The sequence below is a fragment of the Nitrospira sp. M1 genome (assembly GCF_965152605.1).
Genome location: NZ_OZ224217.1, coordinates 1,920,315 through 1,977,985, shown reverse-complemented (window position 1 = coordinate 1,977,985; position 57,671 = coordinate 1,920,315). Strand labels below are relative to the sequence as shown.

Here is a 57,671-nt window from a genome sequence, read left to right as displayed (position 1 = left end):
ACGACAATGGCTCTGAGAATTCCCGTGTGCCCACGAGCAGCAGGAATAACATATGGGTGAATTCCCTGAGAAAATGGTCGTTTAATAAGACGAGACACTAGGAAATAGATCAAGGCCGTGTTGTTAAAGTTCGCAAGGGGATGGATTTCATGAAAGTTTGGTGCCGAGGGACAGAATCGGAAGCGTCTAAAGCCTATCCTTACAATTTCAAGCAGTTGGCTATCACTCATTAAAGATATCGTAGCAAATACCGGAGTGAAATTTGTCGTAAAGCTATTAATTAAAAGTCAACTTGCAGAAAGATTCAATGTGAATCTTTTGATTGTCAATTATTGTACACCTACTCCATAAACTATTTTACTCTTTCTTAAAAAAAACCGAGAATATGGACTTAAGTAGGAAAGAAAAAACATGAAGAGATTCGCATTTCTTATAACAATATGGATAGGTCTATTTGCTGTTCCAACTCATTGTTGGGCGGATATTGAAGCGGGTAATAGGGCTTATTATCGAGGCGATTATAAAACAGCGTTAGAAGAATTTCGACCACTAGCAGAAGCAGGCAATATGGCTGCCCAATCTATTTTAGGTGGTATGTATTATAAAGGAGAAGGAATTCCTAAGGATTTAGTTCAGGCGAAGCAATGGTTTCACTTGGCTGCAAATCAAGGCAATGCGTATGCCCAAGAGTATTTAAGTCGCATCTATTACTTTGGTGAAGGAGTGCCTAAAGACTTAGTTCAGGCCGTGAAATGGCTTCGCTTGGCAGCGGATCAAGGCGATCATCAAGCCCAACACAATTTGGGTGTCGCATACTTCAATGGAGAAATATTGCCCCGAGATTATGTGCTTGCATACATGTGGTTAAATCTGGCTGCTTCTCATGGTTCGAAGCCAACAATAGCTAAACGAAACATGCTAGAGAAAAAAATGTCTCCTGCACAAATCGCCGAGGGGCAACGGCTTTCGAGGGAGTGGAAGCCTAAGGTTCATTAACAATATTTTCATCCAACTGACACTCGCTTCCTACCTTCTTGTAGTATTTCGTAGTTTTCCTCTCTTCCGCCTGAGATGTTGGAAAATTTTGCCACAAAAATCTTAGCAGCTATTTTGATATAAGCTGCTTGAAGATCTCCCCCAGTGGGGTGTTATTGTTTATTTCCAGTGAACTGAATTGAATTTATGAGACGTTCTGTTGCGGCAAGGCATTGGCCCGCCTCAGGACCTGATAGGCGGTTGGGGCATACCGCATTCTGCGGATAGAAACTGCGCGCTTGACCAAGAACGAAATGCTGAAAGCTGAGTCCCTAGCCACTCGATCAATCTTTGAAGTGACGATATGTGCGTGCGCCTTTTTCTCAATCCTTAGCGCATAAGCCAGTCGAGGGCGGCGCTCTAAATTGTCATCACTTTTTTCTGCTCCCCCACTCTTCAACACCTATTTCAGGATGATAGTGGTCTTCCATTGAGAAAAACGAATAATGTCTGCCGATTGAGTCTCAATACTAAGGTCAGACTTTCCTTCTTCATTTGTCGAAGCTCGAACGTAGGCGATGGCACTTCGTGATTCGGTAGGACTGTTCATGGTGCTGCCTGATATGAGATTGGCAATCCTGTTATAAACACGATACGAACGTTTCAATTTCACAGCCATGCCTCGAAGAAGAAACTCTTCTTTGCTTCCTTAAAAGATTTAGTACAGAGGATTTTAAGGATCTCCGTGCGTCGCACCAAAGACTGAATATCATTCGGAAATATCCAGAAGTAGGAGGAGGTTTTGCGAAAAATCGTAGACTAAACAGGCAGAAAATTATAGAAACAAGCAGAATTTCGAACTGTCAGCTGAGAGATTTACAGAAAAATCAAATGGATAGGGAGAAAGTGGTGCCGAGGGACAGAATCGAACTGTCGACACCAGCCTTTTCAGGGCTGTGCTCTGCCAACTGAGCTACCTCGGCACGAGGAATGACGAATTGCGAGGAGATAAAATGAGGAGATCAGGCTCACTCTCAAAAGTTGATCCGTAATATGCAGGATTGTGTGGGCAAAATCAAGCATAGAAGTATAACGGTCCGAAAAGGATCTTCGATAAACATTATGATTCCTATTGCTATATCAAGGTCATGGTGCTTGACGGTACTTTACAGAGCGGGGTATTCTCAATCCCTGTTTAATCCCACTATAAACATTCAAGCGATACAGACCAGCAAAGGCCATGGCACCAATGAAAACTGAGGAAGATCTTGAAGTTCCTGATGAGCAGTCTGAAGATCAGGATATAGAAGCCGTAGAGGAAGAAGAGGAAGTTAGTAACGAAGAGTATCTCCAGACTCTTCTCGAAACTGCGCGTTCGGCAGCGCGGCCACTGAGCGTCTTGACGGCTGCCGCAAAGAATAACGCGTTGGAGGCTATGGCAGATGGTCTGGAAGAAGCCACAGAGGCCATTATTGAAGCCAATGAAAGAGACTTGGAAAACTTTGGAGAAGATCCCTCTCGTGCGGCAATGGCTGACCGCCTGAAACTGACTCCGGAACGTATTGCCGGGATGGCCAAACAAATACGCGAGATTGTCTCCCTGCGCGACCCCGTGGGTGAATCGTTAGGCTTCAAGAAACGCCCAAATGGTATGCGAGTGGGACGCGTACGCGTTCCGATTGGCGTCATTGGGATCATTTATGAATCCCGCCCCAATGTCACGGCAGATGCAGCCGCCTTGTGCTTGAAGTCGGGAAATGTGTGCATACTTCGTGGAGGCTCTGAAGCGATCCATTCGAATACGGCAATTGCCACGGTATTAGTAGAGGCGGCACATAATGCCGGGATTCCCGATGGGGCGATTAGTTTTATCGACCGACCAGACCGGGAACTTGTGCTCGACCTGCTCAAGAGCGATCGGTACGTTGACTTAATCATTCCCCGTGGCGGGGCGTCATTGATGGAAACCGTGACGACGAATTCCACGATTCCTGTCGTGAAACATGATCAAGGGGTCTGTCACATGTATGTCGACGTCAATGCCGACCTAGCTCAAGCTCAAAAAATCTGTGTGAATGCCAAAGTGCAACGACCGTCAACATGCAATGCACTTGAAGGTTTGTTGGTCCACGAAAAAATCGCCAAGACCTTCCTTGTGACTCTTGCGAAAGAGTTGACTGAAGCAGGCGTTGAAATTCGTGGTTGCCCAAAAACCTGCGAAGTTCTGCCAAATGTCAAACCCGCTCAAGACGATGATTTTGGCAAAGAGTTTTTGTCGCTTGTCCTCGCAGTACGGGTTGTCAAAGATATGGATCAGGCCATGGACCACATTGAGACCTATGGCTCACGACATACTGAGTCCATTTTGACCAATGATTACAATCGAGCCCTTCGATTTTTGCGTCAAGTCGATGCGAGTGCAGTCATGGTCAATGCATCAACCCGGCTGAATGATGGGTATGAGTTTGGACTTGGGGCAGAAATGGGAATTAGTACGACCCGCCTACATGCGCGCGGGCCAATGGGCTTGGAAGATTTAACCTGTTCCAAATATGTCGTCTACGGCTCTGGACAAATTCGGGAGTAAACTCGTCGTTCATCGTGAGTATCTCGTCGCTCGTGAAAAAGGCCTAGATCTTCTCTTGCATTAGGTTGTGTCCTCCCGTGTTGCCCCTCAATTACTCATCATCCCCAAGATCTTAACCAAATGGAACTTGATACGTTGACGGCCTCTGTTCTCGGACGGCCGAATATTTTTCTGCTTCCTGGAAATCGCCCATATGTGCAAGACTTTGTTGCCATTGGAGGAAGCGTGCGAAGGCAACCAAGTGGACATCTAGTTTTTTATGGGACAACGGGTCGGCGAATTCTGTTGACTGATCCGGAAGGCCATCCACTGCATGAATGTGAATGGACACACGATGCTCAAGGACACGACCGGCTTGTCTCTGCTCGCCTGCAATTAGATTGGGGACAATGGATTGGCATTAAACCTGGCCAGCTACAGTACGATACGCATCTCAACTTGTCATCGCGACCGGGATGGGAAGCCATTACCAAAGATGATTTACGCAACATGGCTGCGCGCGCAATGAATATGTCATTGGAGCATATACGGTTTTTTTATCGTGACGAAGATATCACCATCGATGCATCGGGGCAGGCCACGATTTCTCAGCGAAAAGATGCCTTTTACATCTTACAGGATGGCCGATTTGAGCAGACACAATTCATGTCTTGCATGACGGCCATGCATTGGGAACAAATTGATTATCTGCCCGTCGTCGAGCTATTCCTTTCTCTTTTACCGGGAACGGGAAGTGCGACATTTGAATTCATCCGCGGACTCTATGATGATCAAAATCCTCATCATCCCTTGCCGCTACAATATCGTGGAATTCCACCCTATCCATCAGAAGGCGCGTTTCGGCTCTTCAGTCAGTTCTTCACCCCTTCGGCTTCAGGAGGAATCGATCCATTACGCCTGTTTTTAGATCCATCACACGCGGGGGAGGTCATCTGGACTCCTTCAGACCATCCACCCCTCCGTTATGTCGATTCCGTACATAAGCTCGGGGTCACGGTATCGCAAGGAAAAGTCGTCAAAGCCACACATTCGACTGATGCTACGGGTCTTTCATATTTCAGTCCGAAGCCAAGAGGCCTTCCACCTTGCGGACGAAGCGTAACGACTTCAGGAGGAAACCTTATTCTTCAAGATGAAACTCAGCATCGTACCATTCCAGTCAACGATACATGGGAAATTGCTGATTCTTCCCAGCCTCCAGACTATCCAGCGGCTGTTCCGTCCTGGCGTTCGTTATTTCCAGGTGGCGCACCGCAGGTCACGGCTTCGGAAGCCTATTCAGCAGTACTTCTGTATCCAGAGGACGACCAGAGCATTGGCGAACAGGAAAGCCAACCATTTCTCTTTGACTACGTCGATGATTTGAGTGAAGACAATCCGCAGCTACAAATGTCGATCCAATCGGCTCATCATATTCTTATTGACGGATGTGAGGCGGCTCTGAGTGCTTGCATTCAAGTAGATGCGGGGAAAACCTCTACGGTACTATACCGATGGGACGCGCTGGCGCAAAAGCAGGCACAGACATTGTGGAATCAATGCGCGCGTACGCAACGCTGGGATGCGCTTTCCACCATTCAGTTCGTCCCACAGCAACATGCTGAAGTAACAACTGATTCATCATACGATCTGATCTATCATTGGATTCCCTTTGACCAATTTACACAGCCAACACTTCTGGAACACACCTGTATTTCTTACATGAATCGACTTACGTCCGGAGGAACATTCATTGTCTCCGGATTGCCGTTTTTCGAAACCTACGCTCGAAAACTTCAGGTCTCGCTGATTTATGCTGAGTATATTCACCAACTTCCCACCTTTCGACTCCATCAGGCCATTCTGCCAAAAGCTACACTTTATCAAGACCTTATGGTCTTTATTTTCCAAAAATAAACAAACAGAAGAATACCGTCCGATAACAGGGAGCAGCACCAACAAGGCTCCAAATACCTTTACCTCAATGTCACCTTGACAGGTCACGCTCTGGCGAATAGGATAGAGCAACCTTTAACACTCATCCAGTGAGGTGAGTAAGGAGAGATAAGACCTGTGGGCTACCTGCCCTTCTAGCTGACAGAAACCTTCTCATGGTTGCCGTGAGGGGGTTTTTTTTTGTGTCCCTGAGCCAAAGTGACTGATACACCTATGCCCACGTCATCTCAGCATGAACGCACTCTGATGGATCAGCAAGAAATGGGCCGAGCATTAACCCGGATCAGTCACGAGATCTTAGAACGTAACAAAGGTGCGCAGGGACTGGCCCTCGTCGGTATTCGCACAGGTGGCGTGTACTTGGCGCAACGAATAGTGAATCGAATTCATGAAATTGAACAGAGTGATGTGCCGTTAGGGGAGTTGGACATTACGTTGTATCGCGATGATCTCTCAACACGACGTGATCAGCCTGAAGTCAAGCGAACGTTAATTCCATTTAACATTGTGGACATGAAAATCGTGCTCGTCGACGATGTGTTGTTTACGGGACGAACCATCCGTGCAGCCATGGACGCGTTGATCGATTTGGGCCGTCCTGCGGAGATTCAACTGGCAGTCTTGGTGGACCGAGGACATCGTCAATTACCCATTCGTGCAACCTATGTCGGAAAAAGCGTCCCCACATCTGAAGATGAACAAGTGCAAGTATTTTTTCATGAAGTAGGACAAGAAGATCGAGTGGCCATCGTGTCAGTGTAGACTAGGGCTCCTCCACTATGGGTATGAAACACAAAGATCTCCTGAGTGTGTCGTCTCTCACGCCTGATGAAATTCATCTCATATTAGAGACGTCGGAATCCTTTAAAGAGGTCAGTGGACGCCAGATTAAAAAAGTCCCGGCCTTGCGCGGAAAAACTGTCGTCAATCTCTTTTTTGAGCCAAGTACGCGCACACGAACGTCGTTTGAACTGGCCGCCAAGCGCTTGAGTGCCGATGTGATTAATTTCTCCCCATCGACCAGTAGCATCGTCAAGGGCGAGACTTTACTCGACACCGCACGAAACATCGAATCCATGCAAGCCGATATTATCGTGCTGCGTCACTCCTCGCCAGGCGCGGCGGAAACACTCGCCAAGGGCGTACGATCGTCTGTGATCAATGCCGGAGATGGCTGGCATGAACATCCGACTCAGGCGCTCCTGGATCTTTTTACAATTAAGGAACGGAAGAAAAACATCCAAGGCTTAACCGTCACGATTGTCGGGGATATTGCCCATAGCCGAGTCGCCCGTTCGAATATTTACGCACTGACCAAACTCGGGGCTTCTGTACGAGTTGTAGCCCCCCCAACGATGATTCCGCTGGACCTCGACCGCCTAGGCGTCTCGATATTTTCAAGCCTTCATGAAGGGCTGGAAGGGGCTGATGTGATCATCATGCTCCGGCTTCAACTCGAACGCCTTGGTCGTGCGCTCCTGCCCAGTATTCGGGAATATGCACGATTGTATTGTCTGACCTCGACGCATATGAAACGTGCAAAACCGGATGTGATGGTGATGCATCCCGGGCCGCTGAATCGCGGTGTCGAAATCGCATCAGACATTGCCGACAGTCAGTCGGCAGTCATTCTGGATCAAGTGGCAAATGGGGTAGCGGTTCGGATGGGCCTCATGTATTTACTTTCAGGAACGGGACAAGACTAAAGTCATGAGTACGCGCACAATGAAAAACAATGGGTTGGGGTTAACGAACATTCTATTTTTCATGTTGTACATTATTCCATTGGTAACACTATGAATATACTAATTTGTGGGGGAACAGTCATTGATCCAGGTCGGCATCATGGCATCAGCGATGTCTTGATTCGAGATGGCAAAATTCAGGCAATCGGGACGAATCTCATTGACGCTGAACACGATACGTCAGACATGACCGTGATCAATGCGAACGGACTTGTGGTCGCACCCGGCTTTGTGGATCTCCATGCACACTTACGTGAACCGGGATTCGAATATAAAGAAACGATCGAGACTGGAACCGCGTCAGCCGTAGCCGGAGGATTTACTTCTGTCTGTTGTATGCCAAACACCCAACCGGTCAATGACAATCAAACGGTCACGGAGTTTATCTTAAGTAAGGCCAGGCAGGCTGGGAACGCGCATGTGTTTCCGATTGGGGCGATTACGAAAGGGTCGGAAGGTGCCGAACTGGCCGAGATCGGTGAACTTCATTCCGCGGGATGTGTCGCGATTTCCGATGACGGTCGCCCCGTGATGAATAGCCAAGTCATGCGACGCGCGTTGGAATATGCCAAGGGGTTTGATCTTCCCGTGGTCGATCATTGTGAATGCCTCCACCTCACTGATAGTGGATGCATGAATGAAGGTTTTGTGTCAACGGAGCTCGGGATGCCGGGTATTCCAAATGCCTCAGAAGATGTCATGGTTGCGCGCAATATTTCATTGGCTGAATTAACCGGGGCACGGCTCCATCTGGCGCATTTAAGCACTGCCGGGTCGGTGCAACTGACACGCCAAGCCAAAGCGAAGGGTCTTCCGGTAACGGCAGAAGTCTGCCCCCATCATTTTTCATTAACCGATGAGGCCACACGAGCCTTCAATGCCAACGCAAAAATGAATCCGCCTCTTCGCACAGCTTCGGATGTCGAAGCCCTGAAGGCAGGGCTTGCCGATGGTACGATTGACTGTATTGCCACGGATCATGCTCCTCATGCCGCTCAAGAAAAACAGTTGGAATTCGATAAAGCACCGTTTGGAATTTTAGGATTCGAAACGGCGCTACCCTTAACGATGGCCTTAGTGAATGAGGGGGTGTTGACGCTTGAGCAAGCTATCGAAAAATTAACTAGCGCCCCGGCCAAAGTCTTTGGCTTGAAAAAAGGCACCTTGGAAGTTGGAAGCGATGCCGATGTTGTGCTTATCGATCCTTCGCATGCGTGGGTCGTCGATCCTACGAAATTTCATTCAAAAAGTCAGAATACGCCATTTACAGGTTGGAATGTGAACGGGAAGGTGGTCAAGACAATTGTGAGTGGAACAGTTGTCTATGAAGCAACATAAATGTCTGAGCGCGGAAAGTTTCGTTGGCAATTTGTCGGGTATATCTGTGAAGTATTTGGACTGATGGTTTGGGTCGGTGGTCTGTTAATGATTATCGCCGTCGTCATTCCTGCTGTCTTTAATTCCTTTAGCATGGAACAAGGCGGACGGTTTTTGCGTCGAGTCTTCGATGGCTATAGTCTCTTGACTCTTGGTATTCTGATCTTTTTGATCGTCATGGTTGGATGTCGATATTGGACGAACACGAGTGCGTCGAACATGCTGTTCCCCATCACTCGAATCGAAATCATTCTATTAGTCGGCATGGCGATCACAACAAGTGTGATAATGGGCGTGATAGGTCCCAAAACCATTGCCCTTCAGGAACAAGCCTTTGAAGCCGTGAGTGAACTGGATAAGAAGGCGGCCTACGATCAGTTTTTTCGCATGCATATGATTTCTCGCGCACTCTATCTTGTTAATGTGGCGTTGGCGACCGGCTTATTGGTCTCAAAAATTCGACGCGTCCTCGTCTCATGGCACGATGCACGAGAGCAAGTACGGGATGTTTCATAATTCAACACTTAGAATGAACGACGTTTTACTATGAAGAAAGCACTTTTAGCACTGGCTGACGGGACGATATTTGAAGGAACGGCACTTGGCTATGCCGGTGAAACATCCGGAGAAGTGGTCTTTAATACAGCCATGACGGGATATCAGGAAGTCTTAACCGACCCTTCCTATACAGGGCAGATTGTGGTCATGACGTGTTCGCAAATTGGCAACTATGGAATATCCGAAGAAGACTGCGAATCGACACGCTCGTGGGCTGAAGGATTTATTGTTCGTGAAGCCTCACATACGGCCAGTAATTGGCGTTCGAAAGAATCCTTTCCGAATTACTTAGTTCGACAAAAAATCGTTGGCATTGAAGGAATTGATACCCGTGCATTAACCCGACATTTACGTGATCAGGGTTCACAACCAGGCGTGATTTCCCACATCACTATGAATCCAGAAACCCTCATTGAGAAGGCTCGTCACACGCCATCAATTGTCGGGCAAGATCTTGTTTCGAAGGTCACCTGTGAAGAGACCTATTCGTGGAAAGAAGGCACCGGAGCTTGGCCTACCGAGACGGCATCTGATCAAGCACCATCATCTACTCCCGAACAGTCGGCCTTGTATAAAGTCGTCGTATTCGACTTCGGTGTGAAACTCAACATTCTCCGAAGACTCGTTGACGTCGGGGGCGAGGTCCATGTCGTTCCAGCCTCGACCTCTGCAGACGCGGTGAAAGCCATAACGCCTGACGGCATTCTCCTTTCCAATGGTCCGGGCGATCCCGATGCTGTTCCCTTCGCCGTAGAAACTGTTCGTGCATTGATTGGCTGGCGTCCGATTTTTGGTATTTGCCTTGGCCACCAAATTCTTGGATTGGCCTTAGGCCTGGAGTCACATAAATTAAAATTTGGACATCATGGCGCCAATCATCCAGTACTCGACTTACGATCCCAGAAGGTCGAAATCACCTCACAGAATCACAATTTTGCAGTCGGATTACCGGGATCTCATGATTCCGAGGGACATGGCCCAGAGGTGTTTCAATCAAAATGGGGACAGATTCAGATTACCCATAGAAGTTTAAATGATGGCTGTTGCGAAGGCATGCTTGGCTTAGATGTGCCCATCATGTCGACGCAGTATCATCCTGAAGCCTCACCTGGGCCACATGATTCAGCCTATCTCTTTCGTCAGTTTTTAGAGAAACTCATGCAGCAACAGAAGACATGACTGTTCAAAAGACAGAAGCCATCTAACATGTATGGCAAAGCATCAGGAGGCACACGCTTCTTGCAAAGCACAAGAGTTTGCAGTGATAAGACTTAGACAACGGTATGACCGCAATCAAATTCCACGATACATGAGTTAAAGGAACAATATGAGTAAATTCGTCGCCATCCTGTGTATGTGTCTCAGTTTGACCGGCTGCATTAGTCAGCCATCAATCTTTCCATCTATCGGACCATTGCAGGAATCCAGAGTTGCTGGGGAAGGCGAACAGAAAATCGTCATGATTAATATCGAGGGGATGCTGACATCAGCAAAACCCTCAGGCTTTGTTGATCAATTATTCGATCGTCCAAGCCTTCCAGCACGGGTGAAAGAAGAACTGACAAAGGCCGGTGAAGATGAACAGGTAAAGGCGATTATCCTCCGTATTAACAGCCCAGGCGGCACAGTCACGGCTTCAGATATTCTCTATCATGAAATTCGTCAATTTAAGAAAACCCATAGTATTCCCGTGATCGCATCGATTGTCGATCTTGGAACATCCGGAGGATACTACCTCGCGGCGGCAGCGGATCACATTGCCGTTCACCCTTCGACAATAACCGGAAGTATTGGGGTGATTATGGTGACGATCAATGCAGAAGGACTCCTCGAGACAATCGGCGTGAAACCGCATGCCATCACCTCCGGCCCCAAAAAATCGATGGGGGCTCCGTTTCGTTCGATGACGGATGAAGAACAAGCCATTTTCCAAGGAGTCATTGATTCCATGTATGAGCAGTTTCTTACCGTCGTAAAAGCCGGACGGCCAGATCTTAATGACATGGAGGTTCGACGTTTGGCTGATGGCAGAATTTACACAGCGATACAGGCCAAGGAAGCCGGACTCATCGACAGTATTGGCTATTTGGAAGATGCGATTGACTTGGCCAAAACCCAGGCCGGACTCGATGAAGCTCAGGTCGTGACCTATCATCGTGCTGGAGGCTATAAGCACAATATTTATTCAAGCATGATGATCGGGAGTGGAGAGAGGCAGAAGTTCCCTGAGCTGAAAGCTTCATCTCTTCTGACATTGCTCAACAGCAGTACCCCGCAATTTATGTATATGTGGATGCCGTAAGACCAGGAAGTTTCAGGTTTCAAATGCAACGTCTCAAGGAAACAGTCACAACCTTCAATGTGAAACGTTCAACCTTTGACGCATCTGATGCATGAGCGTGGCATGAATAGAAAACTCTTCATATGTGTTGGAGCCATTGTTGGTATTCTCACCATGCTTGTTCTTGAAAGTTGTCAAAAGGCTCCTGGAACTGCCAGAGACCAGTTCATTTACATTTCCGAAGAAAAAGAAATTTCTCTGGGCTTATCGGCCTTCCGAGAAGTGTTGGCCAATGCTCCATTAAGCACAGATCCTAAGATCACGTTAATGGTCAATCGTGTTGGACGCCGCATTGCGGCGGCGGCAAACAAACCGTCGTATCACTGGGAGTTTGCTGTGATTCAGGATGACGAACAAATCAATGCGTTTGCATTGCCAGGCGGGAAGGTTGCCATCTTCACCGGACTGCTTCCCTACACCAAGACAGAGGCCGGACTGGCGACCGTCATGGCTCATGAAGTCGCGCATGCCTTACAGCGTCACGGGGCGGAACGGTATAGTAGCGGCATTCTCGAGCAAATTGCACAAATCGGCACACTCGCGGGGGCTGCCGTGGGGGGCGTCGATCCAGGCCTCGCCATTGGCGCCATGAGTGCCTACGGAGTGGGGGTTGCATTGCCGAACTCGCGTAAGCAAGAATCAGAAGCGGATTATATCGGCCTACAGTTGATGGCCAAAGCTGGCTATAATCCACGTGAAGCCGTGCCATTTTGGGAACGCATGAGCGGGTGTCCGCGTAAAATGATCGGGCGCTTTTGTTTTCGATCAAATGCCGCGGTCCCAGAATTCCTCTCGACCCATCCATCGGATGTGACGCGAATTAACCAGATCGAAGCCTGGCTACCCAAGGCACTCGAATTTTATCACCCTGACGCTCAATTAGACGATTCGGCGGATTCTCAATCCGAGAATCGTCAAGACTCACGACTCTAACAATTATGCCACGACGAACTGATCTTCACCGAATTCTGCTCATTGGCTCAGGCCCGATTGTGATTGGCCAGGGTTGCGAATTTGACTACTCCGGCACACAAGCCTGCAAGGCGTTAAAAGAGGAAGGCTTCGAAGTTATTTTAATCAATAGTAATCCGGCCACCATTATGACCGACCCTGACCTTGCAGACAGAACCTATGTGGAGCCGATTACCTGTGAAGTCGTTGAACGTATTTTAGAACGAGATCGTCCGGATGCCTTGCTCCCGACCATGGGTGGACAGACGGCTCTCAATCTCACCGTCGAATTATTTCAAAAAGGCATCTTAGAAAAATACGGGGTCCACACCATCGGCGCGTCGTATGCGGCGATTCAGAAAGCTGAGGATCGAGAGCAATTCAAAGACATCATTCAAGGTCTTGGACTTAAAGTTCCGCTGAGCGGATCCATTCGTTCTCGCCAAGAAGCCATTCAACTCATTGAAACAATCGGATTCCCGGCCATTGTCCGTCCCTCCTTTACGCTTGGGGGCGCTGGCGGGAATATTGCCTATAATCGTGAAGAATATGAGCAATTTGTTGAATGGGCGCTTGTGACGAGCCCGGTAAAACAAGCCCTCATCGAACAATCGCTGATTGGGTGGAAAGAATATGAATTAGAGGTCATGCGCGATTTGAACGACAATGTCGTGATCGTCTGTCCGATTGAAAACTTTGATGCCATGGGTGTGCATACGGGAGACAGCATAACCGTCGCTCCGGCGATGACATTGACGGACAAAGAATATCAACGTATGCGCAATGCCGCCATTCGTATTATTCGGGAAATTGGGGTGGACACGGGTGGCTCGAATATTCAGTTCGCCGTTCATCCGAAAACCGGAGATCAAATTGTTATTGAGATGAATCCCCGAGTCTCACGCAGTTCCGCACTTGCATCAAAGGCGACAGGTTTTCCCATTGCGAAAATTGCCGCAAAACTTGCGGTGGGCTACACCCTTGATGAAATTACGAATGACATTACCAAAGTCACGAAGGCTTCATTTGAACCAACGATTGATTATGTCGTGGTGAAAATCCCTCGATTTACCTTTGAAAAGTTTGAAGGGAGCGACCCTACACTCACCACACACATGAAATCAGTCGGTGAAGCCATGGCTCTTGGTGCGACATTTAAAGAAGCGTTACAGAAAGCCATTCGGTCGTTAGAAATAGATCGATTCGGGCTCTGTTCATTGTATGGGTTGGATGGCTTGTATCAAACGGATCAATCGGCGCAGACCGATCAAGAAGTGATCGCGGAAATTCGTGCGGCGTTACAAACACCAACCGCCGATCGCATGTGGCAGGTAGCCGATGGCTTTCGTGTTGGTCTGTCAATTGATGAACTCTATTCGATCACGCATATTGATCCGTGGTTTCTTGAAGAAATTCGTCAACTCGTGCGGTTTGAATATACCGTAGTCCAAGCACGCTCTTCGATGACGTCCGAACTATATAAACAGGCCAAGCAACTTGGATTTTCCGATGAGCGTCTTACACAATTGCTGAAACAACCTCTGGAATCCATTCACGCGTTGGCTCACCAATCTCGCTCGTCCCTCCATGTCACCTATAAACGCGTCGACACCTGTGCGGCAGAATTTGAAGCCCACACTCCATATCTCTATTCAAGTTATGGAAGCGCATGTGAAGCACGTACGACAAAGAAAAAGAAAGTCATTATTTTAGGCGGGGGACCAAACAGAATCGGTCAAGGCATTGAGTTTGATTATTGCTGCGTACATTCAGCCATGGCTCTTCAAGAAGAAGGCATTGAAACGATCATGGTCAACTGTAACCCCGAGACGGTGAGCACGGATTACGACATTTCAGATCGCCTGTACTTCGAACCCTTAACGATGGAAGATGTCACACACATTCTTGATGTGGAAAAACCCTTTGGCACAATCGTGCAATTTGGCGGACAAACGCCACTCAAGTTGTCGTGGGGGTTAGCGAGCATCGGTGCGCCAATTTTGGGGACCAGCCCGGATGCCATTGATCGCGCAGAAGATCGAAAACGATTCGGGGCGTTGATTGATGAGTTGAAGTTGCGACAACCCCAAAGTGGGATGGCCCAGAGCCATGACGAAGCGCATCACATTGCCGAAACTATTCAGTATCCTGTCATGGCGCGTCCGTCCTATGTCTTAGGCGGTCGTGCGATGCAGATCCTGTACGATGCGGATGCCCTTGCACGCTATCTCCATCGACATGCTCACAATCTTTCCTCACATCCCTTGTTGATTGATCATTACCTTGATGGTGCCATAGAAGTTGATGTCGATGCCATTTCTGATGGTCAAGATGTTGTGGTCGCTGGAATCATGGAACATGTAGAAATGGCGGGGATCCACTCTGGAGATTCCGCCTGCTCCTTGCCACCCTATTCTTTACGCTCAAACATTATTGATGAGATCAAAGTTCAGACCATCGCGCTGGCCAAGTCGTTAAATGTTGTGGGGCTGATGAATATTCAATTTGCCGTTCAGGATGATCAGGTGTTTGTGTTAGAAGTCAATCCTCGTGCATCTCGCACCGTACCATTTGTGAGCAAGACGATTGGTGCCCCGCTCGCAAAATTAGCGACCAAGGTGATGCTTGGAAAAACATTGCCAGAATTAGGGTTTACCGAGACTCCAACTCTGACACATATGTCCGTCAAGGAAGCCGTGTTTCCTTTCACAAAACTGGGTGCGATGGATGTGTTGCTTGGCCCTGAAATGCGTTCGACAGGGGAAGTTATGGGAATCGATGGTGACTTTGGCTGGGCCTTTGCCAAATCTCAAGCCGCAGCAGGCAATGCCCTTCCAAAATCGGGGATTGTTCTCTTAAGTGTCAAAGACGGGGACAAGGCCGGAACCTTAGATATTGCACAACGATTATGTCAGCTGGGCTTTACGCTTCAAGCCACAAACGGAACGGCGACGTTTTTACGAGAGCATCATATTGCAGTGGAGTCCCTCAATAAGATTAAAGAAGGTCGGCCTCATATTGTTGATGTCATCAAGAACGGTCAAATTTGTGTGGTGGTGAATACCGTGGGCAGTGCCGCATCACAGGATGATTCAGCGCCCATTCGAAGAGAGGCGTTGTATCAGGGGATTCCCTATTTCACGACAATTCCTGCAGCCAAGGCAGCAGTCTTAGGCATTGAAGCCATGCGAAAAGGCAAACTCAGAGTTCGTCCACTCCAAGAATATCAAGCCGCATTAAAGGGTACCCATTTATGAAAATTCCTATGACTCAAAGAGGATATGACGCATTAAAGGACGAATTACACCGCATTCGAAAAGAAGATCGTCCCAAAAACATCCAAGCCATTGCCGAGGCACGGGAACATGGAGATCTTCGCGAAAATGCAGAATATAAAGCGGCGAAAGAGGAGCAGCAGTTTATTGCCACTCGAATCGCCGAACTTGAATATAAATTAAGTGAAGCCGAGGTCATCGAAGTTACACCGGGGCCGAGTGAGACCGTCGTCTTTGGGGCAACGGTCCAACTTGTCGATATTGAATCACAAGAAGAAAAGCAATATCGTCTCGTCGGCCTCGAAGAAGCCGACCTTAAAACGGGAAGCATCTCCGTACAATCACCCATTGGTCGTGGATTAATCGGGCACCGAGTCGGCGATATCGTTGAAATTAAGCGCCCCGCCGGGACAATAGAATACGAAATTCAAAAAATTTGGTTTGAGGAGATCTAACATGGCATCCGCAACATCACTCATCACTCTCTTAACGGATTTTGGCCATCGCGACTATTTCGTGCCAAGCATGAAAGGCGTGCTGTATGGCATCAACTCGCAAGTACGAATCGTTGACCTGAGTCATGACATCACACCACAGGGCGTGGAAGAAGCCGCCTTTCACCTCAAGTCGTGTTATCACTATTTTCCCGATGGAACCATTCACGTTGTCGTAGTAGACCCAGGCGTCGGCAGTGACCGTCGAGCCATTCTGGTGTCCACCTCACGATACTTCTTTCTCGCACCAGATAATGGAGTCTTGAGTTATATTTTTGAAGAAGAACGCTCTGTTGAAGTTCGCGCCATTGAAAATAAACAATATCGGTTGGATTCGGAAGGCGCAACGTTTGATGGACGTGATCTATTTTCCCCCGCCGCCGCCTGGCTGACAAAAGGACAAATGCCCGGATCATACGGACCGCTTATCCACGATTACGTCACACTTCCCGAGTCTGAGGCTAAGATGGAGAATGGGAAACTCGTGGGAAAGATTGTGTATATCGATCACTTTGGCAATTTGATTTCAAATATTACTCCAACAGACCTTGAGACGTTTCGTTCTGTGACGAAACAGGACATTCAAACCATCCAATTAGAGGATGTCACGATAAAAGGCATGAAAACGCATTATGCAGAAGGGGCCTTAGGCATGCCAGAGGCGCTCATCAACAGCAATGGGCAACTCGAAGTCTTTCTCAAGCAAGGTCATGCCGCCAAGAGCTGCCAGGGAACCATCGGCCAACGGATTGAGGTACGATAGCGACGCAACGCCCGCGCTATTATGTTTTTTTCTCGTGCTTCGTTTTGGTGTGTATTTTTTCTTTTATATTTTAACGTTCAACTCATATACCTCTCATCTCTCCGTCGATTCAGTGGGAGCACGAGTTAAACTGAGGGGATCTTAAGGGTACAGAAATAGTCTATGAAAACACGTCGCACAACCCAGCCTCCCACGACTCCAACCATGAAGGGCTTTTCTCCCAGTTTCGCCGCACTCGGCCTTGAAGCCGCACTCCTGACCACGCTGGAGACCTTAGGGTACGAAGAACCCACCCCCATCCAACAAGAAGCCGTTCCACCACTCTTGGCGGGCCGAGATCTTTTAGGTCGCGCCGCAACAGGAACGGGGAAAACCGCGGCATTTACATTACCGCTCCTTCAGCGTTTAGCTCATGCGGAACGGCAGCAGCATCCATTTGCACTTATTCTCGTGCCGACACGAGAATTGGCGATACAAGTTTGCGAAGCAGTCCAGCGGTATGGAAAGGAGCAGCAAGTTAGTATCCTGGCGGTTTACGGTGGACAAGCGATTCGTCCGCAACTCGTCGCACTCAAACGTGGGGTCGATGTTGTCGTGGCAACGCCAGGTCGGGCTTTAGATCATATCCGCCGCAAGACCCTTCAGCTCAAAGATCTGAACATCGTTGTGTTGGATGAAGCCGATGAAATGCTTAATATGGGATTTGCCGAAGATTTGGATGCCATCCTTCAACAGACTCCCAAGGAAAGGCAAACAGCATTGTTTTCGGCTACGATGCCTGCCCGCATTGCATCCATTGCCCGCCGACATTTACAAGATCCCGTTGAAATTCAGATTGAAAAGGAAGAGGTCAAAGCCGGAGCGGTTCCCCGTGTACATCAGATTGGTTATCTTGTTTCGCGACAACACAAGATTGCAGCGCTTGTCCGTATCTTAGAGATGGTCAACCCCAAATCAACTCTAGTATTTTGCCGAACTCGACTGGAAGTTGATGAGTTAACCTCCAAATTGAACAGTCGTGGGTATCGAGCCGAAGGGCTTCATGGTGGCATGAGTCAGGTTCAACGCGATCGTGTGATGAATTCGTTCCGCTTAGGAAAAACCGAACTCCTGATCGCCACGGATGTTGCGGCACGGGGGTTAGATATCTCGCACGTGTCGCATGTCATGAATTACGATGTGCCCTCGTCGCCTGAAGCCTATGTCCATCGCATTGGACGGACAGGGCGTGCCGGCCGAGCCGGCGCCGCCATCACGCTTGTTGAGCCACGCGAACGCTGGTTACTGCAGAACATTGAACGGCGCACAAAATCTACAGTCGACATGGCCACGCTCCCAACCGTGGCTGACCTCCAAGCCAAACGACTGGAACGCATTGAGACTTCGATTCAGGAAACGCTCCAAGCCAAACGTTTTACTCGATTCAAACACGTCGTCGCCACACTCATGGAAACCTTTGACCCCGCGGATGTGGCTGCGGCTGCCATCCAATTAGTCGCCCAGGCACACAATGGCGAAGACAAGGACGAAGACATTCCTTCCATGACCGATCATACTCAAGAAGGTCCTCAACGATCCAGACGTGCCAGACGAACGACCCCGGATCGACCACGCAGCGAACAGCCACGACGAGGGACGGCGCCACGAGGCAAACGCGATCGTACGGTGCGAACCACCGGCATGGTCACATTGCAATTTAGCGCTGGCCGGACGGCGGGTATTCGTCCAGGAGATCTCGTGGGGGCCATTGCAAACGAAGCCAAACTGAATTCCAATGTGATTGGTCCTATCAAAATTACAGAGCAAGCCTCGCAGGTCCAAGTGCCGGAAGAATTCGCGAAGGGAATCATGAAGGCTTTTGGACGAACCCGTCTGAAAGGACAGAAAGTCACGGTTCGACTCAATCGAGAATAAAAATTTCCCTCGTCGTATGCCAGCTAGACATGTGATGGTTTCGAGCTATCAATTCGTTTGCAAAAACTCTCAAGAAATGATCAGCGTCCAGTTGTCCAGATATGATTAACGGAAAAAATTACTACCAAATCCTCGACGTTCCGGAAGATGCCCTCATAAAGGAAATCCAGAATGCGTGGCGGAAATTCGTCAAGGAAAATCATGAAGACCTCGTGCCACAATGGGAACGGCAAGCGGCCAAAGAGAGAATGTTCATCATCAATGAGGCCTATGCCGTACTCAGCAATGAAGAAAAGCGGGCTGACTATGACAATGCAAATATGATTAACGGCGGGTCAAAGATTGAACTCGTTCGAAGTCGAGTCAGAAAAGCGAAAGACATTATTCAACGGGATTGCGCGCTTATTACAAGAGAAGATATTCAAACAATTGAGTCGATCATCGATTACCTTGATAGAAAAATTCAGGAGGCCTGTTTTGACCGGATGCTTGACATGCTCAATACATGTCCCGAAATGGCAAGACATACCGTCGCTCTGGCGTTTGACGAACAACTGCTACACGCGAGTACCAAGTTATTTGAAACTCTTCTTCGAAAAGCGCCGTACGTCATTACCTTTGAAAAGGTCTATCTCTATGGCGAGGAAATTATCGGGGTACACGGCAAGGAGGAAAAGGAAAGAAACTACAATCAACTCGCCCGCGTCTTATGTCATAGGCAGGATTTGGCTAGATACTTTGTCTTTCCATCTTTTCAGGAACAAGTCTCAGGCTGTGAAAGTAATCTGCTCCGCACGTTCTTGGAACTTACACCGGACGTCATGACCCAAGAAGATTTTGACCACTATGTGGATTCCGTCAACGACATCCGGTGGGTCATCCATAGTCAGCTCAGAAGCTATAACGAGCAAGCCATTACCTGGATACTCAAGGCCAGACCCGATCTCGTCAGAAAACCGGAAAAGAAGAAAGCCGCCAAGGAGTTGCCCTATCCCTTACGATCTCACCAAACCAACAAATCACCGGTTTCATAAAATACTGCTATAGTACGTGTTACACGTCTGTATATTGCAAGTCTCAGGTCTGTTGCATGAGCGAGCAAGAGCCTTTCCAACGTTCGACAATGAAGTACGCATCGACTCTACTTGTTATTTGTATGGCTATAGCCGTTTCAGTTATTCCGAAACGATAACACGCCATCTCGTACACGAGTGATATCCAATACGTGAGAGAACACGTCAAGCATTGTCAGGACATTCAAGCGGGGATAACCTTCCATTCGTTGAAACATGGTACCGCGCGGAGTTATAGCCGATTCTATGCACTTCAATACCTTGAAGCCCTTCATTCCGCAGGGAAACTCAGAGTGGCTCAACTGAAATGTATGAGGATTCGCTATAGTGGTATTCTCCTTATTGGAACATATTTGGATTCGCTATAGTGCTGTTGCACTTGGCTGGGGTTGGGGTGTGCAAACGGTTCGAAAAGAAATTTCTCCTTACGACTTGGCCTTGTACATTCGTGAGGCTATGCAGGGTCAGAAGATTGTCTTGGAAGACAATCTTGACTTGGACTTCAGTGAGCTTTCAAGGAATGTGAAAGCGCGTAAAGCAGATATCTACGCAAACGGAACAAGCATCAGAAATGCCTTGCGTAAACGTTTAGTCCTTCCAGCTACCGATGTGAAAATTCGCAGAGAGAAAACAGCGAAGTTGGAAGAGCGCATTGCGGCCTCCTTGTATGGCGTCAATATCGTAAGCCTTCTCGCGAAATCCCAAGCAAACAATCGCCAGAGCCTTATTGCCTTTATTCAAGGACATGGAGGCAAGCCATTTGATTTTGAATATCACAACGCACTTTGAGCCATCTCGCTGAATACGCAATGTGATTTTTTATCGATGTCCATGTTGGGTCGTGGACTCAATGAGGGTTCCATTTCGTTTTCCGCAAAAGTGAACCTTGGCAAAGGGGACTTCGTGAAGCTGGATTCACAACAAGCACAGGAACACAAATACTATTCGGTTTTTCACGACGATCACCATCCCAACCTGGAACCGTTGGCCGTCTTTCTCAGTAGTCATTACTGGATAATTTCAGACCTTGAAATCAATGTTGAAATTGCTGAGTAGATACTATTTTCAGCAAAGCCAGATCCACAATGACGGGCAAAAGATTATCAGGAGATACTTCATGAGAAAAGTCGTCGAAAATGTGAGGGCGTTGACTCCCTCCACTATGCTGCGTCTAAGTTCACGATCATGCAGACTGGAGGAAGACCTTCTATCTTCAAAAAGTGATTTGCTCCTACTAACTCATTTTGCCGAATCCGGTAAGAGAGAGGACAGGATTCACAGGCAGCAACAAAGAGGAAACGATTTATGAGACAAGCTATTCTATGGTCCTATCTGACAGGACTGCTACTCTTGTGTGGCGGGTTCGGGCACATGGTGGTTGGACCGGCTTGGGCTCATGATCAAGATGACGTGTCATTGACCTTTCTTGGCTATGTGGAATTAAAGGACCTTGGGCCTGAAGAACCCTCAGGTCTTGCGTGGGGACGTTCATCAAAAGGCAAACCTCGTTTGTGGATTGTCAGTGATGATACGGCTGCCGTGTATGTATTGAAAGAAAAACGTCAAGACAACACCCTTTCGACGTTTAAAGTTACCGAAATCCATTCCCTTTCCTCTAAAACTAAAGAATTAGAGGGTTTGACGGTTGATAGTTCGGGTAGGGCGGTCATAGTGCAGGAAGGCACGAATAGCGTGATTCGGCTTGAAGCCGAGACCTTTGAAGAAGCAGAGACGGTTCCACTGTCTGCGATGACTGGCTTCGACTGTATTCAACCATTTTTTGAGAAAAGTGGAAGCAATAAAGGATTGGAGGGTGTTACCTGGAATGCCACGCAAGGCACGTTCTTTGTGGTGAAAGAAGGGAGCCCACCAATGCTCATTGAACTTCGTGACGACTTACACGCAATTCTCAAGCATTGGATTCTCGATCAGCAACGTGGGTTTGAGGTTTCAGAACTTTCTCAAAACAAACTGGACGTATCAGGAATTGCCTATGATTCGAGTCGTGATGTGCTATGGATGGTGAGTGATAAGGGTCAACATCTTTTTGTCTACGACTATCATCAACACATGGTCACGCAACGAATCCCGCTCGGATATCGAGCCGGCAAGGAAAAGGGGATTGGGATCTATCAAAGAATTAAGAAAGCTGAAGGAGTCGCCATTTCCCTGGATGGCCACACCGTTTATGTGGTAAGCGACTCAGAGGCGCGCTTATACGTCTATGCTATAGAGCCTGCTGCCTGAAGTACATGAAATTTTGTACACAGTTCACGAACTTTCTTGAGGTAGCGCAGTAGGGAGGGGGATGACACCTGCGACGGCTTGGACCATCGGCATAATAACCATGCCGACAATCTCTTCATGCTTGCGTTTACATACATCTATGCTCATGAATTGTGATTCGATATCTAAGATCGTATCACGATTGTGCAATGGCCTGCAGTACCAATTCCAGCCTATAAGTGAGCAGACTCGAATTACTTATATTTTTGTGCCTGCATATTAAAAAGTTCAGTATATCGACCGTTCCATGCGATGAGGTCTTCGTGTGTGCCACTTTCTATGACTGTCCCATGCTCGAGGACATAGATCCGGTCGACCATTTTCACAGAAGATAGCCGATGGCTGATGAGGATGGCAGTTCGTCCCTTAGTCAATGCATGAAATCGCTGAAATAACTCATATTCTGCTTGAGCATCCATTGCGCTTGTTGGTTCATCCAAGACGAGCATTTGGGAATCGCGAAAGAAGGCACGAGCAAGGGCGATCTTTTGCCATTCACCAATACTCAGTTCCTCTCCGCCCTCAAATCGCTTGCCTAATATCGTGTCATATCCAGCCCCGAGTTTTTTCAAAATTTCCTGTGCGCCAGCTTGCTGAATAGCCGCCTCAATCCTTTCTGATTCCAGCGGTACGGTCGTGTCTGCTAACCAGATATTTTCTCTTGCGGATAATTGATACCGGACGTAATCTTGAAACATGACGCTCACGTCTCGACGAAGGTCTTTGAGGGAGAATTCTCTGAGGTCAATACCGTCTAATGTAATGCTTCCCTGGGTCGGATCATATAATCGGCAAAGCAGTTTGACTAACGAGGTTTTCCCGGCACCATTCTCACCGACGAGGGCTACATGTTCACCAGGACGGATTTCAAGAGACACATTATCCAAAATATTCTGCTTTCCGCCAGGATAACGAAAACTGACACGGTGAAAACCTATTCCCATTTCCAAAGGACGAGGGATTTGTTTGGGTACACGAGGACGAACCAGACGAGATTCGATGGACAAGAACTCATACATATTTTGAACGAATAGGTTGTTACCGTAAAGATTGGTTATGCAGGTGAGAAAGCCTTGTAAAAACCCATGCCCGCGTTGTATGGCCTGGAAAGCCACAACGAGATCTCCGAGCGTTAGCCATCCAAGGCTGGTTCGATACGCGACAAAACATAGCATTCCAAACACCCCAATGGTTGGCAGAACTTCACTTAAAAGATTGATCCGTAACCATTTTCTGTCAAAAGTCAGTTCTTCTGTGCGAAGTTGCTTGCGAATGCGCTGAAATCGTTCACTGAATACCGTTCCAATGGAGAAGAGCCTGATGTCTTTTGCGTAAGAATCATTGGTTAGCAACTCAGAGAGGTATGAAGCCTGTCGTTCGAGGGGGGTATGGCGGACTTCTAACGCATGTTCGTGATCTGCGTGTCGTAAGCGGACAAAAACCTTTGGAAGAGCGGTGAGACACAGGATAGGAACGATGATCCAGTGAAACCAAATAAGCCATCCAGCAACAACGACCAATGACGTAAAAAATTGAATACTTTGCAGTAACGATTGAAGAATTCTTGAGGGAAGAAATGGTGCCTCTTTTTGCATTCGATGCAATTTGTCGTAATAGGTAGAATTTTCATAGTACTCCAGATCAACTTCAATAGCCTTATCGTGAATGATCTTCGACATAAAATCTGTGACAATGTTTTCCTGCGTGTCTTTGACAACGACCGCAATAGCAGAAATGGCCGCACTGACAAAGGCCACGACGCCCGCCAAAATGATAAAGAACAATACATCATCAAATGTTGTCGTATTGCCGTGCTCTTCATAGACTTGTGTTATCGTATCGACAATCTGTTTCAAAAGGTACAAGGTGATAAGGGGAATTAGTCCTAAGAGAGTTTGAAGCCCTAGACTGGCAAGCGTCCACCCTGGACTGGCCTGCCAGACAAAACCCATCGCTCTGGTAAGATTTATCCAAAATGCGAGGAGATCTGACTTGATGGTAGTGAATCGCGCCACAAATTAATTTAAGGCGAAATAGAAGTTATTACGTGAAGGTTGAATCCATGCTTCATTATCCTACAGACCTTAATCATATTCCTTACCAATGCGCCGTTTTTAGAAGGAATCATATCCTTCTCCTATGTTTTGTGCTGGCCTTTTTTGGACACGTTTCGACGAGCATTGTCTAACTCTTGCTTAATCTGTTTTCCAAGTACTTCAACATAGGGAAACTTAAACATTTGCCCGGCATTGGAGGCCGGGACTCGAAGCAACTTGAATCCCCCGCGAGCATAGTTATTCCATTTTAATCGAGGATCCTTTTTGATTGGGATAGGACGTTTTGATGCGAGAAAATAAGTAACTTTTCCAGAATAGGACCTAGGAATGTACGTTGATAAGGCTTGCTGATTCGCATAAAACACGAAGTCGCGGTGCTGGTGAGCTTTATTTCCCTTGTAGACATCCAGATTACTCGCCATTTGAGCGATGACTTTCAGTTTCTTTCGACTAAAGGCCAACCATTCCTTTGGCGATAAATTTTTGAAAATCTCACATTGCGCTTGTATGCCTCGCATGAGATAGGCCATCCGTGGACCCAGCTCAAAATCAAATGGTTGAGAGTCCTCGATTAGATCAGGCAACCAACTTTCCACAAGACCAAGAAAGGCAACGGTTTGGCCTTTGGCCGTTAACTGTTGGGCCATTTCGAAAGCCACGATCCCTCCCATACATCCTCCAGCCAGAAAATAAGGACCATGAGGCTGAAGTATTCGAATTTCCTTAATATAACGCGTAGCCATCTCTTCTATCCTGCGCAAAGGCTTCTCTCTCCCATCTAATCCAATAGATTGCAAACCGTATATCGGCTGCTCATCCCCTAATAGCTTGGGCAACGTCGCAAATGTCAATACGTTGCCTCCGATGGCATGAACAATAAACAGGGGAGATTGCTGGCCATCGGGTTGAATAGGAACAAGAGATTGCAGCGGTGTCTGATCAATATTCTTGTCAATTGTTTCGGCAAGCTTCTCAATGGTTGAAGCTTGAAAAAGTATGGAAAGTGGAAGAGTTTGTCCTGTGACTTTTTCAATTTGCTGCAATAGACTGACTGCCAGGAGTGAATATCCACCAAGATCAAAGAAGTCGTCCCGAATGCCGATCGGAGTCTTTTGCAAGACATCCTCCCAAATCTTCACAAGTTGTCGTTCTCTTTCTGTTCTGGAAGCCTGATAGTTCGTTTGCGGAAGGGTTACGATTTCTTCAGGTGGCGGAAGGGCATGACGGTCTATCTTTCCAGAAGGAGTCAAGGGAAGACTATCAAGAAAAACAAAAGTTGTAGGAATCATATGCCTCGGGAGTCGGATCATAAGAAAATCACGAAGACTTGTCGAAGTTGGCTGGTGCATACTGTCTTGTGCAACCACATAGGCTGTCAGAACATCATGTTTAAATTTGTCCTTTCTGGAAATCACCACGCTTTCTTTCAAATTGTCATGCTGACGTAATCCATGTTCGATTTCTCCCAGCTCTATCCGAAACCCATTGATTTTCACCTGAAAATCTTGGCGTCCAAGAAATTCTATTGTGCCATCCCCTAGAAATCTTGCCTGGTCACCAGTTTTATATAAACGCTCTCCACACTCAGAATTAAATGGATTGGAGATGAATCGCTCCCTGGTAAGTTCTCGCCTGTTCCAATAGCCTCTCGCCACCCCAGCACCACCAATATACAGTTCTCCAATAACATAGGGAGGAACAGGAGCTAATTGCTCATCGAGAATATAGACAAGAGTATTTTTCATGGGTCGTCCGATTGGAACTGCGCAGGGAGCTTCCAATAGATATTCCATATGTTCAAAATACGTACTATCGACAGTTGCCTCGGTGACACCATACGAATTCAAAATTCTCGTGTCCGGACTACACAATTTTCGGAGTTGCGACAGTTCTGCCATGTTCCAACGATCAGCCCCGACAATCCAGAGTTTGAGGTGAGGAAGTTTCTGTTGGTGCTCTTCCAAATATCGCACGCAATATCTCATGCTAGCTGGAACCATTTCTACGATATCAATTGCTTCCTCGTTTATTAAATTAAATAGTTGAGATGAAGTGGCAACGACGTCAGAACATATCACCAATTTTCCTCCTGAACACAAAGCTCGAACGAATTCTCCAATAAACACATCAAAAACGGGATTCGCGATTTGCAAATGATTCCGGCATTTGGTGCGGAGCAGATATGCCTCCTCCCAAGCCTGATATGCATTCACTAAGCCCTTATGGGTTCCCAGCACCCCTTTGGGCATACCGGTAGATCCTGATGTATATAACATGTAGGCGAGATTTTCTGACGACGTTGTCCGTAACAGGTTCTCTTTTTGACATCGTGCAATCTGCTCCCAATCCTCATCGAGCCGTACAACATGATCAACGTGTGGAAAAATATCTAATTGAAGTGATGACTGACCGAGCAACACACTTGTCTGACTATCTTCGAGAATAAAACGCATGCGGTCTTTCGGATAGTCCGGATCGAGAGGAACATACGCTCCACCAGCCTTTAAAATTCCTAAGATCGAAACAACCAAATCCAATCCTCGAGGCATACAGAGTCCAACCAGAGTGTCGGCGCAGACTCCCAACTCTCGCAGGAAATGGGCGAGTTGATTTGCTCGATCATTCAGTTCGCCATAAGTTAAATGTTCGCCTTGATGGACGATGGCAGGACAGTCAGGCGTTTGGGTAACTTGTGACTCAAAAAGTTCATGAATGCAAACGTCGGATTCGTGAAAGTCGAGGCTCTCAGCGCCACTCCATACATTGAGCACTTGTTGTTCTTTCGATTTGAGCATAATAGGCAGGCTGCCAATAGATTGGGAAGGCTGTGCGCATGCGGTTTCCAATAAATTCGGAAAACATTCGACCATATGTTCGACAAACCCTGGGTCAAAGGCATTCGAATTGTATTCAAAAATTCCTTCTATTTTATGACGATTCTCAATTAAAGACAGGGTCAGATCAAATTGAGTGCCCGGGGGATCATATGTCTCTAGTTCTGAAATAATTCCAGGTAAGTCTAGATGAGGACCGAGTGATGATTGAAAATCAAAGAGCACTTGGAACAAGGGGTTTCGACTTTCGTGTCGGATTGGCTTTAATTCCTTAACAAGCAGTTCAAACGGATAGGTCTGATGGTCATAGGCGTCCAGCGTGGCATGTTTGACCCGTTGCAACAATTCTCGAAATGTTGGATTTCCCTTCAAATCAATTCGCAGGACGAGAGGATTAATAAATACACCAATAAGGTCATCAAGCTCATGTTTGACCCGATTGGTTGCTGGAGTCCCTATCACGAGATCGGTTTGGTGACTGTATCGAAAAAGTAAAACGAAAAATGCCGTGAGCAGCGTCATAAAAATAGTGACGCCCTCTAGTTGACTCAAATCTTTAAGCGCGTTGACTTGAGCATGAGAAAGAGAAAACTTTCCTGCTGTACAATGTGCTGCCGGCGACGTTAATGCAAGAGAGCGATCAGGGAAGTCAATCGTAGCCTGGGCACCCAACAAAGTTTTCTTCCAATAGGCAAGAAGTCGTTCACCTTCTTCTCCTTGAAGGCGTTCTCTTTGCCACAGAGCATAGTCTGCATACTGAATACACAGAGGGGAAATCCTGGGTTGCTCGCCGTTTAGTAAGCTGCCATAAATTGTGGATAATTCCTTAAGAAATATTTCAATGGAGCGCCAATCCGAAACAATGTGGTGGAAGGACAGAAGGAGTACATGTTCTGTGCTGCCTATTTGCAATAAAGACATTCTCAACAGTGGGCCATTTTCTAAATCAAAACGCTGCAAATTTTCTTCACGGATTTTCTCTGTTAACGTTTCATGTTGCTGAGCCTTGTCAAGATGGCAAAGATTGAGAGTCAGAAGAGGAAGTGTGAGGCTTGGTGCAATGACTTGCACTAATTGATGATTCGAAAGTCGGAAGGTTGTCCTCAACGACTCATGTCGCTCAACGATGACATTGAATGCCTTGTACAATGTTTTCTGGTCCAAAGAACCAGTTAATGTAAACTGGAGGCAAATATGATGTGATGGGTCTTCAGAGTTGAATGTGTTGAGAACCCAAAACCCTTCCTGCGCAAAGGACACCGGCAGAGAACTACTTCGGGGAAAAGCAGATAATCGCGTTTCGGGCACGTCGGCAATACACGCAAGCATATCTCCCATGACTTTAGCCAAGTCTGAGACATGTACGGCTTCAAAAAATACACTTATAGGCATATCGATTCCATAATCAAATTCAATTTGATTTCGAAGTTCAATTGCCATGAGAGAATCTAGCCCCAGAGAACTTAATGTATTTGATGGGAGTACGTTTTGAGGACTAAGGTTGAGCCTTTGGGAGAGATGTTGAGAAAGATACCACTCTAAAGCTTTCTGGCTTTCATCACCTATGAGAGCTTGTCGAATAGCAGGAGAGTCAACCTCAGCATCTCGTACATAGTCTGGGGAAGAAGATAGGTTCAAGACGCTGCGCCCGATCACTGGGAAGCCATCGGCCATGTAAGCCAAGCGGCAGGCGTATCGTTGAATTTTGCCGCTTGATGTCAGTGGGATACTTCTAGACTTCACAAAAAGTACGGCATATGGTTGGATATCATGATGATCCATCACAGTTTGTCGAATGAGACTTGCACTGGTCTCAATCTCAAGCTGTTCCAAGGCACGAGGAACTTCTTTCACTACAATCAATTGCTCTTCACCTTCAAAAGTGCTTGAAAATGCCGCAACCTTTCCTTTCCCCAAATTCTGATGGTGTTTGGCTACGGTTCGTTCGATATCGTGTGGGTAGTAGTTCCTCCCACGAGAAATAATAAGATCCTTGATCCGTCCAGTGACAAATAGCTCTCCATCTTTGATGAATCCTAGATCGCCAGTCCGGAGGAAAGGGCCTTCTCCTGTATCAGCAAGGTAAGCGCCAAATGTCTCTTGGGTTTCCTTGGGGTGATTCCAGTATCCTTGGGCGACACTTGGACCGGCTAACCAGATTTCTCCTATTCGGTCAGAATCACATTTCCGCAGACTATTCGGATTAACAATAGCAACGAGGGTATTCGGTCCTACTTTTCCACAGCTAACGAGAATTTGAGTGGAGCACATCTCATTCTCTGAAGCAGGAAAAACTTCATGGTGTTCCAGTGCATTTCTATCTAATACTTCCCAGCGAAGAGATTCAGCTAGAGGCTTTCCCGATGCCATGAGCGTAAATTCTGCAAGGCCGTATCCTGGAACAAAAGCCTTTGCTTGAAAACCGCACGGCATGAAAGTGTTAATAAAACTTTCGATTGTTTCCCGATGTATGACTTCGGATCCACAGCTTGCTACTTGCCACCGTCCAAGGTCGAGATTTGTCCGTTCATCTTCGGTGGTTTTTCGTACACAATGTTGGTAAGCGAAATTGGGGCCACCACTATGTGTTCCGCCCAAGCGGGACATGGCTTCCAGCCAATTCATCGGACGCTTTAAGAACGTAAGTGGAGACATAATGTACGCTGGACTTCCAACATATAATGGAACAAGAAGACCTTGGACTAAGCCATAATCATGAAAATGAGGCATCCAATTCACAAGAACAGAATCTGTATCACACTTGCCTGCCAGGCACAGATCCGCACATTGGAAAATAACATTGTCATGAGAAATCATCACGCCTTTGGGTAAGGATGTGGAGCCAGATGTATATTGCAAATAAGCGAGATTCTCTCCACGAATGTTTAACTCACGATAGGTATCGGATTCTGAAAGCGAAAGATCGCTGAACGAGACCCAAGGAATGGTTAGCCCTTCATCTGAGGATTGATCTCTACGTTGCTCAGATTCACAAAGAGTCGAAGTTGTAAGCACAAGAGAAGCGAGCGAATCTTTGATGATGGCTTGGAGTCTTGAATGAAGGAGTGGAAAACGCGGGTCAGGGGAAGGCGTGGGAATCGCAATAACACCGGCATAGAAACAACCTAATAACGCACTCACGAACTCTAAGCCAGGGGGAAAAAGAAGAAGCACTCGATCCCCACGGTGAGCACAGTCCTTGAGTGCTGCACCAATAGCTCTGGTACGTTGGTACAATTCGCAGTAGGTCCATCTCTGACTCTCCGTCATTCCATCCTTGAGAAACACATAGGCCGGTCTCTCAGGCTGGTGCTCTGCTAGCCACGATAGAATATGGAGGAGGGTCTGATTTTCGCTCTGATTCCTTGGGGATATCAGCATGTTACAAATATTCTTTAAGCGAGTGATCCGACATTACGCTACAAGTCTCTCGCTTAGCATTTCGTATATTCCTGCACTTGAATCATAAATACGCAAATACGCTCACGCATACTTAAACAAGCACATTATTCATGCTTTTCGGCAAAAGCACCTTGATACAGAACTCTAAAGAGTAAACCTATAGGGTTACTCTGTATGTCAAGGCTCTATGGAAAATATTTCTCTTGGGGGTGTTGAAAGAGTTTAACAAGAAATATATTGAAAAAACAGAATTTAAAATGGCGTTTCTATGATCACCTTGCATGTTCGCATAATTCCGTACCAGCAAAAGATCAGTTGCCAGAAAAAGGAAGCGTGTCTGAGGAAAGAAAGTGGAGGGTAGCGGATATTGTCCAAATGTTAAAAGCCAGTAGGCCCATGAGCGTGATTTGAAAATATCTCACGGTGCATGAGCAAGTACTTTCTGGAAGCTCTTTATAGGGGTCAAGATACTTTATTATGATTACTATATGCCCATAATACTCGCCATACCTCAACCAATACGAATTGGCTACGACCATACCTTGCATTGTGTTTGGATCGAAGGTCAAGCGGTACCAGACCCTTTCGAAAACCGCACAACCACGCCTTCTACTTGCGTCATCTTAGTGTGATGATTCGTCTCACCCACCCCGCCCAAGAGGAAAAATGGAGAACGGTGTTAGCACTCGGTCGAGTAGTAAAACGGGTCAAGTCACTTTTTTAATAATACTTCCTTAGTTAGCCTTTACTGGTAATACTTGCCACGGATTTAATCTACAACATACTCTGCCATTGCTAATAGACCCTACTCCTACGTTTTCTGCTTTATGAGAATTGGGGGAAAATTCTCATAAGTCCATAGCCCGTTAGATCATAGCAATGACCTTCCGAGCATCTGGACCTATAGTTCTTGGAATATCGGACCGAATATGATACGATAAAAGAACCACGGAGACACATTATGAAAATTTCTTCAGACATCAAGCCAGTCACCTACCTGAAGGCCTACGCAGCGGCCTTGTTAGATCAAATTAATGAAACGCACCGTCCGGTTGTGATCACGCAAAATGGCGAGCCCAAGGCTGTGTTACAGGATCCTCAAAGCTATGAAAATATGAGGAATGCATTGGGGCTGTTGAAATTGATTTCTCAAGGAGAAGACGATATCAAGAATCACAAAACTATGGCACAAGCAGACGTGTTCAAGAAGTTAGAAGCGCAGTTACGTGGCGCATGAAGCAGTCCTATGAGGTGATTTGGGCAAAGACCGCTGAAAAAGACTTGCAGGGCATTGTATCCTACATCGCTCAAGATGGTGCTCCCCAAGCTCTAAAAACACTCCAGAAAATCAAAAAATCTTCATCTACCCTGTATCATATCCCTCTACGTGGTCGTGTTGTTCCAGAGCTAAAAGAGCAAGGGATCTTGCAATACAGAGAATTAATCATTGCTCCCTGGAGACTTCTCTATCGTGTGTCCGGGCAAGTCGTCTTCGTAGTCTCTGTGCTCGACTCCAGACGGAATATCGAAGATCTCCTTCTTACCCGCTTCCTCACGATGTAGTCCAGTGCCTCTTCCTTCTGCAAAGAGAAAATTTGGGCCACCCTGGATTGCCTCGGTAATTGATTGGACACTTTAAATTGCGTATTTTATGGCAATTGGAGGTGTCGATGAAACTCAGCAAACACAAGCGTTGGAATGCTAGCCGGAAAGCCGAGGTGGTGCTTGTTCTACTTAAGGGGGCGTCACTGGAAGAAGTGAGTCGGCTGACGGGTCAGCCGGCGTATGTGCTCAAGAAATGGCAGGAGAGCTTCATGCAGGGTGGCGAGGCCACCTTTCATACTGGCGAGTCAGCTAAGGAGAAGGCTCTGGAAGCGGAGAACCGGTCGCTGAAAGCCAAGGTGGGGTCCCTGGTTATGGATAACGACTTGCTGTATGCAAAGATCGATCGTCTGGAGGATGGCGTCCCTTTGCACTTGAGGAAATCGAAGTGTTGAGCGAGACCTGTTCGATTTCCACAAAGCGCCGGTATGGATGGTCTCGTATATGCGATGTGTGGGGCATCCCACGTTCAACCGTATATGACTGGCTGCAACGTCGACGAGTTGCCGGGAACGCGGTCAAGCAGCGTGGCCGACGTCCGCTGGTGAGTAATGAGGATTTGATGGTCGCGATCAGGCAAGTGCTCGCTGGGTCGTCACAGGTGAGCTTCCCTGGCGAAGGGTATCGCAAGGTGTGGGCGCGACTGCGGCATCGCGGCTTGCGAGCAGACAAGGAACGGGTGCGGCGGCTTATGGGGCAACATCAGCTCTTGGCGCCTGTCCGAGGAGGGTCGCCTAACGGCCCCCGAGTGCATGATGGGTCAATTATTCCGATGGCTCCCAATCTGATGTGGGGCACAGATGCCACAGCCACGTGGACACTCAAGCAGGGCCAGGTGACCGTCTTTGCCGTCCTTGAGCACTTTACCGGCGAGTGTCTCGGCCTTCATGCAGCCAAGTACGGTACACGCCATGAAGCCTTAGAGCCCATTCGCCAAGCGGTCAACCATGTGTTTGGGACCTACGAGGCCAAAGTCGCCAAGGGGGTGCTCGTGCGCCATGATCATGGCAGTCAATATATCAGTCACGACTTTCAGGCCGAGCTAGCCTTCCTTGGCCTGGAGGCATCTCCGAGCTTTGTGCGAAGTCCAGAAGGTAATGGGGTGAGCGAACGATTCTTTCGTACGCTCAAGGAACAATTGTTGTGGCTTCAGGATTACGACGATGAAGAGCACTTGAGAGGGGCGCTGTACGAATTCAGAGAACGCTACAATGCGAACTGGATTCTACAACGCCATGCATACCGTACGCCCCAACAAGTGCGACAGGAATGGAACCGGAAGGCCAAGATGGCTTCCTAAATACGTGTCCGATTAATTGCAGGCGCTACAACCCTTACCTCATGTTTTCGTATCTGCTGTTTTTGGTAAGCCTCAGATGCGTTTTTGAACTGCTTGAATAGACTGTTCAAGAATTTTCACCATTTTCTTGAGTTCTTTTGTCGCAACACTGAGAGGAGGAAGGAGGACTAAAACGTTGCCGATTGGTCGGATAAGGAGTCCACGCTTTTGACATTCTCTTGCAACGTGATGTCCCATTCGATCTGTGAGAGGAAACGGTGTTTTGGTGTTTTGGTTTTTCACGAGTTCGATGCCCACCATAAATCCACACTGACGAATATCTCCGACTGCAAGCTCCTGCTTGAGAGGCTCGATGAGTCCACGTAGTAAATTAATCTTTTTCTTTAATTTTTTGAGCGTTTGCTCTTCATTGAAAACTTCTATGTTTGCAAGAGCGGCTGCGCAGCCAAGAGGGTTTCCCGTGTAACTATGCCCATGGAAAAACGTCTTCCATTCATCGTACTTCCCTAAAAATGCTTCATAAATTTTCTCACTTGTGAGCGTTGCGGCCAATGGCATGTACCCACCTGTCAGCCCCTTTGAAACGGCCATGAGATCAGGGGTGACTTCTTCATGCTCACAGGCAAACATTTTCCCTGTGCGACCAAAGCCAGTTGCCACTTCGTCGGCTATGAGCAACACATGAAATTTGGTACACAGGTCACGAATCTTTTTAAGGTAGCCCGGTGGGGAGGGGATGACACCTGCGACGGCTTGGACCATCGGCTCAACGACAACACCGGCAATTTCTTCATGTTTTTGTTGAAGTATACTTTCAAGTGGACTCAGGCAGCCTATCTGACAGGTGGGGAATGCCAGATCTAATGGACAGCGATAGCAGTGAGGATAGGGAATTTCGTGACTTTGAAAAAGGACATCGTGAAAAGGCTTATGAAACAGTTCAAGCCCACTGACACTCATGCCGCCCAATGTATCCCCATGGTAGGCTTGGCTCAGGTGTATAAAGGTTTGCCTTTGAGGCTGAGCCGGCTTAACTTGCGCCCAATACTGAATGGCCATTTTGAGCGCGACTTCGACTGCCGTCGATCCATCATCTGAATAAAACACGCGTGCTAACCCCGGAGGCGCTAAATCAATCAGTTTCTTGGCCAAGAGAATAGCCGGGGGGTTCGAAAGCCCCAACATCGTACTATGGGCCACGCGCTTGAGCTGCCGACGAATAGCCTTGTCAATTTTGGGATGTCGATGGCCATGGATATTGACCCAAATTGACGAGGTTCCATCCAAATACCGACGCCCTTGCGTATCAAAGAGGTACGAACCTTTCCCACGTTCAATAATCATTGGGGCTTCTTCAACCCATTCTTTCATTTGCGTAAAGGGGTGCCAGAGAAACTGGTGATCGAGGGTGGCGAGTGGCTTCTGTGTGGTATAGCGTTTCATCTTGCAGTCTCTTCCAATCCTAGGCGAGTATAGGAGTGGATATTCTCTTTTGACAACCTGGAAAATGCTTACTACAATCAGGCAATTGGAGATGAAAGACCAACCGCAGCTATCTCGAATCCGTAATTTCTGCATTATCGCTCATATCGATCATGGGAAATCTACCCTGGCTGATAGATTCCTTGAAATCACGGGAGCTATCACGAAACGAGAGTTTCGGGAGCAGTACCTGGATGCAATGGATCTTGAGCGTGAACGCGGCATTACGATTAAGGCGCATGCCGTCACGACCAAGTTTCGTGCGAGCGATGGCGTCGAGTACCTCCTCAACCTCATTGACACCCCTGGCCATGTAGACTTCACCTACGAAGTATCACGTAGCCTTGCAGCCTGCGAAGGCGCGCTCCTCTTAGTCGATGCCACTCAAGGGGTTGAAGCCCAAACCATTGCGAATGTGTACTTGGCTATTGCCAATGATCTGACCATTATTCCTGTCATCAATAAAGTTGATTTGGCCAGCGCGGATATTGAAGGCGTCAAACAGCAAATTCAAGAAACCTTAGGCCTCGATGTCAATGATACGCATTACATTAGCGCGAAAGATGGCCGGGGAGTCCCTGACGTCTTAGAGGCGGTCGTTCAGACCATCCCGCCACCAACGGGGCATTCCGATCGGGAACTGAAAGCTTTGATTTTTGATTCCTGGTTCGATAGTTATCAAGGCGCGATTGTCTTACTTCGAGTCTTGGATGGAGAAATCGTTCCTGGCATGAAAATCCAAATGATGTCAAACCAGAGAGTGTTTGAAGTCGATGAAGTCGGAGTGTTTAATCCGAAACGAACCAAAACCAAACGCTTGGGAACTGGTGAAGTTGGCTATTTATGTGCCGGCATGAAAGATCTGGCCGATACGAAAATCGGGGATACCATTACCGATGCAAGCCGACCAGCTCAAGAGCCCCTTCCTGGATATCAAGAGGTGAAAGCGGTAGTGTTTTGCGGCCTCTATACCATTGACAATGCCAAGTTTGAAGACTTACGCGATTCGCTAGAAAAGCTCCAGCTCAATGACTCCTCCTTTGGCTATGAACCTGAGACGTCCCTGGCTTTAGGATTTGGCTTTCGTTGTGGGTTCCTTGGCTTGTTGCACATGGAAATCATTCGCGAACGATTGGAACGCGAATATAACTTAGACCTCATCAGTACGGCTCCAACTGTTATTTACCGAGTCCATACCACGAAAAATGAAGTGCTCAATATTGATAATCCTGCGAAGCTCCCTGACCCCTCAATGATTGAGAAAATGGAAGAGCCGTTTATTAAAGCCACGATCATTACTCCTGAACGGTATGTGGGAAATATTTTGCAGCTCTGTCAGGAGCGGCGTGGCATGCAGCTAGGCATGCAATATTTAGATCCGACTCGTGTCATGTTGACCTATGAGTTGCCATTAAATGAAATGGTGTTAGATTTCTATGATCGTTTAAAGTCACGAACGCAGGGCTATGCATCGCTCGATTACGAATTAACCGGATACCGTCCATCAAAGTTGGTCAAATTAGACCTTTTGCTGAACGGCGAAAATATTGATGCGCTTTCTGTGATTACGCATCACGACAAGGCCCAACAACGCGGACGACAATTAGCCGAAAAAATGAAAGATCTCATTCCCCGGCAAATGTTTGAAGTAGCTATTCAGGCGGCCATTGGCAATAAAGTGATTGCTCGTGAGACCGTCGGCGCATTGAAAAAGAACGTGACAGCCAAGTGTTATGGCGGAGACATTTCGCGAAAACGAAAACTCTGGGCGAAACAGAAAGAAGGTAAAAAACGGATGAAACAGCTAGGGCGTGTGGAAGTGCCGCAAGAGGCGTTTTTAGCCATTCTCAAAACTGATAGTGACTAACGATGACGCCAACTGAAGAAGAATCCCGCAAACAGAGCGAGGGAACACTGCAAGAGCCCACTCCATCATCGGTCAATGACGAGGGCGAAGGTTCACAGAAATCCATTATTCGTGAATATGCCGAAGCAATTGTTATCGCGATTATTTTGGCTTTTTTCATTCGTGTCTTTGTCGTTCAAGCCTTTAAAATTCCTTCCGGTTCGATGATCCCCACGCTGTTAATCGGCGATCATATTTTAGTCAGCAAATTAGCCTATGGATTGCAATGGCCGACCGATTGCACCGTCTCCGTGAGCTTTCCTCCTGTCACCTGTTATTCCTCAAAAATATTGTGGAAATTTGGCGATCCGCAACGTGGCGACATCATTGTGTTTCGGTACCCCGAAGATGAAGAAAAAGACTTCATCAAGCGAATCATCGGTCTGCCAGGTGATACGATCCACACCAAAAATAAAGTGGTCTACATTAATGGCCAACCACTTCATGATGAGGCCTATACACAGCGTATTGATCCGGGCATCATTGACGGCCACATTAATCAACGAGACAACTTTGGACCGATTACCGTGCCGGAGAACTCATACTTTGTCATGGGCGATAACCGCGATCAAAGTTTAGACAGCCGGTTTTGGGGATTTGTGAAGGTCGATAAAATTAAAGGCAAAGCGTTCATGAGCTATTGGTCATGGAATGGTCAAGGTTCATGGGTTGACTGGGTTCGTTGGGAACGAATTGGAAAATTTATTCTCTAGCCATGACCAAAAAGCTTGAAGGATATATTCAGCGATTTTCCCGAGCCAAGGTGCTGGTACTTGGCGACCTCATCTTGGACCATTTCATCTGGGGCAAGGTGAATCGAATGTCTCCTGAGGCTCCGGTACCTGTTGTGCATGTGGAATCCGAATCTCTCTGCCTAGGCGGAGCCGCCAACGTCTATCAAAATATCGTGTCACTTGGCGGCCAAGCGGACCTGTGTGGAGTCATCGGCTCTGATGAAGGCGGCCATGCGTTACTGAAAGCACTCAGCGTCTACCGACGGAATCGTGGGGGCGTGGTTATTGATGCGTCTCGGCCAACCACCCGCAAAACTCGCGTGATCGCACACAATCAACAGGTCGTCCGATTTGATATTGAGGAACAGAGCGATTTGTCAGCTGCCACAGAACGGAAAGTGCTCCGCTACGTCATCTCACGTTTACCGGAAATTACGTGCCTGGTCATTTCTGATTATGCAAAAGGCGTGGCCACAGCTTCGCTTATGGACGCGATCTCTGAAGCGGCGACACGTCATAACATTCCTGTTCTTGTGGACCCGAAAGTTGAACACTTTTCCCGCTATCAAGGGGTCACCGTCATGACGCCGAATCATCTTGAGGCCTATCAAGCGGCAGGCGTTGTCGGGAATACCGATCATTCCATTGATGAAATAGGGCACATGCTCCAAACAACGAACCGTTGTCAGGCCGTCCTGATTACGCGTGGCGAACAGGGGATGAGCTTATATCAAGAGAAAAAGAAGCCGGTACACATTCCCTCGAAAGCTCGTCAAGTCTTTGATGTGACGGGAGCCGGCGATACCGTCGTCAGTACCATGGCCTTGGCCGTGAGCACCGGCGCATCATTCCGTGACGCTGCGTTCCTTGCCAATCAAGCCGCAGGGGTCGTCGTTGGCATGGTGGGCACGGCAAGTGTGACTCAAGATCAGCTCAAGAAAGCGCTACGCAATGCCTCATAGGCCAGCATCAGTCGGAGTGTTGATTCCGGCCCGTTACGGGTCATCGCGGTTTCCTGGCAAACCCTTGGCTCTATTAGCCGGACGACCATTGATTCAACACGTGTATGAAGCGGCTAGCAAAATTCCAGATATTGCTGACGTGCGAGTCGTGACGGATGATGACCGCATTGCTCACGCCATCGAACAATTTGGCGGGCGCGTCATGATTATCGATACACCATGTCGAACAGGAACGGATCGTGTTGCCAAAGCCGCAACACAGTTGGATTGTTCCGTGATTGTGAATCTTCAGGCTGACGAAATTCCTTTACACCCTTCGTTATTACGTGATTTAATCGACCCGTTTTTACAGAGTGACCATGCGATGGGAACGTTAAAACGACAGTTGTCGGCAGCAGATGACGTGGAGGACACTTCACTCGTGAAAGTCGTCACGGATACGCACCACAACGCCATGTACTTTTCTCGACTACCCATTCCCTATGTCCGCGATAGCCACACTGAAGGGGCAGAGATCGTCGTGCACTATGGCCATCTCGGAGTATATATTTTTCAACGTGAGACCCTGTTGCAGTTTGCTGACCTCCCAACCGGAATACTGGAAGATGCTGAAAAGCTTGAACAGCTTCGAGCCTTGGAACATGGGATTCCAATCCGTGTGTGGGAGACAACACATGAGTCGCTTCGAATCGATCGGCCAGAAGAACTGAAGACCGCAGAGGAGCAGTTCCTGCGGAACACTGAGCCATCACAGAGTTGTTCACCATCATCAGTCACCACAGCCTAACCACACAACGATGAATATGCCTCTATGAGTAAATTTATTTTTATCACTGGCGGAGTCGTGTCTTCTCTTGGCAAAGGCTTGGCGTCTGCATCAATCGGACAGCTGCTCGAAAGCCGTGGCTTAACAATCACGTTCCTGAAACTTGACCCGTATATCAACGTCGACCCCGGCACGATGAACCCGTATCAACATGGCGAAGTCTACGTGACGGATGACGGAGCCGAGACTGATTTAGACCTGGGCCATTACGAGCGCTTTACGTCAGTGCGGCTCAGTAAGGAAAATAATTGCACAACCGGACGCATCTATGATTCGGTGATCAAAAAAGAACGGAAGGGTGAATATTTAGGTGGGACCGTTCAAGTTGTTCCGCATATCACGGATGAAATCAAGCAGACCATCTTGCATCTCTCGCATGATGTTGATGTCGTCATCGTCGAAATTGGAGGGACTGTCGGTGATATAGAAAGTCTTCCATTTTTAGAAGCGATTCGTCAGATGCCCTTCGACGTTGGACGGGAAAATGTCCTTTACCTACATTTGACCTTAGTGCCTTTCATTAAAACAGCGGGTGAATTAAAAACAAAACTGACGCAACATTCCGTGAATAAATTGCGGGAAATCGGAATTCAAGCCAATATCCTGCTGTGTCGAACCGATCGGTATTTACCACCATCGGTCAAAGAAAAAATTGCCTTATTTTGTAATGTGGATAAAGAATCGGTCATTACTGCCAAAGATGTCGAGACGGTCTATGAAGTCCCCATTGTGTTACGGAAAGAGGGTCTCGATGAATTGATCGTGCGATCGTTGAAGCTGGAAACCGGACCGCCGAACTTACGAGATTGGGATGCCTTGGTCCAAAAAATTAAACGTCCTAAGCACGAGGTGTTAATCGCGCTAGTTGGAAAATATGTTGATTCGAAAGAATCGTACAAGAGTCTCTCCGAAGCATTGGTCCATGGGGGGCTTTCCGATGAAGCGGGGGTTCGAATTTCGTGGGTTGAATCGGGTGATGTGGAAAAGCTTGGTCCAGACCGACTCCTACAGGATGCTGATGGCATCATGATTCCCGGAGGATTCGGGATTCGCGGGATTGAAGGAAAGGTGGAAGCCATTCGCTTTGCACGCGAACGAAAGATTCCCTATCTCGGGCTCTGCCTTGGAATGCAATGTGCCGTTATTGAATTTGCACGAAATGTTGCAGGTTTATCCAAGGCCAATAGCTCAGAATTTGATGACGCGACTCCCGATCCAGTTATTCATTTGCTGCCCGATCAACATGATGTTCAGAATTTGGGCGGCACTATGCGATTGGGAGCGTTCCCGTGCCGGGTCGTGAAAGACACACTCGCCCATCAGGTATACGGGAAAACGGATGTCAGTGAACGTCATCGACATCGCTATGAGTTTAATATGGCCTATCGTGAAACCTTAACGTCTCAAGGCCTGGTGTTGAGTGGGTGCTCTCCTGATAATGCCCTGGCTGAAATTATCGAATTGCCTGATCATCCCTGGTTCGTCGGCACTCAATTTCATCCAGAGTTCCATTCTCGGTTCCATCACCCTCATCCGCTCTTTACGGCATTTATTGGAGCGGCCTTGCAACGAAAGTTTGGGCGCTAACCGCGTACCACTGAAAACCACGAGACAATGACGACACAACGAGAAGTACACATTGGGCCGTTCCAAGTTGGAGGTACGCAACCGCATTTCCTGATTGCAGGCCCATGCGTCATTGAAAATGAGAAACTGGCAATTGAAACAGCCATGAGTGTGGCAGAGATCACCAAAGATCTTGGTATTCCCTATATTTTTAAGTCCTCATACGACAAGGCTAATCGAACGTCAATTTCCTCATTCCGAGGATTAGGACAAGCCAAGGGACTTGCAATACTTAAAAAAGTCAAGGAAGAGGTGAAGGTCCCAATTTTGACCGATGTTCATGATATCCATGAAGTCCCACGCGCAGCAGAAGTAGTCGATGTCCTGCAAATTCCAGCATTTTTATGCCGACAAACAGATTTACTGATAGAGGCGGCAAAAACCGGACGTGTGGTCAATGTGAAAAAAGGACAGTTTCTGGCCCCAGTCGAAATGGGAAATGTGGTCAAAAAGCTCGAAGAAAGCGGTAGTCACAACATTCTCTTAACAGAACGTGGAACGTCATTCGGGTATAATAACCTGGTCGTGGATATGCGGGCTCTTCCGATTATGCAGCAATTTGGCTACCCCATTGTGTTTGACGCGACTCACAGCGTGCAATTGCCAGGAGGCGGGGGAACCCACTCCTCAGGTCAACGGGAATTCGTCGCGCCGCTGGCTCGAGCCGCTGCCGCCGTCGGGTGCCATGGGTTTTTTATGGAAGTCCACCCGGATCCAGACTCTGCCCCTTCAGATGGCCCCAATATGGTGCGTCTATCGGACTTGCGAGCATTACTGGTAGAATTACTCACTATCTGTCATGCTGCAAGAAAGGGAGCCGCATCGTAGCCTCAGGAGTTTTTACAATCTCACTGCCGCTATTCTCCTCCGGCCCCTTGAGTTGCCCGTAATTTGCTCACAGGGAGATGTGTGGTATTTATGTCATCCTCAGAGGTTGTCAAGATAAAGCCTTCCGTTGATCATCCTCACGCGAAAGAAGCGTACTTAAACTTACCCAACTCTCTCACACTTTCCCGCATTCTTCTCATTCCCGTTTTCGTCTATTTATTCTCAACCCCCACTGACGAACGAGCCCTTGCAGCCGCTTTCGTTTTTGCCATCGCGGCGCTGACTGACCTCCTGGATGGCTATGTCGCACGACGTCGTGGACAGATTACCAACCTAGGGAAATTGCTTGATCCAGTTGCCGACAAGCTGCTTGTGGCAGCAGGCCTAGTCCTATTGGTTCAATTTCAACGTGTCGGGGTTTGGTTGGTCATTGCCATCATTGCGCGGGAAATTATTGTGACGGGAGCGCGGGCCGTTGCGGCACGAGAAGGATTTATCATTGTTGCCGACTCACTTGGAAAAGTTAAAGTCGTTTCTCAAATTTTTGGCATTATTGCATTGATACTTCAAGATGCCATCGATCTTCCATTTGTTTCCTTGCACGAGTTAGGGACTTGGCTCTTATGGGCTGCATTATTTTTCGCAGTCGTTTCAGGCACAAAGTATATTGTTGAAGTATTACGAAAAGTCGGTCCGCAGTACTTATAACGTACAACACGGCGCCTGATCATATCGGTTGCAGCTATGGATGTAACGTGGATACAGATCGCTCTCGTCCTCGCCATCGCATATGGTGTTGGGTCAATACCCTTCGGTCTGTTGGCTTCTAAAATCTGTGAGACCCAGGACCCACGGACCACCGGAAGTGGCAATATTGGATTCACAAATGTGCTGCGAGTATCGGGCAAGAAGGCGGGCATTATCACATTGATTGGTGATGCCGGAAAAGGGTTTCTCGTTGCCTGGCTTGCACAGCGTTACCTTCAAGAGGAACTCGTGGTTTTACTCGTTGCAGCAGTCGTGGTGCTTGGCCATATATTCTCTGTATTTCTCAAATTTCAAGGAGGGAAAGGGGTTGCGACAGCCTTGGCGGCAATTGGAGGCCTTCATCTCTGGCTGGGGCTCACTATGACCGCCGTATGGCTCTTGTGTGTCTGGGGGTTTCGGTATTCATCTGGTGGCGCGATCGCAGCATTTCTGACGTTGCCACTCTTTTCATTTTTTGTCTTTTCGCAATCTTTCTCCTTTGTTTTATTTTCCATTGGAATCAGCATTCTTGTGCTTTTTCGACATAAAGAGAACATGAGCCGCTTGCTCTCAGGGACAGAAGGTAAGCTTGGCATGCACTCTAGTTGACATAATATTACTTATCAGACGTAATAAAAGAGTGAAATATCCAATGATTTTTATGAAATTTCCTCACAATCAGCTTATTACATTAAGTATTCTGAGCCTTTTCGTACTACTCACAACAAGCATCGCACGTGCGGAAGTTGATTCAAGCGAGTCTGAAATACGTGGGCTGCAAGTATTAGAAGATATTCAGAATTCCATAGCCGCGCTTGTTGAACGCGTAACACCAACGGTCGTCAATATTTCTCCGGTTCGTAAGATTGGGATGTCACGCGGCCTCTCAACACAACGCGTACCTGGGACTGGGTCTGGCGTCATTATTAGCGACGATGGATTTATTGTCACGAATAATCATGTGCTTGGCGACGATACATCGGAAGCTGAGGTCCGCTTGTCAGATAAAACGAAAGTCTTTGCGAACGTTGTCGGACGAGATAAAGATACTGATATCGCCTTATTGAAAGTCGATGTCGACCGAAAGCTCTCCAATGCCGTGTTTGGCAACTCAGCAATTTTAAAGGTTGGTCAATGGGTTCTCGCCGTAGGAAATCCTCTCGGACTAGACCGGACTGTGACGCTTGGCGTAATAAGCGGCATTGGCCGCGAGCGGCTCAATCTGTCGAAATATGAAAATTTTCTGCAAACTGATGCAGCGATTAATCCTGGAAACTCTGGTGGACCGCTATTTAATTTGCGAGGGGAAGTGATTGGTATTAACACTGCCATTATTCATATGGCACAAGGGATTGGGTTTTCCATTCCTTCCGATATGGTTGCACGCATCGTCAGGCAATTACAGGCGCATGGTCGTGTTGTCCGTGGATGGCTTGGCGTGGGCATTCAACCCATGACGGCTGAACTCGCGAAAAAATTTCATGCCACCAAGGGGGAAGGCGTGCTTGTCAATGAAGTCTTCGAAGATGAACCTGCCCATCGTGCAGGCATTCTTCCTGGCGACATTATCACAACAATTGAGGGGAAACCTGTTCATACCCCAAACCAATTATCCCGCTTCGTTGCGCAGGTGGGACCAGGTGAAACGGCTACAGTCACCATCATTCGCGACGGTACGCCAGCCACGATTATCGTCGCCATGGGAGAGCGTCAGAAAAAACCCGTGACCGCCTCACTGCCCCTGCATAAAACCGACGTCACCCTCGGTATCGACGTGCAAGCCTTAACCGCAGCGTTAGCCGAAAAGTTTGAATTAGAGGAACAGGCTGGAATTTTAGTTTCTCGAGTCGAGAGTGGAAGCTTGGCCCATTCGGAAGGACTGAAAGAAGGAGACTTAATTACCGAAGTGAATCGACGACCCGTACGATCAGTCAGTCAATTTTCAGAATCTCTTGATAAAGTCACGCCAGGAGAAACCATTTTATTGCGAGTCCTTCGAAAAACACGTGCCTTCTTCGTCGTCTTAAAGACGCTTCAGTAAGCGGTATCAGCATGCTCCACTAGGACGAAACTTCTGCCATATCTTTTTTATGTTCGCCAACAATCTTCAGTATCTGTTCTCTGGGGACTTCCTCATAACCTAAAAACTCCATGATATAACTCCCCTTTCCCGCCGTCATCGATGTTAAGGCTGAGGCATAGTGGAGAATTTCCGCAAGCGGCGTCACGGCTTTGACGATTTGATGATGGCCTTTCGTGGACATCCCTTGAATCCGTCCTCGCCTGGCATTCAAATCGCCGATAATCGTTCCCACCATGTCATCGGGAATAGTAACCTCAAGAGTCATCATTGGTTCCAACAGCGTTGGCTGCGCCATTTCCATCGCCTTTTTGAAGCCCATGGACGCAGCGACTTTGAATGCCATTTCCGATGAATCGACCGGATGATGAGAACCATCATAGACCGTCACTCGAATATCGACAACAGGGAAATTGGCGACCGTTCCATGTTGCATCGCCTCAATAATGCCTTTTTCAACAGCTGGAATGAAGTTCCGTGGAATGGCCCCTCCTACGATTTTGTTCTGAAATTCAAACCCTGCGCCATGCGGAAGGGGGTCAAGTTGCAACCAGCAATCACCATATTGACCATGCCCCCCTGTTTGCTTCTTATACTTACCTTGGGCTTGCGCCATACGCTGAATCGTTTCTTTATAGGGAATTTTCGGTGTATGAAGATTGACCTCGACTCCATACTTTCGTTTCAATTTTTCCAAGGTGACGTCGATATGTGTCTGCCCCACTCCGCTAATCAGCATTTCTTTTGTCTCTTCATTCCTCAGAAATTCCAATGATGGGTCTTCTTCAACCAGTTTGTGCAATCCAACGCTCACTTTATCAATGTCCTGCGTACTTTTTGGTTCAAGGGCAAAGGACATCACCGGTCGTGTCAATTGAGGCGATGAATACTGAATCTGATGTTTTTCTTCACATATAGTATCGCCCGTCTGCGTGTCTTTCAATTTCGCAATGGCGGCAATGTCCCCTGCATATATATTCCGTGTCTGGGAAAACTTCTTTCCCAACGCCCAAAATATATGTCCACCTTTTTCCTTTGTTCCTTGTGTCACATTAAAAAACCCTGAGTCTGCTTGTAAGGCACCGGAATGGACGCGCACATACGTTAGCCGGCCCATAAACGGATCGATCGTCGTCTTAAAGACTTTTCCCGAAAATGGTTCGGAGGCATGCCCCTGTCGGATAAGAATTTCACCGGTATGAGGATCTTTCCCGCTGATCGGATGAGTGTGAGACCAATCGTCTGGAGATGGCAAATAATCATGAATCGCATCCAAGAGCAAGGACGTTCCGACATTATGGAGAGCCGAGCCACACAACATTGGAATACTGCGTCCCTCTAATGTACCCAACGTAAGCCCCTCGACAATTTCTTCATCCGTCAAACCGCCATCCGCCAAATACTTTTCAACAAGTTGATCGTTCGTCTCAGCAATCTTCTCAATCAGCTGCCGGCGAGCGTCCTCAATCTGAGCCATGCCATCCGAAGACAATTCCTGGTTTTGAATTTTCTGGCTACTCGTATTTGAAGAAATAATGGTTCGATGAATCAGATCGATAACCCCGTCTCGCGTTACATCCGTTCCGGCTGGAAGAGTCAGGGGAACCCCATTGATTTGCAAGGCTTGACAGCAGCGCTGATTGGCCGTCCCAAAGTCCACTCGTTCTTTGTCCAAACCATTAAGAAAGAGAAGGCAGGGCATTCCTCTCTCCAAGACATGGTCCCATATTTTTTCTAATTCACTTTTGACTCCATCCTGAGCATCTACCACCATCACCACGCTATCCACTGCCGCGAGACACGACTTCACCTCACTCAAAAAATCAAGAGCGCCTGGGGTATCGATCACATTCATCCGTGTGCCTTTCCATTCAAATTGAAGGAGGGAGGCACTCACTGAATGGTGACGATGAATTTCTTCGTGCTCAAAATCCGAAACCGTATTTCCCTTGACTGTCGTACCCATGGAGTCAATCGCATTGGCCGTATAGGCCATCGCTTCACTTAATAGAGTTTTACCTGAACCTGGAGCAGCGATAAGCGCAACATTGCGGGTGGGCTGGCTAGCATTGGTCATAATGAAGCCTCCTAAATGAAGTTTGTGAAATTCTAGGGATCGGCACACAACGAGTCAATGGATAGTGACGATTCACGCTGTCAAATACCACCACGTGCATAACGTCACGACGTCATGATCTCGACAGACCACAATGGATGTATGGTAATCGCGCGGAGAAGAAACATGAGGATCGGCAATATATTCCTAGGAATAACCAGGTATTTTGAAATGTTGTACGGCAATTGTCCTCACATTTTTTGCTGGCATAGAGGTTGCTCTACCCCATCTGTAGTTACATAAATTTTTCTTTATGTTGTCTTGCCAATCATACCCATTCATGCTGCTGACAGAGTAAAAGACAAGAGTTAACGATACCCGTTCTTCCCCCCTCTGTTTCATACATCATACCCCCTCTAACTTGTTGGCAGATCGATCTGTCGTGCGGATAGGCTTTGCCTTAATTGCAAGTAAAAATAGCTAGGTATAAATAACGGAAACCATTTAACAACGAGGTGCGGAAATGCATTCCATGATGTCTCCAAAACGTTTAGGTGCAGAGGGTCAAGATATGCGATCACACATCGCCCACACACAAGCGTCTTCCAGTGGTTATCACAACATTCACGTTTCACTTGAAGGGAATGGGGCCTCGTGGAAAGGACACGTGGACACGATGACTCGCTCAAGTCTTCGCATGGTGATTGAAGGATATCCGCTAGTCGTGATCTCTCAGTCGCTACACCTGCAATTGCAATCACCATGGTCTGAGATTTCAATCGAAGGTCATATTGAGCGAGTGACCCCCTTGGGCCACACACCTGAAGTGCGCTGGTCACGAGTTCAGCTCGATATTGCCTATGAGCGTCTCGATGATTTGAAGTGGCATCGAGTACAACGTACGTTACGACGCCTTTCATCTACAGGCTCTTCCGTTCTGTTACGAGGCACGCTTGTTTCATCTGACTCGAACGATTGCTTATGGAAAATGGAGTCAGGACAAATTACCGCAGGCCCTTACGCAACACATGATGTGACACAAGAACGAGCCGCTCGGATTATTGAACAACTCCCACAAAGTATGCAGCCTGATTCCATCAAAACACATGTGTCTGCACAGGTGTCAGCTCCAGGACAGAAGATGAAACAACCTGAGTCGCAAGACATTCACATTGTCAGCAGCCCACTGGAAATTCCTAATGCTCATGGGCATCTGGTTCGCGCCTACCATGATACTCCGAAATCCCCGCTGCCCCCTGGGAGCCCGGTGATCATTATCTCTCCAGGGTACGGGGAAACGAAACGTGAATACATTACCCTCGCGTATTATTTTGCATCAAATGGATTCCATGTCATTCGATACGACCACACCAACCATGTCGGTGACAGCGACGGCGAACATGTCGACACGACCTTATCCACCATGCACGAAGACCTTGAAACCGTCTTACAGTATGCCGCTCAAACCTGGCCACAGAGCCCACGCGGCTTAGTGGCGACAAGTCTGAGTGGAAGAGTCGCGATCAAAGCCACAGCGCATCAGGCCAATGTTGATGTATTGATTCTCATCACACCCATTATCGATATCCAACATACGCTTCACGCGGTTCACCAAGAAGACCTTGTTGGGAACTATCAAAAGGGTGAGAGAAAAGGAATATCGAATATATTAGGGTTTAATGTTTCAGTTACACATTGGCTGGCGGATGCTATCAATGGAAATTTTTCAGATATGACGTCAACAATTCAAGACGTCGCAGCCATTCGCACGCCAGTGGTTGTCGTGAGTGCCGAATGTGACGCATGGGTACAACACGATTCCCTCAATACCGTCATAGCTGGCTTCCCGCAGCAACGCCCTGACTGGTACGTCATTCCTGGCGGTCTTCATCGAATTCTTGAAAACCCCCGCAAAGCCAAGCTGGTCTATCGGCAGATGACGGCGCATTGTCAAGCAACATTCAACGTCTTGCCCACGCAGCCCCAAATCATTGAACCAACAAGGAAAGCGATTGGCTTACAAAATAAGAGAGAGCGAGAGCAAAAGAAAGCCGAACGTATGGCAGAACAACTCTCAGACTTCTGGAAAGATTACCTGGCTCATTTCCACCACATTGTCAATTATGGGGACTATCAACAATTACTGAGTCATATGGTCAAACTCATGGGCCCCCTGTCATCTGGCGAAACGATTCTTGACGCAGGTTGCGGAAATGGAAACTTTGCGCCATTCTTCTACCTGCACGAGCAACTGCCCCGCCATTTGAAGCAGGAGGAATTGCCACGACAGTTTCGGTATGTTGGAATAGATTTCGTTCCAACCGCGCTGCAACAAGCGCAAAAAAATCTTCAGACAGTGGTTTCTCGTCATCAGTCAGACCGCGTGGATATTGAGAGCACGTTTTCCTGTACAGACTTAAACCAACCTCTCCCATTTCACAACAACACATTTGATAAAATTGTTTCCAATTTAGTGCTCGGGTACCTCAATGATCCTCTTGCAACATTACGTGAGCTGTTTCGAGTGCTTTCACCAAATGGCACGCTCGTACTCAGTAACCTCAAACCAAACTCTGACCTTTCGGTCATTTATACCAATTCTGTTCAAGAAACCACTGAAGCCGTCGAAGTGGAAGAAGCCAGAAAACTGTTAAGTAATTCTGGGAAAATTCGGCAGGCTGAAGGCGATGGGATCTTTCAGTTTCATGGTGAAGAAGAACTTCGCTATCTCTTGCAACAAATCGATCCCACAGTGACACCCGAGGTGTACAGCACGTTTGCCAATCAAGCGTATATTGCGGTCATTAAAAAAAAATCTCTCTCAACGTCAAGGCCGGCGGTTTCCAAAACGACGTTCGCGAATGCCGCTTAGCCGCAAACGACTCACAAGTCTCGCGCACAGGATCTCTTTCTAAGGTGTTTCCGCCTCCCCAAGGGAACAGCCGGAGAATTCCGTGAATTCTCCGGTCGCCAGCCCCTCCCCCATTGCTCCCCCTTGGCAAGACCTTTGTAGAGTGCTACAGTAAGACTTCTTCTCGCACTTATTCCATCTCGCCTCATCCGGCTTTATTCACGGGTATGTACCAATCGCGTCTTGAGCGTCGCTCATGATGGCGAGGGTTTGTCGTACAGTATCACCTCATTTCTCATGAATTTTTACGCATTTAGCAGTCTGATGAATGGGCTTCTAGGCTCAGGCCTTGGTCTATTTTTATATTCCCGCGCACCACAGAATCCAAAGCATCAGGCGTTTGGCATCTATTGCCTCAGTCTCTCAATCTGGAGTTACTTCTACTGCGCGTGGCATCTTACTGACTCTGAAGAGACGGCTCTACTTTTAGTCCGCCTCCTGATGGCTGGGGCGATTCTGATTCCCATTACCCACCTGTATCATGTCCTGACATTTTTGGGTTTATTCAATAAACATCGTCGCTTACTTCTGGCAGGCAGTATCCTCACCCTCCTGCTGCTCCTGTTTGACTTCACTCCTCTCATGGTTGATCGAGTCGAGGGGCAGATGGGCTTTGCCTACTGGCCACGGCCAGGCATCGTGTTTCCCGTGTTTCTTCTCTGGTTTATCTTTTCGCTTACCTATGCCACGTATTTGTTTGCCAGAGCCTACCGAAATACAAAGGGCATGCGCCGCAATCAATATTTAGTCTTAATCACCGGATCATTGATTGGCTGGGGTGGCGGTGCGAGCAATTTCCCCTTGTGGTATGGCGTTCCTCTCCCCCCTTACGGAACGATTCTCGTCAGTTTGTACTTTGTCGCCATGGCCTTTTCACTCATTCGGTATCGAATTTTTGATTTTACGCTTGCCATCGAAAAAAGCGTCACATTCCTCTTTCCCCTTGCGGTAATTGCCCTCCCAGCGTTTGCCGTATTCCTCTATGCACAAGAGGTGTATTTCCAAAAAATTAATTTTGAATTTTCCGTGGTTTTACTTGTGGTGGTGACACTGCTCATCATCCTTGCCTATCGCATTATGTCCTGCCTCCATATCGCCGTTTCTAAGACCTTGTTTCGTGAACGTCATGATATGTACGAGGCCCTTTCACGATTTTCCAAATCACTCGTCACCAATTTAAAACTCAAGCCACTTACTCGAGAAATCGTTCATATGCTCGGACAGGTCATGGGTATTCAGCGTGTAGTCTTATACTTAGTGGAAACCGAACGAGGTGGATTTATCCCGATGTCCCAATTTGGAATAGACACCAATACGGAGCAGTTGCCCAGGCTGACGTTTGAGGATCGCCTACCCAAACATCTCACGACCGTGCAAGCTATTGTCATACGGGAAGAATTAGAAGACGCCTCTGAATCGTCTCCGTTACACGAATTGAAAGCGGACCTTGAAGCCAGAGGCATAGACGTCTGCCTTCCGTTAATGAACAAAGGACGTCTCCTCGGGTTTTGCGCATTGGGGCCGAAGACCTCGCTGGCATCCTATACGTCACTGGACATTGACCTCTTAACCACATTGTCACATGAAGCCGCCATTGCGTTAGATAATGCGCTGCTCTATGAAGAACTGAAGCGATCACAAGCCTTAGTGAGACGAACGGATCGACTGCGCTCGCTGGAAACCATGGCCGGTGGCTTAGCGCATGAAATCCGAAATCCTCTTACGTCAATTAAGGCCTTTGTGGATTTAGTGCCTGAACGCGCCACCGACAAGTCGTTCGTTACACGATTCGGACAAGTGGTCAAAGAAGACGTCTTACGGATCGAACGATTAACCAAAGAAATTTTAGACTATGCTCGTCCGGCGGAACCATTCTTGAAATATGAAGATATGAACGAAATTATCGAATCCTGTTTATATGCCTTACGCGTTCGGGCCTCTCATGAAGTGATTGTCATTGAGACCGACCTCGCGCATGATTTACCAACCGTCTACGTTGACCGTCAGCAAATTAAACAAGTCCTTCTCAATCTCTTTTTAAACGCTACAGAATCCATGTCAACCCGTGGAGGCACCCTCACGGTTCGCAGCTATACTGTCTCGCAAGACGATGAAAAATTTTGGGTACAGATTGAGGTACGAGATACCGGAGCCGGGATTGCCCAGAATGACCTTGAACATATCTTCGACCCATTTTTTACGACAAAACATCATAGTGAAGAACATGAAGGGACAGGATTAGGTTTGGCGATCTCGCATCAAATCATTCAAGAACACCATGGACATGTTGAGGTGAAAAGCGAATTGGGAAAGGGAGCAACCTTTTTTATAAACTTGCCGGTACCGGACCGTTCTGCTCAGCTTGTTGGCAATGCAGAAGACATGTCGCAACTCTCGTCTTGAATAACACGTCGCATTCAAAAAGAGAAATGAAAATAATGAGGAGGCAGATGATGGAATTCGGTTATCGGAATGCGTGGATCAACATGCCATCCCAATCTCCAGTTCCCTTTTGAAGAGCGGTCATTCCCGGACGTACATAGCCAGATTTTTTAAGCCATGCCTGAATATCAACGGCACGATAGGTATTACCACTTTCCGTAAATAAGAGCATTGTCACGGCAAAAAGGTTAGTTTCTGCTGGTCGGAGCCCATGGTTATCCAACAAAAAAGTATCTTGAATATACAGTCGCCCCCCAGGATTGAGGTGGGAACGAAGTCGACGAAAAAGTCGTGTATTGATCGATGCTGAATAGATATGAATAACATTTGACAGCCAAATGATATCATAGGTGCCAGGGATAGGATCTTTGAGGAAATCTCCTGAGTGATAGGCCAGTCGCTTTCCATGTCGAAGGGGGGCGGCAATCTCTTTTGCAACCTCAAGTGCTCCAGGTCTATCCAACAGTGTAGCCGATAACTTCGGATTCTTGGCTAAAAATTCCAACGCATAGGTTCCTGGACCACCCCCAACATCCAATAAGGATTTCGCCTGTGTCAGCTTGAGTTGCCTCGCAACTTGACGAGCAGAGTCCAGGGAACGTTCATGCATGGCCCAGCTAAACACTCGACGATATTCAATAGACTCAGGTTCCTTCTCAACGATTGCTTGACCAGTTTTCACGGATTGCGTCACGTGAGTCCAGTCATCCCATTGCTGACGCATCAGCTCAAGATAGGCGCCGCGATACTGCGGGCTGTGGCGATTCAAAAAACGCTGCGCCACATTTCCACATTGATAACGTGTGTGTCGTTTCTGAAGCAACCCTGCACTCGCTAAGTTTCGACAGAGAATATCCAGCCCCCGTTCACTCACCTGAAGGGTTTTCGCCAAGGACTTCACCGTCCAGAGCTTTTCCCCCATGACGGAGAACAGTTCAAGGTCTAACGCTGTCAACATGATCCGAGGTAATCGAAATCCAAAGAAAGCATCACGGAAATCTTCAAAATTTCGAATACGTGTCGTTGCGGACATCATAAGGCATCCTTGTCATCGGTGAGCATTGAGCCGATTGGTTTCTACAGAGGCGAACGGAAGAATCATATCTCTCGCATTTCGCCGAACCATTGGGGCTATGTGTTACTGAAATTTGGAACGATGAAGTTGAATCGATGCCGTAACGGCAGGAAGGTCACCAAAATCCAGTGAACGCTCGAACATCATGGCCACATACTCATCGTTCATTTCCGTTCGTTCGGTAAATCCCTCGCTCTGCAAGCGCTTGCGGTGCTTGGACACCATTTGTTGCAGATAAAACTTGGCCTGTTTGGCCAATTCGTCAGAACCCAAATCTTCTGCCGTTCCATCAGACAGAATACTTTGCATGTCTTCAAGCGTATAGCCAGCTTGAAAAATGAGCACACCGTCTGGAGTTACTTCTAACAGCCAATCATCATCGTCGAGTTGTAAGGTTAAGGGTTCGTCCGGCTGCGTATCATCCCATCCAGGTACATGCGTGAGTAAATAAGACCGGACCTGTGTCCAAGATGGTGCCTGGTGATTAGTTGGATTCATAATGAATGAGGAGACTCGAGTGCTGACACACGTTTACGAAGATGATCAAGCCGAAGAGTGTTCTCTTGAAGCTTAGGCAAATGATATTTCTGATCAACATACACGACACGCTCTAGAAAATGAATGGCGTCGATCCACAAGCCTTGGGCTTCATGGCAACTTGCGAGAATGTACCAGGCGCCACCCATTCGCAGCTCATCGTGAAGGCGTTCGGCCATCGCGAGACTTGTTTGCGTACAGGCAATGGCTTCTTCATACCGGTGTTGCGCAAGATACAGTCGCGCCATCATACGAAACACATCAGCTTGTCCTTCTTGATTATCGACTCGGCGCATAAGGGTGAGAGACTCGTGATAGTATTGTAACGCGTGATCAAATTGATTGGTTTCTCTCGCGACGAGCCCGAGATCAGAAAGTAACACCGCTTTTCCGGCAAAATCCTCGGTCTCATTCATCAAGTCTAAGGCTTCTAAATAGTACGCTTTTGCACGATCCCATTCTCCTGCATCGGCAGACAAGTTTCCTAAATTAGCAAGCGTCGTACTTATTCCGCGGTCATCGCCAAGAATTTTTTGGATTTCAAGGACTTCATGGTAATGCGTTTGAGCTTGTTCTCGTCGGCCACTGACCGCACAAATATTGCCGAGGTTCCCTAATGTCATCGACAAGGCCCGTTGATCCCCACTCTGTCGATCGGCTTCTAAGGCCCGAGCATAGCAATGATACGCATCGGTATAGAAACCACGCGAAAAATGTTGATTCCCAAGACGATTTAATTGCGTTGATTGCGATTCGTACATGGCCTGACACCAGATCAAGACGGCTGTAACGTCTGCTCAACTGCAGTTTTCGCATTCGTGAGAATTGGCGCACCGTCTCCAACAAGCACACTATCAAATGAATACTTGAGTAAACGACGCAACCCTTCTTGCGCCTTGCCCACATCGGCATATTTTTCAGTTGGTAACAGGGACAGCGAACCAGCAGGCTTCCCGATCAGTGCATCACCAACGATGAGCACGCCTTTTCCATATTCAAGGTACAGGGCACTTTCTCCTGGAGATTTTTGATCGGCTAAATGAATGACCCAAATACCTCCGGGGAGTAACTCTCCGTCCTTGAATGTTTTATCGGCTTGAACGGACATTTCCGCCACGTCGCTTTCGGGAACGAGCAACTGGCATTTCAACTCTGCTTTCAACATCTGAGCCTCTCGCTCATGGTCACGGTTCGTAATGATAATATAATCAATAGGCTCCCCTTGACGTAATTGCGTCATCTCAATTGGCGTCAACGGCGGAGGATCAACGAGGATGCGGTGCTCCCCAGTCGCGAGCAAATATCCATTAAAGTCTATCTGCTTTTCTTCTGAAAACCAGGACCATTGCCAAATACGAGACAGAACTTGCTTCATAATGCTCCAATCGCTTCTTTGAGCATCGTCGTCGTTTTGGCCAAAATGTCGTCTTCGCTCGGAAGATCCAGGACATCGTCTTCAGGAACGGTAATAAACTTGCGATTCGCTCCCTTAGACAGTGAAATGAGAAAAAGACTATTCGACGGGGTCGTTGGAATCACGACTTCGACTGCTGAGTCGATACTGCGCACCACGTCAAGAAACTTTTGTTTGCCGGCTTCAAACTCATCCATAAGCGATTCAGGTTCCTTCCTACGTATCTATAAATTATTCTAGTGAGGCTTTGATAATTACAGAGCTGATGAGCCTGAGTCTTCGTCTAGAAGCTTTTCGACTTCTTGAAGAATGGTATCATCTCCAGCCATATTGAAATTCCCTACACGTTGCCATCGGATGACGCCTTGCTGATCAATGATGTACACATTCGGAATAAATTTCCCTCCACCAAAGAGTTTATCCGTGACTTGCTCTGGGTCCAAAAGATAAGGGTATGTGACCGGTAGAGGAAAAGTTTTGAGAAATTCTTTCACGTGATCTTTTGAGTCGCCTGAGGAATTCACGCCAACCACGGCCACATTTTTCCCTTTGATGGCTTCAGAGACTTTTTGAAGGTTAGTGCCTTGAATCAAACAGGGTTCACAAATATGAAATAATCCTAAGACCACGACTTTCCCCCGCAGTGACTCAAGAGAGAGGGACTGATCATCCAAGGATGTGAGCGTAAAATTTGGAGCGGGTTCTCCTATCTTAAAAAATCCTGCAGAAAAACTCATAACGCTCATGGCAACGAGTAGGGTCACCGTCCAACAGCCTATCGTGAGATATCGTTTCATCAGGCACTCCTTTCTCAACAAGGCCGGTCATTTCTTAAAAAAGAAACCGTGTAGCGAATGATACACGATGTTAACACAGTGATTTTTTAGGCAGCAACAAAGCCAAGACAAGAGGGTGTTATTGGCTGGATGATGGCACGGGTTCGAATAAGCCAAGTTGTAGTTGCTCGGCACGGGTGAAGGAAATCGGATATTGGTCGGTAAAACAGGCACTGCAGTAGTGACTTGGCTGCCCTGGAGCAACATGCAGCATGCCTTCGAGACTGAGATAGCCCAAACTATCAGCCGTAATATACTTGCGAATGTTTTCAAGGCTTTGTCGTGCGCCAATCAGTTCCTTTTGGGTGGGAGTATCGATCCCATAAAAACAGGGAGCCACGACTGGCGGTGAGCTAATTCGCATATGAACTTCACTGGCTCCGGCTTGGCGAATCATTTTCACAATTTTTCGACTTGTCGTTCCACGCACAATAGAATCATCAACAACAATGACACGTTTCCCTTTTAAAATGTCGGGAACCGCATTGAGCTTCAGCTTGACGCCAAAGTGTCGAATACTTTGCTCCGGTTCGATAAATGTTCTGCCCACATAATGATTACGCGTCAACCCAAGTTCAAATGGAATGACGGCCCCCTCGGAATATCCCAACGCAGCAGGGACTCCTGAATCTGGGACGGGGATCACCACGTCAGCGTCGACCGGACATTCCTTGGCCAACTGACGGCCTAATGCTTTTCGGATGGAATAGACGGCATTGGATCCAAAAATCTTGGAATCCGGACGAGCAAAGTAGACATATTCAAAGACACACTGCGCTGAGGCTTTTGGGGGAAACGGATGATAGGAGGTCATACCGGATTTCTCAATAACTACGAGTTCTCCTGGCTCTATTTCTCTGATAAATTCCGCTCCCATCAAGTCAAACGCACAGGTTTCCGATGCCACGACCCAGCTCCCTTTGTAACGTCCAAGACAAAGAGGACGAAACCCATAGGGATCTCGTGTTGCAATCAAGAAATCATCGGCTAGTAATAGCAGAGAATAGGCTCCACGCACGAGGCTCAACGCATCAATCACGCGATCCAGTAGTGTCCCCCCCTGGGAATGTGCAATCAGATGCACAATGACTTCGCTGTCGGACTCTGATTGAAAAATAGCACCATAGGCTTCCAGCTCCCCACGCAGAACCGACGCATTAATGAGATTCCCATTATGCGCGAGGGCAAGATTGCCAAAGGCAAAATTTACGGTCAGCGGTTGAACATTTTTCAGATCGCTGTCTCCTGCTGTCGAATAACGATTATGTCCAATGGCTCTATTGCCTGATAGTCCTTTTAACGTTTTCTTGGAATAAATATCCGCGACAAGCCCCATCCCTTTTCGTTGATAGAGCCGTTCACCATCGCCCGAGACAATACCTGAACCTTCCTGTCCTCGATGCTGCAAGGCATACAGGCCTAGATAGGTTAAATTCGCCGCCTCTTGATGCCCGTATACTCCAAACACGGCACATTCCTCACGAAACTTATCGGAAGCCGCACGAATCGATTCTTGAGAAATGAGAGACATGGTACCTATTTATGGTTTGACTGATGAATCAATCTGCCGTTCCAAAGAATTTCCCCACGTATCGGCAAGAATATCCACGGGGAGATTGAGTGCACAGACTTCACGGTCTGTGTCGGAGATAACTGAAATATTCAGCTCCTGCCCACCGACTTCACCAATGACAACAGCAGGAATTCCTTGTTCGTTTGCAATCCTGACAAGGGCATCAA

Annotated in this window: 45 protein-coding genes, 1 tRNA gene and 1 pseudogene (1 of these 47 only partly in view); 33 read left to right on the top strand and 14 right to left on the bottom strand. The window is 47.6% G+C overall.

Features of this window, described 5'->3' with window-relative positions; genetic code table 11:
- Nucleotides 1-411 precede the first annotated feature (411 nt).
- A complete protein-coding gene (locus ACWHX8_RS08990) occupies nucleotides 412-996 on the top strand; it encodes a tetratricopeptide repeat protein (RefSeq protein ID WP_447971615.1) in 585 nt (194 codons plus the stop codon).
- Nucleotides 997-1,882: 886 nt separating this feature from the next.
- Here ACWHX8_RS08990 and ACWHX8_RS08985 read toward each other — a convergent pair.
- A tRNA-Phe gene (locus ACWHX8_RS08985) sits at nucleotides 1,883-1,958 on the bottom strand.
- Nucleotides 1,959-2,215: 257 nt separating this feature from the next.
- On the opposite strand from ACWHX8_RS08985, the gene ACWHX8_RS08980 reads away from it, so the two are divergent.
- The 17 genes from ACWHX8_RS08980 (at nucleotide 2,216) to ACWHX8_RS08900 (ending at nucleotide 22,235) form a co-directional block, all read left to right on the top strand.
- A complete protein-coding gene (locus ACWHX8_RS08980; protein WP_447971614.1) occupies nucleotides 2,216-3,562 on the top strand; it encodes a glutamate-5-semialdehyde dehydrogenase in 1,347 nt (448 codons plus the stop codon).
- Nucleotides 3,563-3,682: 120 nt separating this feature from the next.
- Nucleotides 3,683-5,458 carry a hypothetical protein gene (locus tag ACWHX8_RS08975; RefSeq protein ID WP_447971613.1) on the top strand — a complete coding sequence of 592 codons (1,776 nt, stop codon included), beginning with the start codon at nucleotides 3,683-3,685 and terminating at the stop codon, nucleotides 5,456-5,458.
- A 252-nt stretch (nucleotides 5,459-5,710) separates the two neighbouring features.
- Complete coding sequence (gene pyrR, locus ACWHX8_RS08970; RefSeq protein WP_447971612.1) at nucleotides 5,711-6,259, top strand: bifunctional pyr operon transcriptional regulator/uracil phosphoribosyltransferase PyrR; 549 nt, start codon at nucleotides 5,711-5,713, stop codon at nucleotides 6,257-6,259.
- A 17-nt stretch (nucleotides 6,260-6,276) separates the two neighbouring features.
- Nucleotides 6,277-7,203 carry an aspartate carbamoyltransferase catalytic subunit gene (locus tag ACWHX8_RS08965; RefSeq protein ID WP_447971611.1) on the top strand — a complete coding sequence of 309 codons (927 nt, stop codon included), beginning with the start codon at nucleotides 6,277-6,279 and terminating at the stop codon, nucleotides 7,201-7,203.
- 90 nt (nucleotides 7,204-7,293) lie between these two features.
- Nucleotides 7,294-8,580 carry a dihydroorotase gene (locus ACWHX8_RS08960; RefSeq protein WP_447971610.1) on the top strand — a complete coding sequence of 429 codons (1,287 nt, stop codon included), beginning with the start codon at nucleotides 7,294-7,296 and terminating at the stop codon, nucleotides 8,578-8,580.
- On the top strand, nucleotides 8,581-9,135 hold the full coding sequence (locus ACWHX8_RS08955; RefSeq protein WP_447971609.1) for a DUF4149 domain-containing protein: 555 nt from the start codon (nucleotides 8,581-8,583) through the stop codon (nucleotides 9,133-9,135).
- A 30-nt stretch (nucleotides 9,136-9,165) separates the two neighbouring features.
- Entirely contained in the window at nucleotides 9,166-10,356 is a 1,191-nt protein-coding gene (gene carA, locus ACWHX8_RS08950; protein WP_447971608.1) for a glutamine-hydrolyzing carbamoyl-phosphate synthase small subunit, read from the top strand.
- Between the two features lie 148 nt (nucleotides 10,357-10,504).
- Entirely contained in the window at nucleotides 10,505-11,479 is a 975-nt protein-coding gene (gene sppA / locus ACWHX8_RS08945) for a signal peptide peptidase SppA (RefSeq protein ID WP_447971607.1), read from the top strand.
- A 102-nt stretch (nucleotides 11,480-11,581) separates the two neighbouring features.
- Nucleotides 11,582-12,451, top strand: coding sequence for a M48 family metallopeptidase (locus ACWHX8_RS08940; protein ID WP_447971606.1), 870 nt, complete (start codon nucleotides 11,582-11,584; stop codon nucleotides 12,449-12,451).
- 5 nt (nucleotides 12,452-12,456) lie between these two features.
- Nucleotides 12,457-15,726, top strand: a complete 3,270-nt coding sequence (carB, locus tag ACWHX8_RS08935) for a carbamoyl-phosphate synthase large subunit (RefSeq protein WP_447971605.1) — start codon at nucleotides 12,457-12,459, stop codon at nucleotides 15,724-15,726.
- Nucleotides 15,723-16,199 carry a transcription elongation factor GreA gene (gene greA / locus ACWHX8_RS08930; RefSeq protein ID WP_447971604.1) on the top strand — a complete coding sequence of 159 codons (477 nt, stop codon included), beginning with the start codon at nucleotides 15,723-15,725 and terminating at the stop codon, nucleotides 16,197-16,199. Before carB ends, greA begins: the two co-directional genes overlap by 4 nt.
- Nucleotide 16,200: 1 nt before the next feature.
- On the top strand, nucleotides 16,201-17,001 hold the full coding sequence (locus ACWHX8_RS08925) for an SAM hydrolase/SAM-dependent halogenase family protein (RefSeq protein ID WP_447971603.1): 801 nt from the start codon (nucleotides 16,201-16,203) through the stop codon (nucleotides 16,999-17,001).
- Nucleotides 17,002-17,163: 162 nt separating this feature from the next.
- Nucleotides 17,164-18,915, top strand: a complete 1,752-nt coding sequence (locus ACWHX8_RS08920; RefSeq protein WP_447971602.1) for a DEAD/DEAH box helicase — start codon at nucleotides 17,164-17,166, stop codon at nucleotides 18,913-18,915.
- 101 nt (nucleotides 18,916-19,016) lie between these two features.
- A complete protein-coding gene (locus tag ACWHX8_RS08915) occupies nucleotides 19,017-19,949 on the top strand; it encodes a J domain-containing protein (RefSeq protein WP_447971601.1) in 933 nt (310 codons plus the stop codon).
- Nucleotides 19,950-20,315: 366 nt separating this feature from the next.
- On the top strand, nucleotides 20,316-20,777 hold the full coding sequence (locus ACWHX8_RS08910; RefSeq protein WP_447971600.1) for a hypothetical protein: 462 nt from the start codon (nucleotides 20,316-20,318) through the stop codon (nucleotides 20,775-20,777).
- A 114-nt stretch (nucleotides 20,778-20,891) separates the two neighbouring features.
- Nucleotides 20,892-21,044, top strand: a complete 153-nt coding sequence (locus ACWHX8_RS08905; RefSeq protein WP_447971599.1) for a hypothetical protein — start codon at nucleotides 20,892-20,894, stop codon at nucleotides 21,042-21,044.
- A 249-nt stretch (nucleotides 21,045-21,293) separates the two neighbouring features.
- Nucleotides 21,294-22,235 (top strand): SdiA-regulated domain-containing protein, encoded by a 942-nt coding sequence (locus tag ACWHX8_RS08900; protein WP_447971598.1) that lies wholly within the window; start codon nucleotides 21,294-21,296, stop codon nucleotides 22,233-22,235.
- A 24-nt stretch (nucleotides 22,236-22,259) separates the two neighbouring features.
- Here the strand turns inward: ACWHX8_RS08900 and ACWHX8_RS08895 are convergent, their stop codons facing one another.
- From ACWHX8_RS08895 to ACWHX8_RS08885, 3 genes are all read right to left on the bottom strand, one after another.
- On the bottom strand, nucleotides 22,260-22,382 hold the full coding sequence (locus tag ACWHX8_RS08895; RefSeq protein WP_447971597.1) for a hypothetical protein: 123 nt from the start codon (nucleotides 22,380-22,382) through the stop codon (nucleotides 22,260-22,262).
- A gap of 86 nt (nucleotides 22,383-22,468) precedes the next feature.
- Complete coding sequence (locus tag ACWHX8_RS08890) at nucleotides 22,469-24,289, bottom strand: ABC transporter ATP-binding protein (RefSeq protein WP_447971596.1); 1,821 nt, start codon at nucleotides 24,287-24,289, stop codon at nucleotides 22,469-22,471.
- Between the two features lie 122 nt (nucleotides 24,290-24,411).
- Entirely contained in the window at nucleotides 24,412-30,546 is a 6,135-nt protein-coding gene (locus ACWHX8_RS08885; protein WP_447971595.1) for an amino acid adenylation domain-containing protein, read from the bottom strand.
- A 982-nt stretch (nucleotides 30,547-31,528) separates the two neighbouring features.
- Between ACWHX8_RS08885 and ACWHX8_RS08880 the strand changes: the two genes are divergently transcribed.
- The 4 genes and pseudogenes from ACWHX8_RS08880 to ACWHX8_RS08865 form a co-directional block, all read left to right on the top strand.
- Nucleotides 31,529-31,804, top strand: coding sequence for a type II toxin-antitoxin system Phd/YefM family antitoxin (locus tag ACWHX8_RS08880; protein ID WP_447971594.1), 276 nt, complete (start codon nucleotides 31,529-31,531; stop codon nucleotides 31,802-31,804).
- A complete protein-coding gene (locus ACWHX8_RS08875; RefSeq protein ID WP_447971593.1) occupies nucleotides 31,801-32,130 on the top strand; it encodes a type II toxin-antitoxin system RelE/ParE family toxin in 330 nt (109 codons plus the stop codon). The genes ACWHX8_RS08880 and ACWHX8_RS08875 overlap by 4 nt, the downstream gene beginning before the upstream one ends.
- Before the next feature lie 107 nt (nucleotides 32,131-32,237).
- Entirely contained in the window at nucleotides 32,238-32,564 is a 327-nt protein-coding gene (locus ACWHX8_RS08870) for a transposase (RefSeq protein ID WP_447968141.1), read from the top strand.
- Nucleotides 32,565-32,728: 164 nt separating this feature from the next.
- Nucleotides 32,729-33,469: pseudogene (locus tag ACWHX8_RS08865) on the top strand (transposase); the annotation flags it as partial.
- Nucleotides 33,470-33,541: 72 nt separating this feature from the next.
- Here ACWHX8_RS08865 and bioA read toward each other — a convergent pair.
- Nucleotides 33,542-34,912, bottom strand: a complete 1,371-nt coding sequence (bioA, locus tag ACWHX8_RS08860) for an adenosylmethionine--8-amino-7-oxononanoate transaminase (protein WP_447971592.1) — start codon at nucleotides 34,910-34,912, stop codon at nucleotides 33,542-33,544.
- Nucleotides 34,913-35,003: 91 nt separating this feature from the next.
- Here bioA and lepA point away from each other — a divergent pair, with 91 nt between their 5' ends.
- From lepA to ACWHX8_RS08815, 9 genes are all read left to right on the top strand, one after another.
- Nucleotides 35,004-36,818, top strand: a complete 1,815-nt coding sequence (lepA, locus tag ACWHX8_RS08855; RefSeq protein WP_447971591.1) for a translation elongation factor 4 — start codon at nucleotides 35,004-35,006, stop codon at nucleotides 36,816-36,818.
- Nucleotides 36,819-36,820: 2 nt separating this feature from the next.
- Nucleotides 36,821-37,570: a signal peptidase I gene (lepB, locus tag ACWHX8_RS08850; RefSeq protein ID WP_447971590.1), complete on the top strand. Its 750-nt coding sequence runs from the start codon at nucleotides 36,821-36,823 to the stop codon at nucleotides 37,568-37,570.
- A 2-nt stretch (nucleotides 37,571-37,572) separates the two neighbouring features.
- Nucleotides 37,573-38,553, top strand: a complete 981-nt coding sequence (gene rfaE1, locus ACWHX8_RS08845) for a D-glycero-beta-D-manno-heptose-7-phosphate kinase (RefSeq protein WP_447971589.1) — start codon at nucleotides 37,573-37,575, stop codon at nucleotides 38,551-38,553.
- Nucleotides 38,543-39,340, top strand: a complete 798-nt coding sequence (gene kdsB / locus ACWHX8_RS08840) for a 3-deoxy-manno-octulosonate cytidylyltransferase (RefSeq protein WP_447971588.1) — start codon at nucleotides 38,543-38,545, stop codon at nucleotides 39,338-39,340. Before rfaE1 ends, kdsB begins: the two co-directional genes overlap by 11 nt.
- Before the next feature lie 24 nt (nucleotides 39,341-39,364).
- On the top strand, nucleotides 39,365-40,966 hold the full coding sequence (locus ACWHX8_RS08835) for a CTP synthase (RefSeq protein ID WP_447971587.1): 1,602 nt from the start codon (nucleotides 39,365-39,367) through the stop codon (nucleotides 40,964-40,966).
- A gap of 27 nt (nucleotides 40,967-40,993) precedes the next feature.
- Nucleotides 40,994-41,833 carry a 3-deoxy-8-phosphooctulonate synthase gene (gene kdsA / locus ACWHX8_RS08830; protein WP_447971586.1) on the top strand — a complete coding sequence of 280 codons (840 nt, stop codon included), beginning with the start codon at nucleotides 40,994-40,996 and terminating at the stop codon, nucleotides 41,831-41,833.
- Between the two features lie 90 nt (nucleotides 41,834-41,923).
- Nucleotides 41,924-42,541, top strand: coding sequence for a CDP-diacylglycerol--glycerol-3-phosphate 3-phosphatidyltransferase (gene pgsA / locus ACWHX8_RS08825; protein WP_447971585.1), 618 nt, complete (start codon nucleotides 41,924-41,926; stop codon nucleotides 42,539-42,541).
- A 36-nt stretch (nucleotides 42,542-42,577) separates the two neighbouring features.
- Nucleotides 42,578-43,189 (top strand): glycerol-3-phosphate 1-O-acyltransferase PlsY, encoded by a 612-nt coding sequence (gene plsY / locus ACWHX8_RS08820; protein WP_447971584.1) that lies wholly within the window; start codon nucleotides 42,578-42,580, stop codon nucleotides 43,187-43,189.
- Between the two features lie 52 nt (nucleotides 43,190-43,241).
- Nucleotides 43,242-44,621, top strand: a complete 1,380-nt coding sequence (locus ACWHX8_RS08815; protein ID WP_447971583.1) for a trypsin-like peptidase domain-containing protein — start codon at nucleotides 43,242-43,244, stop codon at nucleotides 44,619-44,621.
- A 19-nt stretch (nucleotides 44,622-44,640) separates the two neighbouring features.
- Here the strand turns inward: ACWHX8_RS08815 and ACWHX8_RS08810 are convergent, their stop codons facing one another.
- Nucleotides 44,641-46,737, bottom strand: a complete 2,097-nt coding sequence (locus tag ACWHX8_RS08810; RefSeq protein ID WP_447971582.1) for an elongation factor G — start codon at nucleotides 46,735-46,737, stop codon at nucleotides 44,641-44,643.
- 550 nt (nucleotides 46,738-47,287) lie between these two features.
- Between ACWHX8_RS08810 and ACWHX8_RS08805 the strand changes: the two genes are divergently transcribed.
- Both ACWHX8_RS08805 and ACWHX8_RS08800 read left to right on the top strand, forming a co-directional pair.
- Nucleotides 47,288-49,588: a serine aminopeptidase domain-containing protein gene (locus ACWHX8_RS08805; RefSeq protein WP_447971581.1), complete on the top strand. Its 2,301-nt coding sequence runs from the start codon at nucleotides 47,288-47,290 to the stop codon at nucleotides 49,586-49,588.
- Nucleotides 49,589-49,891: 303 nt separating this feature from the next.
- The gene (locus ACWHX8_RS08800) at nucleotides 49,892-52,030 is read left to right on the top strand and encodes an ATP-binding protein (RefSeq protein WP_447971580.1); all 2,139 of its coding nucleotides are present in this window, start codon (nucleotides 49,892-49,894) and stop codon (nucleotides 52,028-52,030) included.
- A 61-nt stretch (nucleotides 52,031-52,091) separates the two neighbouring features.
- Here the strand turns inward: ACWHX8_RS08800 and ACWHX8_RS08795 are convergent, their stop codons facing one another.
- The 8 genes from ACWHX8_RS08795 to purL form a co-directional block, all read right to left on the bottom strand.
- Complete coding sequence (locus ACWHX8_RS08795) at nucleotides 52,092-53,105, bottom strand: methyltransferase (protein WP_447971579.1); 1,014 nt, start codon at nucleotides 53,103-53,105, stop codon at nucleotides 52,092-52,094.
- 102 nt (nucleotides 53,106-53,207) lie between these two features.
- Nucleotides 53,208-53,642 (bottom strand): hypothetical protein, encoded by a 435-nt coding sequence (locus tag ACWHX8_RS08790; protein ID WP_447971578.1) that lies wholly within the window; start codon nucleotides 53,640-53,642, stop codon nucleotides 53,208-53,210.
- Nucleotides 53,639-54,442 carry a tetratricopeptide repeat protein gene (locus ACWHX8_RS08785; protein WP_447971577.1) on the bottom strand — a complete coding sequence of 268 codons (804 nt, stop codon included), beginning with the start codon at nucleotides 54,440-54,442 and terminating at the stop codon, nucleotides 53,639-53,641. Before ACWHX8_RS08785 ends, ACWHX8_RS08790 begins: the two co-directional genes overlap by 4 nt.
- A 14-nt stretch (nucleotides 54,443-54,456) precedes the next feature.
- A complete protein-coding gene (locus tag ACWHX8_RS08780) occupies nucleotides 54,457-55,056 on the bottom strand; it encodes a hypothetical protein (RefSeq protein ID WP_447971576.1) in 600 nt (199 codons plus the stop codon).
- Complete coding sequence (locus tag ACWHX8_RS08775; RefSeq protein WP_447971575.1) at nucleotides 55,053-55,292, bottom strand: hypothetical protein; 240 nt, start codon at nucleotides 55,290-55,292, stop codon at nucleotides 55,053-55,055. Before ACWHX8_RS08775 ends, ACWHX8_RS08780 begins: the two co-directional genes overlap by 4 nt.
- A gap of 57 nt (nucleotides 55,293-55,349) precedes the next feature.
- Nucleotides 55,350-55,892 (bottom strand): peroxiredoxin family protein, encoded by a 543-nt coding sequence (locus ACWHX8_RS08770; RefSeq protein ID WP_447971574.1) that lies wholly within the window; start codon nucleotides 55,890-55,892, stop codon nucleotides 55,350-55,352.
- Between the two features lie 118 nt (nucleotides 55,893-56,010).
- Nucleotides 56,011-57,462 (bottom strand): amidophosphoribosyltransferase, encoded by a 1,452-nt coding sequence (purF, locus tag ACWHX8_RS08765; protein ID WP_447971573.1) that lies wholly within the window; start codon nucleotides 57,460-57,462, stop codon nucleotides 56,011-56,013.
- Nucleotides 57,463-57,471: 9 nt separating this feature from the next.
- Nucleotides 57,472-57,671, bottom strand: partial view of a phosphoribosylformylglycinamidine synthase subunit PurL gene (gene purL, locus ACWHX8_RS08760; protein ID WP_447971572.1) — the final stretch only. 2,062 nt of this gene lie beyond the right edge of the window; only the last 200 of its 2,262 coding nucleotides appear in the window; its start codon lies beyond the right edge, outside the window; its stop codon occupies nucleotides 57,472-57,474.

What these genes read in the sequence shown, in the direction of transcription:
- ACWHX8_RS08990 (WP_447971615.1), top strand. Translation starts at nt 412, where the DNA reads ATGAAGAGATTCGCATTTCTTATAACAATATGGATAGGTCTATTTGCT.
- ACWHX8_RS08980 (WP_447971614.1), top strand. Translation starts at nt 2,216, where the DNA reads ATGGCACCAATGAAAACTGAGGAAGATCTTGAAGTTCCTGATGAGCAG.
- ACWHX8_RS08975 (WP_447971613.1), top strand. Translation starts at nt 3,683, where the DNA reads ATGGAACTTGATACGTTGACGGCCTCTGTTCTCGGACGGCCGAATATT.
- pyrR (WP_447971612.1), top strand. Translation starts at nt 5,711, where the DNA reads ATGCCCACGTCATCTCAGCATGAACGCACTCTGATGGATCAGCAAGAA.
- ACWHX8_RS08965 (WP_447971611.1), top strand. Translation starts at nt 6,277, where the DNA reads ATGGGTATGAAACACAAAGATCTCCTGAGTGTGTCGTCTCTCACGCCT.
- ACWHX8_RS08960 (WP_447971610.1), top strand. Translation starts at nt 7,294, where the DNA reads ATGAATATACTAATTTGTGGGGGAACAGTCATTGATCCAGGTCGGCAT.
- ACWHX8_RS08955 (WP_447971609.1), top strand. Translation starts at nt 8,581, where the DNA reads ATGTCTGAGCGCGGAAAGTTTCGTTGGCAATTTGTCGGGTATATCTGT.
- carA (WP_447971608.1), top strand. Translation starts at nt 9,166, where the DNA reads ATGAAGAAAGCACTTTTAGCACTGGCTGACGGGACGATATTTGAAGGA.
- sppA (WP_447971607.1), top strand. Translation starts at nt 10,505, where the DNA reads ATGAGTAAATTCGTCGCCATCCTGTGTATGTGTCTCAGTTTGACCGGC.
- ACWHX8_RS08940 (WP_447971606.1), top strand. Translation starts at nt 11,582, where the DNA reads ATGAATAGAAAACTCTTCATATGTGTTGGAGCCATTGTTGGTATTCTC.
- carB (WP_447971605.1), top strand. Translation starts at nt 12,457, where the DNA reads ATGCCACGACGAACTGATCTTCACCGAATTCTGCTCATTGGCTCAGGC.
- greA (WP_447971604.1), top strand. Translation starts at nt 15,723, where the DNA reads ATGAAAATTCCTATGACTCAAAGAGGATATGACGCATTAAAGGACGAA.
- ACWHX8_RS08925 (WP_447971603.1), top strand. Translation starts at nt 16,201, where the DNA reads ATGGCATCCGCAACATCACTCATCACTCTCTTAACGGATTTTGGCCAT.
- ACWHX8_RS08920 (WP_447971602.1), top strand. Translation starts at nt 17,164, where the DNA reads ATGAAAACACGTCGCACAACCCAGCCTCCCACGACTCCAACCATGAAG.
- ACWHX8_RS08915 (WP_447971601.1), top strand. Translation starts at nt 19,017, where the DNA reads ATGATTAACGGAAAAAATTACTACCAAATCCTCGACGTTCCGGAAGAT.
- ACWHX8_RS08900 (WP_447971598.1), top strand. Translation starts at nt 21,294, where the DNA reads ATGAGACAAGCTATTCTATGGTCCTATCTGACAGGACTGCTACTCTTG.
- ACWHX8_RS08895 (WP_447971597.1), bottom strand. Translation starts at nt 22,382, where the DNA reads ATGAGCATAGATGTATGTAAACGCAAGCATGAAGAGATTGTCGGCATG.
- ACWHX8_RS08885 (WP_447971595.1), bottom strand. Translation starts at nt 30,546, where the DNA reads ATGCTGATATCCCCAAGGAATCAGAGCGAAAATCAGACCCTCCTCCAT.
- ACWHX8_RS08880 (WP_447971594.1), top strand. Translation starts at nt 31,529, where the DNA reads ATGAAAATTTCTTCAGACATCAAGCCAGTCACCTACCTGAAGGCCTAC.
- ACWHX8_RS08875 (WP_447971593.1), top strand. Translation starts at nt 31,801, where the DNA reads ATGAAGCAGTCCTATGAGGTGATTTGGGCAAAGACCGCTGAAAAAGAC.
- ACWHX8_RS08870 (WP_447968141.1), top strand. Translation starts at nt 32,238, where the DNA reads ATGAAACTCAGCAAACACAAGCGTTGGAATGCTAGCCGGAAAGCCGAG.
- bioA (WP_447971592.1), bottom strand. Translation starts at nt 34,912, where the DNA reads ATGAAACGCTATACCACACAGAAGCCACTCGCCACCCTCGATCACCAG.
- lepA (WP_447971591.1), top strand. Translation starts at nt 35,004, where the DNA reads ATGAAAGACCAACCGCAGCTATCTCGAATCCGTAATTTCTGCATTATC.
- lepB (WP_447971590.1), top strand. Translation starts at nt 36,821, where the DNA reads ATGACGCCAACTGAAGAAGAATCCCGCAAACAGAGCGAGGGAACACTG.
- rfaE1 (WP_447971589.1), top strand. Translation starts at nt 37,573, where the DNA reads ATGACCAAAAAGCTTGAAGGATATATTCAGCGATTTTCCCGAGCCAAG.
- kdsB (WP_447971588.1), top strand. Translation starts at nt 38,543, where the DNA reads ATGCCTCATAGGCCAGCATCAGTCGGAGTGTTGATTCCGGCCCGTTAC.
- ACWHX8_RS08835 (WP_447971587.1), top strand. Translation starts at nt 39,365, where the DNA reads ATGAGTAAATTTATTTTTATCACTGGCGGAGTCGTGTCTTCTCTTGGC.
- kdsA (WP_447971586.1), top strand. Translation starts at nt 40,994, where the DNA reads ATGACGACACAACGAGAAGTACACATTGGGCCGTTCCAAGTTGGAGGT.
- pgsA (WP_447971585.1), top strand. Translation starts at nt 41,924, where the DNA reads ATGTCATCCTCAGAGGTTGTCAAGATAAAGCCTTCCGTTGATCATCCT.
- plsY (WP_447971584.1), top strand. Translation starts at nt 42,578, where the DNA reads ATGGATGTAACGTGGATACAGATCGCTCTCGTCCTCGCCATCGCATAT.
- ACWHX8_RS08815 (WP_447971583.1), top strand. Translation starts at nt 43,242, where the DNA reads ATGAAATTTCCTCACAATCAGCTTATTACATTAAGTATTCTGAGCCTT.
- ACWHX8_RS08810 (WP_447971582.1), bottom strand. Translation starts at nt 46,737, where the DNA reads ATGACCAATGCTAGCCAGCCCACCCGCAATGTTGCGCTTATCGCTGCT.
- ACWHX8_RS08805 (WP_447971581.1), top strand. Translation starts at nt 47,288, where the DNA reads ATGCGATCACACATCGCCCACACACAAGCGTCTTCCAGTGGTTATCAC.
- ACWHX8_RS08800 (WP_447971580.1), top strand. Translation starts at nt 49,892, where the DNA reads ATGAATGGGCTTCTAGGCTCAGGCCTTGGTCTATTTTTATATTCCCGC.
- ACWHX8_RS08795 (WP_447971579.1), bottom strand. Translation starts at nt 53,105, where the DNA reads ATGATGTCCGCAACGACACGTATTCGAAATTTTGAAGATTTCCGTGAT.
- ACWHX8_RS08790 (WP_447971578.1), bottom strand. Translation starts at nt 53,642, where the DNA reads ATGAATCCAACTAATCACCAGGCACCATCTTGGACACAGGTCCGGTCT.
- ACWHX8_RS08785 (WP_447971577.1), bottom strand. Translation starts at nt 54,442, where the DNA reads ATGTACGAATCGCAATCAACGCAATTAAATCGTCTTGGGAATCAACAT.
- ACWHX8_RS08780 (WP_447971576.1), bottom strand. Translation starts at nt 55,056, where the DNA reads ATGAAGCAAGTTCTGTCTCGTATTTGGCAATGGTCCTGGTTTTCAGAA.
- ACWHX8_RS08775 (WP_447971575.1), bottom strand. Translation starts at nt 55,292, where the DNA reads ATGGATGAGTTTGAAGCCGGCAAACAAAAGTTTCTTGACGTGGTGCGC.
- ACWHX8_RS08770 (WP_447971574.1), bottom strand. Translation starts at nt 55,892, where the DNA reads ATGAAACGATATCTCACGATAGGCTGTTGGACGGTGACCCTACTCGTT.
- purF (WP_447971573.1), bottom strand. Translation starts at nt 57,462, where the DNA reads ATGTCTCTCATTTCTCAAGAATCGATTCGTGCGGCTTCCGATAAGTTT.